The 57,671-nt window shown below is 49.1% G+C and carries 47 protein-coding genes, 1 tRNA gene, 2 rRNA genes, 1 pseudogene and 1 riboswitch (1 of these 52 running past the window's edge); of the genes and pseudogenes, 17 read left to right on the top strand and 34 right to left on the bottom strand.

The window, feature by feature from the left end; genetic code table 11:
- Positions 1 to 184 precede the first annotated feature (184 nt).
- The 4 genes from fba to rpoE all read right to left on the bottom strand — a co-directional run bounded on the left by fba (position 185) and on the right by rpoE (position 4,567).
- Positions 185 to 1,039, bottom strand: coding sequence for a class II fructose-1,6-bisphosphate aldolase (gene fba / locus AC3RCL_RS00635; protein WP_012818384.1), 855 nt, complete (start codon positions 1,037 to 1,039; stop codon positions 185 to 187).
- 173 nt (positions 1,040 to 1,212) lie between these two features.
- Entirely contained in the window at positions 1,213 to 1,605 is a 393-nt protein-coding gene (locus tag AC3RCL_RS00630) for a response regulator (RefSeq protein WP_009595517.1), read from the bottom strand.
- A gap of 270 nt (positions 1,606 to 1,875) precedes the next feature.
- Complete coding sequence (gene pyrG, locus AC3RCL_RS00625) at positions 1,876 to 3,477, bottom strand: CTP synthase (RefSeq protein ID WP_192570119.1); 1,602 nt, start codon at positions 3,475 to 3,477, stop codon at positions 1,876 to 1,878.
- A 526-nt stretch (positions 3,478 to 4,003) separates the two neighbouring features.
- The gene (gene rpoE, locus AC3RCL_RS00620) at positions 4,004 to 4,567 is read right to left on the bottom strand and encodes a DNA-directed RNA polymerase subunit delta (protein ID WP_090914358.1); all 564 of its coding nucleotides are present in this window, start codon (positions 4,565 to 4,567) and stop codon (positions 4,004 to 4,006) included.
- Positions 4,568 to 4,932: 365 nt separating this feature from the next.
- Between rpoE and AC3RCL_RS00615 the strand changes: the two genes are divergently transcribed.
- Positions 4,933 to 6,081, top strand: coding sequence for a S8 family peptidase (locus AC3RCL_RS00615; RefSeq protein WP_492534141.1), 1,149 nt, complete (start codon positions 4,933 to 4,935; stop codon positions 6,079 to 6,081).
- A 112-nt stretch (positions 6,082 to 6,193) separates the two neighbouring features.
- Here AC3RCL_RS00615 and argS read toward each other — a convergent pair whose 3' ends face one another.
- The 6 genes from argS to AC3RCL_RS00585 form a co-directional block, all read right to left on the bottom strand.
- Positions 6,194 to 7,873 (bottom strand): arginine--tRNA ligase, encoded by a 1,680-nt coding sequence (argS, locus tag AC3RCL_RS00610; RefSeq protein WP_492534139.1) that lies wholly within the window; start codon positions 7,871 to 7,873, stop codon positions 6,194 to 6,196.
- Positions 7,870 to 8,295, bottom strand: a complete 426-nt coding sequence (locus AC3RCL_RS00605; RefSeq protein ID WP_096777299.1) for a YwiB family protein — start codon at positions 8,293 to 8,295, stop codon at positions 7,870 to 7,872. The genes argS and AC3RCL_RS00605 overlap by 4 nt, the downstream gene beginning before the upstream one ends.
- A 128-nt stretch (positions 8,296 to 8,423) precedes the next feature.
- On the bottom strand, positions 8,424 to 8,942 hold the full coding sequence (locus tag AC3RCL_RS00600; RefSeq protein ID WP_492534137.1) for a hypothetical protein: 519 nt from the start codon (positions 8,940 to 8,942) through the stop codon (positions 8,424 to 8,426).
- A gap of 129 nt (positions 8,943 to 9,071) precedes the next feature.
- Positions 9,072 to 9,743 carry a GNAT family protein gene (locus AC3RCL_RS00595; RefSeq protein ID WP_492534135.1) on the bottom strand — a complete coding sequence of 224 codons (672 nt, stop codon included), beginning with the start codon at positions 9,741 to 9,743 and terminating at the stop codon, positions 9,072 to 9,074.
- 91 nt (positions 9,744 to 9,834) lie between these two features.
- On the bottom strand, positions 9,835 to 10,506 hold the full coding sequence (locus tag AC3RCL_RS00590) for a GNAT family N-acetyltransferase (protein WP_492534133.1): 672 nt from the start codon (positions 10,504 to 10,506) through the stop codon (positions 9,835 to 9,837).
- 48 nt (positions 10,507 to 10,554) lie between these two features.
- Positions 10,555 to 11,412, bottom strand: a complete 858-nt coding sequence (locus AC3RCL_RS00585) for a carbon-nitrogen hydrolase family protein (RefSeq protein ID WP_492534131.1) — start codon at positions 11,410 to 11,412, stop codon at positions 10,555 to 10,557.
- A 337-nt stretch (positions 11,413 to 11,749) separates the two neighbouring features.
- On the opposite strand from AC3RCL_RS00585, the gene AC3RCL_RS00580 reads away from it, so the two are divergent.
- Complete coding sequence (locus tag AC3RCL_RS00580) at positions 11,750 to 12,274, top strand: phosphatase PAP2 family protein (RefSeq protein ID WP_090914378.1); 525 nt, start codon at positions 11,750 to 11,752, stop codon at positions 12,272 to 12,274.
- Between the two features lie 215 nt (positions 12,275 to 12,489).
- Entirely contained in the window at positions 12,490 to 14,562 is a 2,073-nt protein-coding gene (locus tag AC3RCL_RS00575; protein ID WP_492534129.1) for a serine hydrolase domain-containing protein, read from the top strand.
- Positions 14,563 to 14,660: 98 nt separating this feature from the next.
- Here AC3RCL_RS00575 and AC3RCL_RS00570 read toward each other — a convergent pair whose 3' ends face one another.
- From AC3RCL_RS00570 to speE, 3 genes are all read right to left on the bottom strand, one after another.
- Positions 14,661 to 15,140: an SRPBCC domain-containing protein gene (locus AC3RCL_RS00570; RefSeq protein WP_452520792.1), complete on the bottom strand. Its 480-nt coding sequence runs from the start codon at positions 15,138 to 15,140 to the stop codon at positions 14,661 to 14,663.
- A gap of 853 nt (positions 15,141 to 15,993) precedes the next feature.
- On the bottom strand, positions 15,994 to 16,863 hold the full coding sequence (gene speB, locus AC3RCL_RS00565) for an agmatinase (protein ID WP_012818361.1): 870 nt from the start codon (positions 16,861 to 16,863) through the stop codon (positions 15,994 to 15,996).
- An 18-nt stretch (positions 16,864 to 16,881) separates the two neighbouring features.
- Complete coding sequence (speE, locus tag AC3RCL_RS00560; RefSeq protein ID WP_012818360.1) at positions 16,882 to 17,709, bottom strand: polyamine aminopropyltransferase; 828 nt, start codon at positions 17,707 to 17,709, stop codon at positions 16,882 to 16,884.
- A gap of 332 nt (positions 17,710 to 18,041) precedes the next feature.
- On the opposite strand from speE, the gene AC3RCL_RS00555 reads away from it, so the two are divergent.
- Positions 18,042 to 20,102, top strand: coding sequence for a transglycosylase domain-containing protein (locus AC3RCL_RS00555; protein WP_492534126.1), 2,061 nt, complete (start codon positions 18,042 to 18,044; stop codon positions 20,100 to 20,102).
- Between the two features lie 106 nt (positions 20,103 to 20,208).
- On the opposite strand, the gene AC3RCL_RS00550 is transcribed toward AC3RCL_RS00555, so the two are convergent.
- A complete protein-coding gene (locus AC3RCL_RS00550; protein ID WP_375122092.1) occupies positions 20,209 to 21,087 on the bottom strand; it encodes a hypothetical protein in 879 nt (292 codons plus the stop codon).
- Positions 21,088 to 21,495: 408 nt separating this feature from the next.
- Between AC3RCL_RS00550 and AC3RCL_RS00545 the strand changes: the two genes are divergently transcribed.
- The 3 genes from AC3RCL_RS00545 to AC3RCL_RS00535 all read left to right on the top strand — a co-directional run bounded on the left by AC3RCL_RS00545 (position 21,496) and on the right by AC3RCL_RS00535 (position 25,499).
- Entirely contained in the window at positions 21,496 to 21,879 is a 384-nt protein-coding gene (locus AC3RCL_RS00545; protein WP_492534123.1) for an ArsR/SmtB family transcription factor, read from the top strand.
- Positions 21,880 to 24,147 (top strand): heavy metal translocating P-type ATPase, encoded by a 2,268-nt coding sequence (locus AC3RCL_RS00540; protein ID WP_492534121.1) that lies wholly within the window; start codon positions 21,880 to 21,882, stop codon positions 24,145 to 24,147. It abuts the gene before it with no gap.
- A 182-nt stretch (positions 24,148 to 24,329) separates the two neighbouring features.
- Complete coding sequence (locus AC3RCL_RS00535; RefSeq protein WP_492534119.1) at positions 24,330 to 25,499, top strand: copper amine oxidase N-terminal domain-containing protein; 1,170 nt, start codon at positions 24,330 to 24,332, stop codon at positions 25,497 to 25,499.
- A gap of 92 nt (positions 25,500 to 25,591) precedes the next feature.
- Here AC3RCL_RS00535 and AC3RCL_RS00530 read toward each other — a convergent pair whose 3' ends face one another.
- Positions 25,592 to 26,110, bottom strand: coding sequence for a YwhD family protein (locus AC3RCL_RS00530; protein WP_009595531.1), 519 nt, complete (start codon positions 26,108 to 26,110; stop codon positions 25,592 to 25,594).
- Between the two features lie 147 nt (positions 26,111 to 26,257).
- Here AC3RCL_RS00530 and AC3RCL_RS00525 point away from each other — a divergent pair, with 147 nt between their 5' ends.
- From AC3RCL_RS00525 to AC3RCL_RS00505, 5 genes are all read left to right on the top strand, one after another.
- Positions 26,258 to 28,249, top strand: coding sequence for a M1 family metallopeptidase (locus AC3RCL_RS00525; protein ID WP_012818353.1), 1,992 nt, complete (start codon positions 26,258 to 26,260; stop codon positions 28,247 to 28,249).
- 11 nt (positions 28,250 to 28,260) lie between these two features.
- Positions 28,261 to 29,088: a hypothetical protein gene (locus AC3RCL_RS00520; protein ID WP_492534116.1), complete on the top strand. Its 828-nt coding sequence runs from the start codon at positions 28,261 to 28,263 to the stop codon at positions 29,086 to 29,088.
- 346 nt (positions 29,089 to 29,434) lie between these two features.
- A riboswitch (cyclic di-AMP (ydaO/yuaA leader) is annotated at positions 29,435 to 29,570 on the top strand.
- A gap of 4 nt (positions 29,571 to 29,574) precedes the next feature.
- Positions 29,575 to 30,048: a C40 family peptidase gene (locus tag AC3RCL_RS00515; protein WP_012818351.1), complete on the top strand. Its 474-nt coding sequence runs from the start codon at positions 29,575 to 29,577 to the stop codon at positions 30,046 to 30,048.
- A 505-nt stretch (positions 30,049 to 30,553) separates the two neighbouring features.
- A complete protein-coding gene (locus tag AC3RCL_RS00510; protein WP_492534114.1) occupies positions 30,554 to 31,054 on the top strand; it encodes a GNAT family N-acetyltransferase in 501 nt (166 codons plus the stop codon).
- 161 nt (positions 31,055 to 31,215) lie between these two features.
- Positions 31,216 to 31,572 carry a c-type cytochrome gene (locus AC3RCL_RS00505; protein ID WP_006207476.1) on the top strand — a complete coding sequence of 119 codons (357 nt, stop codon included), beginning with the start codon at positions 31,216 to 31,218 and terminating at the stop codon, positions 31,570 to 31,572.
- A gap of 100 nt (positions 31,573 to 31,672) precedes the next feature.
- Here AC3RCL_RS00505 and AC3RCL_RS00500 read toward each other — a convergent pair whose 3' ends face one another.
- Both AC3RCL_RS00500 and AC3RCL_RS00495 read right to left on the bottom strand, forming a co-directional pair.
- On the bottom strand, positions 31,673 to 31,987 hold the full coding sequence (locus AC3RCL_RS00500; protein WP_009595556.1) for a 4a-hydroxytetrahydrobiopterin dehydratase: 315 nt from the start codon (positions 31,985 to 31,987) through the stop codon (positions 31,673 to 31,675).
- A gap of 107 nt (positions 31,988 to 32,094) precedes the next feature.
- On the bottom strand, positions 32,095 to 32,388 hold the full coding sequence (locus tag AC3RCL_RS00495) for a hypothetical protein (protein WP_009595521.1): 294 nt from the start codon (positions 32,386 to 32,388) through the stop codon (positions 32,095 to 32,097).
- 191 nt (positions 32,389 to 32,579) lie between these two features.
- On the opposite strand from AC3RCL_RS00495, the gene motA reads away from it, so the two are divergent.
- Positions 32,580 to 33,380: a flagellar motor stator protein MotA gene (motA, locus tag AC3RCL_RS00490; protein ID WP_009595558.1), complete on the top strand. Its 801-nt coding sequence runs from the start codon at positions 32,580 to 32,582 to the stop codon at positions 33,378 to 33,380.
- Positions 33,364 to 34,170 (top strand): flagellar motor protein MotB, encoded by an 807-nt coding sequence (motB, locus tag AC3RCL_RS00485; RefSeq protein WP_009595545.1) that lies wholly within the window; start codon positions 33,364 to 33,366, stop codon positions 34,168 to 34,170. Before motA ends, motB begins: the two co-directional genes overlap by 17 nt.
- A gap of 123 nt (positions 34,171 to 34,293) precedes the next feature.
- Here the strand turns inward: motB and rluF are convergent, their stop codons facing one another.
- Together rluF and AC3RCL_RS00475 are read right to left on the bottom strand one after the other, a co-directional pair.
- Complete coding sequence (gene rluF, locus AC3RCL_RS00480) at positions 34,294 to 34,995, bottom strand: 23S rRNA pseudouridine(2604) synthase RluF (protein WP_036662880.1); 702 nt, start codon at positions 34,993 to 34,995, stop codon at positions 34,294 to 34,296.
- A 34-nt stretch (positions 34,996 to 35,029) separates the two neighbouring features.
- On the bottom strand, positions 35,030 to 37,324 hold the full coding sequence (locus AC3RCL_RS00475) for an ATP-binding protein (RefSeq protein WP_096777285.1): 2,295 nt from the start codon (positions 37,322 to 37,324) through the stop codon (positions 35,030 to 35,032).
- Positions 37,325 to 37,684: 360 nt separating this feature from the next.
- Between AC3RCL_RS00475 and tadA the strand changes: the two genes are divergently transcribed.
- Complete coding sequence (gene tadA, locus AC3RCL_RS00470; RefSeq protein ID WP_213581022.1) at positions 37,685 to 38,179, top strand: tRNA adenosine(34) deaminase TadA; 495 nt, start codon at positions 37,685 to 37,687, stop codon at positions 38,177 to 38,179.
- A gap of 77 nt (positions 38,180 to 38,256) precedes the next feature.
- On the opposite strand, the gene AC3RCL_RS00465 is transcribed toward tadA, so the two are convergent.
- The 4 genes and pseudogenes from AC3RCL_RS00465 to AC3RCL_RS00450 all read right to left on the bottom strand — a co-directional run.
- A complete protein-coding gene (locus AC3RCL_RS00465) occupies positions 38,257 to 39,342 on the bottom strand; it encodes a hypothetical protein (protein WP_096777283.1) in 1,086 nt (361 codons plus the stop codon).
- Between the two features lie 307 nt (positions 39,343 to 39,649).
- On the bottom strand, positions 39,650 to 39,799 hold the full coding sequence (locus tag AC3RCL_RS00460) for a hypothetical protein (protein WP_009595549.1): 150 nt from the start codon (positions 39,797 to 39,799) through the stop codon (positions 39,650 to 39,652).
- A 104-nt stretch (positions 39,800 to 39,903) separates the two neighbouring features.
- Positions 39,904 to 40,245 (bottom strand): hypothetical protein, encoded by a 342-nt coding sequence (locus AC3RCL_RS00455; RefSeq protein WP_009595528.1) that lies wholly within the window; start codon positions 40,243 to 40,245, stop codon positions 39,904 to 39,906.
- Positions 40,246 to 40,674: 429 nt separating this feature from the next.
- Positions 40,675 to 40,800, bottom strand: a pseudogene (locus tag AC3RCL_RS00450) (GMP synthase (glutamine-hydrolyzing)); the annotation flags it as partial.
- A gap of 148 nt (positions 40,801 to 40,948) precedes the next feature.
- On the opposite strand from AC3RCL_RS00450, the gene AC3RCL_RS00445 reads away from it, so the two are divergent.
- A complete protein-coding gene (locus AC3RCL_RS00445) occupies positions 40,949 to 42,142 on the top strand; it encodes a transposase (RefSeq protein ID WP_028407136.1) in 1,194 nt (397 codons plus the stop codon).
- A gap of 141 nt (positions 42,143 to 42,283) precedes the next feature.
- Here AC3RCL_RS00445 and AC3RCL_RS00440 read toward each other — a convergent pair whose 3' ends face one another.
- Together AC3RCL_RS00440 and AC3RCL_RS00435 are read right to left on the bottom strand one after the other, a co-directional pair.
- On the bottom strand, positions 42,284 to 44,059 hold the full coding sequence (locus AC3RCL_RS00440; protein ID WP_492534110.1) for an AIPR family protein: 1,776 nt from the start codon (positions 44,057 to 44,059) through the stop codon (positions 42,284 to 42,286).
- 496 nt (positions 44,060 to 44,555) lie between these two features.
- Complete coding sequence (locus AC3RCL_RS00435) at positions 44,556 to 45,608, bottom strand: hypothetical protein (protein WP_492534108.1); 1,053 nt, start codon at positions 45,606 to 45,608, stop codon at positions 44,556 to 44,558.
- Positions 45,609 to 46,155: 547 nt separating this feature from the next.
- On the opposite strand from AC3RCL_RS00435, the gene AC3RCL_RS00430 reads away from it, so the two are divergent.
- On the top strand, positions 46,156 to 46,803 hold the full coding sequence (locus AC3RCL_RS00430; protein WP_492534106.1) for an HNH endonuclease signature motif containing protein: 648 nt from the start codon (positions 46,156 to 46,158) through the stop codon (positions 46,801 to 46,803).
- A 303-nt stretch (positions 46,804 to 47,106) separates the two neighbouring features.
- Here the strand turns inward: AC3RCL_RS00430 and AC3RCL_RS00425 are convergent, their stop codons facing one another.
- From AC3RCL_RS00425 to AC3RCL_RS00385, 9 genes are all read right to left on the bottom strand, one after another.
- Positions 47,107 to 48,165: a tyrosine-type recombinase/integrase gene (locus AC3RCL_RS00425; RefSeq protein ID WP_492534104.1), complete on the bottom strand. Its 1,059-nt coding sequence runs from the start codon at positions 48,163 to 48,165 to the stop codon at positions 47,107 to 47,109.
- A 134-nt stretch (positions 48,166 to 48,299) separates the two neighbouring features.
- Positions 48,300 to 48,388: transfer RNA gene (locus AC3RCL_RS00420), tRNA-Ser, on the bottom strand.
- Between the two features lie 73 nt (positions 48,389 to 48,461).
- Positions 48,462 to 49,745 carry a serine--tRNA ligase gene (serS, locus tag AC3RCL_RS00415; protein ID WP_009595514.1) on the bottom strand — a complete coding sequence of 428 codons (1,284 nt, stop codon included), beginning with the start codon at positions 49,743 to 49,745 and terminating at the stop codon, positions 48,462 to 48,464.
- A gap of 194 nt (positions 49,746 to 49,939) precedes the next feature.
- The gene (gene pdxT, locus AC3RCL_RS00410; RefSeq protein ID WP_404566108.1) at positions 49,940 to 50,527 is read right to left on the bottom strand and encodes a pyridoxal 5'-phosphate synthase glutaminase subunit PdxT; all 588 of its coding nucleotides are present in this window, start codon (positions 50,525 to 50,527) and stop codon (positions 49,940 to 49,942) included.
- Positions 50,528 to 50,542: 15 nt separating this feature from the next.
- Positions 50,543 to 51,424 carry a pyridoxal 5'-phosphate synthase lyase subunit PdxS gene (pdxS, locus tag AC3RCL_RS00405; RefSeq protein WP_009595550.1) on the bottom strand — a complete coding sequence of 294 codons (882 nt, stop codon included), beginning with the start codon at positions 51,422 to 51,424 and terminating at the stop codon, positions 50,543 to 50,545.
- Between the two features lie 164 nt (positions 51,425 to 51,588).
- A complete protein-coding gene (locus tag AC3RCL_RS00400; protein WP_096777281.1) occupies positions 51,589 to 53,007 on the bottom strand; it encodes a D-alanyl-D-alanine carboxypeptidase family protein in 1,419 nt (472 codons plus the stop codon).
- A gap of 152 nt (positions 53,008 to 53,159) precedes the next feature.
- On the bottom strand, positions 53,160 to 54,617 hold the full coding sequence (gene guaB / locus AC3RCL_RS00395) for an IMP dehydrogenase (protein ID WP_090914430.1): 1,458 nt from the start codon (positions 54,615 to 54,617) through the stop codon (positions 53,160 to 53,162).
- A 420-nt stretch (positions 54,618 to 55,037) separates the two neighbouring features.
- Positions 55,038 to 55,154, bottom strand: a 5S ribosomal RNA gene (gene rrf, locus AC3RCL_RS00390).
- Between the two features lie 67 nt (positions 55,155 to 55,221).
- Positions 55,222 to 57,671 (bottom strand): 23S ribosomal RNA (locus AC3RCL_RS00385); it runs 596 nt beyond the window's last position.

The following is a 57,671-nucleotide window of genomic DNA, read 5'->3' as shown; positions in this document are numbered from 1 at the left end:
TGAAGCCTCACAATCCGCTTGCGCTTTTTGATAACTTAATAAATGAAATGGAAAAACACCGGCTATGCGGTGTGCTTTCCATTTCATTGTATGCAGCATAAGACAGCCTAAAATATCTTAGGTGATTCCTATCGTCATGTTGCGGCCACGAAGGCTACAAGCGACTTTTGTGTGTTACGGGTGATTAAGCTTGATTGTTGGAACCAAACTCACGGATTTTGCCGACAACGGTTTCCTTGATTGCCTCGCGGCCTGGTTTCAGGAATGTGCGCGGATCGTAAGCTTCCGGTTTAGCGGCAAGCACTTCACGAACAACTTTGGTGAACGAGATTTGGTTCTCGGTATTAACGTTGATTTTGGAAGTACCCAAGGAGATAGCTTTCTTGATGTCATGCGTCGGGATGCCCGTACCGCCATGAAGCACCAATGGAAGTTTCACAGCATCGCGAATCTCTTCCATCTCTTTAAACCCAAGGTTTGGTTCGCCTTTGTAAGGACCATGGACAGAACCAAGCGCAGGCGCCAATGTGTCGATGCCTGTCTCGTTCACGATGCGCACGCAGTCGTCAAGCTTCGCGTACATTACGTCGCCGATAACGTCATCCTCTTGTCCGCCGACCATGCCGACTTCGGCTTCAACGGAAACGCCTTTGGCGTGAGCATACTCAACCACTTGTTTCGTTGTTGCAATATTCGTCTCAATCGGGCTGTGGGAATCATCGATCATAACCGAAGTGAACCCTGCATCGATTGCTTCTTTACATTTCTCAACACTTGAACCGTGGTCAAGGTGAATGGCAACAGGAACTGTAACTTTCAGGTCCTCCATCAAACCTTTTACCATGTGTACAACGGTGCTGAATCCACCCATGTAACGAGCTGCGCCTTCGGAAACACCAAGAATTACCGGCGATTTCTCTTGCTCAGCCGCTTCAAGAATTGCATATGTCCACTCCAGGTTGTTGATGTTGTATTGACCAACAGCATATTTACCTTCGAGTGCTTTGTTCAGCATGTCTGTCATTGATACTAATGGCATGGTTTCATCCTCCTATAGATGCTTAGTTTGTCTATGGTTTTTAGCCGATATAACATACGGACTTATTATACCACATCGCGTCATAAATACTAAACAAGCATTTCCTAAATTGCTGCGAAGGAACTCACATTCTGGCAAAAAAAGAATTCCGCCCCTTGAGCAGAATTCATCATTCAACCGATGTTGTTCGCGGTCCCTTTCAGCTGCATGTTGACGGCTTGCCGCATCTCGTCGATGTCGAAGGGTTTGGTAAAATGCATCAGCGCTCCAAGATCGGTCGCTTCCTTGATCATGTCAAGCTCTCCATAGGCTGTCATCATGATCACCTTAATGTCCGGATTCATCTGTTTAATATGCTTCAAAATCTCAAGCCCGTCCATTCCAGGAATTTTCATATCCAGCAGCACCAAATCCGGGGCATGCATCTTCACGATTTCAAGGGCAGCCTTGCCGTTCGCCGCTTGGAACGTCTCATATCCTTCACTGCTGAACACTTCCACAAGCAGGATGCGGATCCCATTCTGGTCATCCACAATCAGCACTTTGTGTTTGCTTTGTTTGCTCATCCTTCCAACCTCCCGATACTTAAATCCTACAATGAGTATATGCAAACTCGAAAGTTCATAACTTTCCCATAAACCGGCCATTATTTGTATTCGCCTGTAGATGTCGAATTCCTTCCTGTCCTAAAAAAAGCAAGAAAAAAAGATCACGAATTGGCTGCATCCGATATCGACAGCGCTGGACAGGATTCCGGACCTAAGCCCCACCCTTCACGCAGCGACAAACGAATTTGCACGCAAAAAAGAGCCTCTTCAAAAAGAGGCTCTTCCCAATTATGCCTGATGCTGGATCGAGGCTTTTACAAATTCACGGAACAATGGCTGCGGACGGTTCGGACGGGAAGTGAATTCCGGATGGAATTGCACGGCGAGGAACCAAGGATGTCCTGGCAGCTCCACGATCTCGACCAGACGTCCGTCCGGTGAAGTACCGGAAATACGCAGGCCCGCTTTCTCGATATCTTCGCGGTATTGGTTGTTAAACTCGTACCGGTGACGATGTCTTTCGTAAACCAGCTCGTCCTGGTAGCAGGACTCGGCAAGCGATCCCGGAACCAGCTTGCACGGATACAGGCCAAGGCGCATCGTTCCGCCAAGATCCTCGATATCCTTCTGCTCCGGAAGCAGGTCGATAACCGGATATTCGGTAGCCGGATCAATTTCGGAGCTGTTCGCGCCGTTCAGACCTAAGATCGAACGGGCATATTCGATGACGGACACTTGCATGCCAAGGCAAATACCGAAGAATGGAATGTTGCGCTCGCGGGCATAACGGATCGCGCTGATCTTGCCTTCGATACCCCGGTCTCCAAATCCACCAGGTACCAGAATACCGCCGATGCCGTTCAACGTCTCTTCCACATTGTCCGCCGTAATTTCCTCGGCGTTCACCCAGCGGATCTTCACGTCGGCATTGGCATCAAAGCCGGCATGGGACAGGGATTCCACTACGCTGAGGTAGGCGTCATGAAGCGCGACATACTTGCCGACAATCGCAATCTCAACGGTCTTCTCCAGCTTGGAGACGCGCTCCACCAGATCTTCCCACTCGCTCATATCCGGCGCAGGAGTCGTCAGCTTCAGATGATTGACAACAATTTCGTCCAGGCCTTCATCGCGCAGATTCAGCGGCACCTCATACAGGGAGGACGCGTCGCGGCATTCTACGACCGCGTTAGGGTCGATATCGCAGAAGAGCGCGATTTTGGCTTTCATCTCGGTTGAAAGCTCATGCTCCGTACGGCACACGATGACATTCGGCTGAATGCCGATGCTGCGGAGTTCTTTTACGCTGTGCTGCGTCGGCTTCGTTTTCACTTCACCGGCTGCCTTAATATATGGAATGAGGGTTACATGAATATACATCACGTTCTCACGGCCAACATCGCTCTTGATTTGACGGATGGCCTCCAGGAAAGGAAGGCTTTCGATATCGCCGACCGTTCCGCCGATTTCGGTAATGACCACATCCGAACCCGCTTCACGGCCCGCACGGAATACGCGCTCCTTGATCTCGTTCGTAATATGAGGAATAACCTGCACGGTGCCGCCCAAATATTCCCCCCGGCGTTCCTTGCTAATAACAGAAGAGTATACTTTTCCTGTTGTCACATTGCTGTTCTTCGACAGGTTAATATCGATGAAGCGCTCATAGTGTCCCAGGTCCAGGTCGGTTTCCGCACCGTCGTCAGTAACGAACACTTCGCCATGCTGGTAAGGACTCATGGTGCCCGGATCTATATTAATGTACGGATCGAATTTCTGAATCGTTACCTTGAGCCCTCTGTTCTTAAGCAATCTGCCGAGCGAAGCGGCGGTAATTCCCTTACCTAGAGATGACACGACTCCGCCTGTTACAAAAATATACTTTGTCACTGTTAAAAACCCTCCTATATAATCTCCATAACTTCAGGCGACATATGATGTTTATCCTAACCCGTTTTCCCCTGATTCATCAGAGGGACCAACAAAAACATCGCTCGCTTCCAATAATGGTGAGCGAGCTGACCTCCGACCTATTACAAACCGCATATATTGACGCTAAAATGATCCCCATCGGGCTGCCGGTACGGCATAACGTTATGAGGCTTCAGGGCGAGCGATTCCAATACATCTTCTTACTCTGCATATCTGAATCTTGTTCTTGCTATATTGGCCCGGAAGCTAGCGTCGTTTACACTTTCCGAGCCTTAAAAACAAAAAAAGTGACCCCGAATAAATAACGGGGCACTTTTATATTAAACATATTTAATCCACAATCATAAGCCCAAGCAATAGTTTACTCTGTGCCTTGTCTGCTTGTCAAGAGAAGAACCAACCTCAAAATTCCCCAATCGGCCGACATCGTAAAACACAGTCATAAACCATGCGGACTGGCTTAAATTCCGAGCGGAATGACAGATTAATCTCTGTCGTCTTCCTCAAATTCTTCCTCTTCCAGATCTTCTTCCTCGGAATCCGCATCTTCGTCATCCAATTCGTCATCATCCAGAACAACGTCCTCATCTACATCATCGTCGGCATCGTCATCATCCGGGAAGAGATCGTCGTGATCATCGTCTTCATCGTCGATGCTGTCGAAATCCTCTTCGGCATCGTCGCCGCTATAGGTATCCTCTTCATCCGTGAAGTCATCGTCATCGTCGTCTTCATCATTGATGATCCGCGGACGTTTGGCGTTCGCAATCGGATCTTCGGACTTCTCCAGCGGATACCAGCGCTTTAGTCCCCACAGATTCGTACCTACACATGCGAAACGTCCGTCTATATTGATCTCGGTATATAACTGGGCAATCGTTTCGTTAATTTCCTGTTCCGTAAAGCCGCGAAGCTTGGCCACCTCATTCATCAGGTCACGGTAATAATACGGCGTATTCGCCGCCTTCAGAACCATAAAAGCCAGGTCAACCATCGGGATTTCCTGAATCTTCTCCGGATCGATCTTTAAATTGAGCGGATTACTCACTAACGCACACTTCCTCTCACACAATCTTCACGTTATACCCTCAACATATCCATTATCAAAACTAAGTAAAACCTATTTGGAAATAAAAATCAAGTTTTTATGCTCCATTACCCATCAGATACCAAATGGAAAAAGACGGAGACGATTCTCTCCGCCTTCTGACTGTACCCGCCCCTAGGATCGACTCCTTACGGGATAGATAAGAGAACCTTGATATTCTCTCCATGTATCTTATGTTAGCCCTGCTGCTTTGACACGGTAAACAGGGCCTATTTCCCGGAAAAAGGGCAACATCCCATTCGGGCACTCTCCCCGGCTCATACAATACTGAAGCAACGGTTCATCGAGAAGGGAGATTGCCACACATGGATTACACCCGGATCATGCAATCACTACTTGCAGAGACGAACCCTATGCGGAACGTCCGGGAAATGAACCGGCGGCTCCTCACGTTTCATGACCCTCAGCTGTACCAGAAATGCATCCGCGAATGGAACCGGCTCGCAGGGAAAAGGCGTTTCCCGAGTTCGGTCAACCGCTCGCCGCTTACTCGCACCATCATCGCTCCAGCTCCCCAAACCGCGAAGTTTGAAGCGGAGTTTCGGAACGAACTGATGGTTGAAGAGGATGAACAGGTTCATATCCACGCCATACAGGGGACAATAGGAACGCTAACCGGGATCCCATGGGGTATCAAGCAAATCAAAGCCCCTCAAGCCTGGTCTACCTCGACAGGACACCGCGTGAAGATTGCCGTTATCGACACAGGGGTGGATTTCGGTCACCCGGATCTGAAGTATTCGCTGACCCGAGGGGTCAACCTCGTCCATCGCAACATCCCGCCTTATGACGACAATGGGCATGGAACGCATATCTCGGGCACCATCGCTGCAGCTAACAGCACCCAAGGTATGATCGGCGTTGCTCCCAGATCTGTCGTGTATCCGGTCAAAGCCTTTGATCACAACGGCTCCGCCTTCGTGTCGGATATCATTCTGGCCATCGACTGGTGCGTGCGGGCCGAGATCGATATCATCAATATGAGTTTCGGCATGCAGACCCGAAGCCGCACGCTGCTGGATATCGTAAGCAAGGCCAACCAAGCAGGCGTCCTCATTGTGGCCTCTTCCGGCAATGACGGCAAACGCCGTACCGCGGACTATCCTGCCCGTTATCCCCAAACGATATCCGTCGGAGCTACCGACCGCAGCCGGAGAATCCCCGGCTTCAGTAACCGCGGGCAATTTGTCGATATTTATGCGCCCGGAGATAAAATCGTGTCAGCCTGGCTGCAGGGAAAATACCACGAAATGAGCGGCACTTCCATGGCCACTTCACACGTCAGCGGAACAATCGCCCTGCTGCTTGCCCAGAAGCCTGACTTGAAAAAAACAGCTACGATCAAGGCCCTGTTGCGGCGCACCTCCTCCCCCCTTAAGCTCAAAAAAGGATACAGCGCCTCCGATGGAGAGGTAAATGCCTTGAAATTTTTGCGCGAGGGCATGAAATTATAAATTCGGTTCATCAGCAACGCAAACGCCCATTTCGTTCACGCATTAAAAACAGCCGTCTTTCCAAAGAAAGACGGCTGTTGGCTGTTATGGCATATGAAAGGGAAGCCCCTTCTTACATGCGTTCCGGCGCCGATACGCCCATCAGGCGAAGCACGTTGGCAATGACCGTGCGGACGGCTGCCAGCAAAGCAAGGCGGGCTTGCGTTTGATTCGCGTCTTCCGTAATGACGCGTTCGGCTCTGTAGTAGCTGTGGAACAAGGAGGCCAGTTCATATACATACCGGATAAGCCGGTGCGGTGCATAGTTCTCCGCAGCAAGCGACACTTCCTGCGGGAGTTCTCCCAATTTGCGCAAAATGTCGTATTCATGCTCGGCGGTCAGAACGCTAAGGTTCACGTCGGCAAGCGGCAGGAGGCTAACGCCTTGCTCCTCCGCTTGGCGGAATACGCTGCAAATGCGTGCGTGCGCATACTGTACGTAGAAGACCGGGTTCTCGTTGGATGTGGACACCGCCAGATCCATGTCGAAATCCAAATGCGAATCCATGCTGCGCATGGTGAAGAAATAGCGGATCGCGTCCACGCCGACCTCATCCATCAAATCTTCCATCGTGACCGCTTTACCGGTACGCTTGGACATCTTCACCTTCTCGCCGTCCTGGAACAGGCTGACCATCTGGGCGATCAATACGATGAGTTTGTCCGGGTCATTGCCGAGCGCCTCCATGGCAGCTTTCATGCGCGGAACGTAACCATGGTGGTCGGCTCCCCAAATATTCAGGATCTTGTCATAGCCGCGCTCGTATTTATTGCGGTGGTACGCAATATCCGGCGTCAGGTAGGTATACGTTCCGTCATTCTTGACGAGGACGCGGTCTTTGTCATCCCCATAATCGGTGGTGCGGAGCCAAGTTGCCCCATCCTTCTCGTAAGCTTCGCCCTTGGCTTTCAGTTCTTCCAGGGATTTCTCCACCAGTCCATCCTCATACAGGGACGTTTCGCTAAACCACTCGTCAAAATGGACGCGGAATCGATTCAAATCGCGTTTGATTTTACCAAGTTCCTTCTCAAGCCCGAATTGACGCAGGAATGCCGTTCTCTCGCCAGGATCCATCGATAGCAAGGAATCGCCTTTTTCGGCTACGAGCTCTTTGGCAAACCCTTTGATATCCTCGCCATGGTATCCGTCTTCAGGCATTTCGGCATCCTGGCCGAGCTCCTGCAAATAGCGGGCTTCGAGGGATTTAACCAGGTTCACGACTTGGTTGCCTGCATCATTGATGTAGTATTCGCGCGTAACTTCGTATCCTGCAAAATCAAGCACATTGCAAAGGGCATCGCCTACCGCCGCTCCGCGGGCATGTCCAAGATGCAGGCTTCCGGTGGGATTGGCGCTGACAAACTCCATCTGGACCTTTTGCCCTTCGCCCGTAGCGATCCGCCCATAGTTATCGCCCCGCTCTTGTACCAATGCCACGATCGGATAGAGATACCCCTTGTCCAAGGTAAAGTTAATAAACCCGGGCCCGGCGATCTCCGCTTTCTCAATGGAAGCCTTCGCCGTATCCAAATGTTCCAGGATAGCTTCCGCGATTTGCCGCGGGTTCTTCTTGGCAATCCGCGTCAGCTGCATCGCTACGTTCGTAGCCAAGTCGCCGTGCGACTTATCCTTCGGAACTTCCAGCGTAATGGCGGGCAGCTCCTCGCGGGACACCAGTCCGGCAGCTACGGCAGCGTCTCCTACCGCCTCTGCAACCAGCCCGTTAATGTGATCTAATGGATTCATAGTCATGATTCATGTGCCTCCTGAATAGTCAAACTGATCGAAAAGTGTCCCGAAAACTCGTCAAACACATATAAATCATACGCCCAAGCCGCTCGTCCGGTCACGCCCTCTAGCGCTAGCTCCAGACGCTGGGTGTGCGTAGACAGATTAAATGAAGTGAACGGGGAGCGATAATATCCAGGCAATTGCAGTCCCAGCTTAAACGCCTGCTCGGACTCCACCTCGCCATGACGGATCAGCTTCAGCTCGTCCTCCGTCAGTTTGAGCATGGCCCGGGTTTCCCCTTGATGCGGTCCAAGCGCCGGCTCCGTATAGCGCACATACAGCACCTTCCCCTTGATAAACGCCTCTGCGGGAAGCTCCTGTATCGTATTCTCTCCTTCGTGAAGGCTCTGAAGACGGATGTTCACTTGTTTTCGGTCGTTCATGTACGTTCCTCTTTTCCTTACCTATTGTATTACTATATCCAGTATAGCCTTGCAATTCAAATGAGGATTTTAGCAAAAGTAAAGAAACATGTCTTTCGTCGTATTTTCGGAGAGGTTGGAGCGCATCCTTATTTCCCATATTTTTCGGCCCATTGCTCGCGCCATTCCCCGAAACTGTTACCCGTGATTTCCTCCAAGGTCTTTCCATCAATGGAATAAGGAGCTCCATCTAGATCGTTCCGATCAGGGAACGAGGTTCCCCCGATGACCTTCCCCTCCGACATCATCACGAACAAGGCCGTATTCGTATTATACATGCGGTCAAGCGGATGCCCGGAAACCTTGAAGCGATAGGTGACAATTTCTTTTCCGTAGTAGTTTGCCGGATCTTGGCTCTGTACACTCCATGTCTGAATATAGGGGATTGCGCCGTTACCAGGTGCGAGAAGAGATTTCTCAAGCGTATAAGTAATCGGTTTACTGGAGTGGCTTACAATCTTATAGCCCAGCGATTTCACGTAAGAGGCCGCTGTCTTCTGTTCTTCGGACATGGGTTTGCCGATATGAACGCTTAGTTGCATGAATGAATATAGGATTGCGATGCTTAAACCAATACCTGCCCATAACCAAATACGAGTTCGCTTCATAAGCAGCCTCCCCATTACGTCGACCTGGCCGTTCATAGGATTAGAATACCAAAAAATTGAAATCAATGGGCGGTCAAGAAAAAGAATAGGCCTGATTCAAGAAGAATCAGGCATGATCCATACTATAGGTTACAGCGGAAGCAAGGATACCTTCTCTCGCGCGTCCAGCTTGGCCACCATGTCGTTCCAGGCTTGCGGCTTCTCGGGCAGCACCGAATAGTATCGTCTCAAGAAGTTGGCAATCAGCTCCGCAGGCAATTCATCAACGGCATCGTCGCCCGGCATGAAGCAGAAATCAAGCCCGCTCACCGCTTCGCCATCATTATTCCAGGACGGATGCACATAGTCGATATCCGTGCGTTTGTAACCCAGATGCGACAGGACTTCGCGGCGAACGAACGGATCCATGGGCTTCACGCCGCCGAATGCATGGTCCTGCACCCGATATGGATCGTAAATCTCGGCAAACATGCCGAACAGCTCTTTGCCGTTTGCTGCCGCCAATTGATTCAGATCCTTCAAGCGATGTTGTGCCAGGAATCGGCCGATGCCGAGCCCTTCACGCCCGATAATGGTAAAATCGGTCATCGCCACGTTCCAGTCCTCGTAATAGCGGTATTCCGTCGTACCCACCACTTCGTCCTCATGCAGGGCAACAAATACCCGAATGCCCGGATCTTCGAGCGGCTCCTTCCATAAGCTGAATTCCAGCACCTCTTCCGGAGGGAACACTTCCTTCATGAGATCGTGCATTTTGCGGAACAAGGGATCTTCGATGCTCGTAATGCGAATATATTCCATAAATTAATAGCCTCCTTATATATGTAATGAAAATTTCTTTATATTCTACGAAGATATCTGAATCCGTAAATCACCGTTCAATATAAACCCTTCACTCTCGGAACGGATTCTTCCATTCCATCAAGGCCCCGTAATTGCAGGACTCCTCATCCTCCAAATACTCTGCCGCTACCCCGACGGGCGTCCGGCCGCACCGGAGCAGGAAGGTAATTACGGGGTCCTTGAGATCCCCCCTGACAACGGCATCCAAATATTCTACGGCCGACATTTCGTGCGCATGCCGATGATAGCCGGGCATCCGTCCGCCGCCAAGCAGCCGGTCCAGTCCCCTTTCGACGGTCACGTGATACAGCGACTGAATCAGCCATTTGCCGAGCCCAAGCTTGCGAAAGCGCGGCCTGACGCAAATGTCGGCGATGTATAGGGTATTTCCGTCCGGCTGATGCGTGCGGATGTATCCGTTATCCGTGGCCTTCGCCCAGGAGTGGGCAGGCTCCATCGGATCGTACTCCACAATGAGCGAGGTGATGGACCCGGCGAGCATGCCGTCCACTTCAACGCATAGGGCGCCCTCGGGAAACAAGGTGACATGCTGCATCAGCTGTTCCTTGTTCCACCATTGCTCCGGAGGATACGGAGGCGGGAACGTCTCGGATTGAATGGCGATCAGCTCGTCGAAGTCCGCTTCCGTGTAGCCTCGAATAACAACCGGCACCGGCCGGGCGTCGTCGAATACATAAAGCTGTTGATGAAACCGGGCCATTTCCTCTACACCGCCTTTTCCCATTTTATCAAACCATGATAAAAAGACTTACTCCCAATCCGGATACAAATCCGTACGCCGGTCACGCCATGTCGTGACGGAGCCCTTCTCGCGCACTTGATATAATAAATCCAGATCGAGATCGGCGGTAATGATCATGTCGTTGTTCAGCTCTCCCTCGGCCAGCAGGCCCTTCGGCGGGAACGGAATATCGTTCGGCGTAATGATGGCAGCCTGCCCGAAGTTGGCACGCATCAGATCCACGGTAGGCAGCGATCCAACCGTGCCGGTCAGCACCACATAGATTTGATTCTCGATGGAGCGGGCATGGCTGGTATAACGCACGCGGTGGAATCCGTGACGATCATCGGTGCAGGACGGACAGAAAATGACGTCGGCCCCTTTGGCCTTGGCCATGCGCACGATCTCGGGAAATTCGATGTCATAGCAGGTGAGCATCGCGATGGTGCCTTTTTCGGTCTCGAATACTTCGAGCCCTTCGCCGGCCCCCATGTTCCAGCCGGTTATCTCCGAAGGCGTAATATGAATCTTCGCCTGTTCCGCAATGCGGCCGTCCGGATAGAACAGATGCGCCACATTGTACAGCTTCCCTTCCCGGCGAATGACGTGGGTCCCGCCAATGATATGCATGTTATATTGCTTCGCAAAGCCCTGGAACAGCTCGCGGTAACGGTCTGTGAAATCCGGAAGGTCATTGATCGTTAATGCCTGGCCCTGATCGTCCCCGATGGACATCAGCTGCGTCGTGAAAAATTCCGGAAACAGCACAAAATCGGATTCGAACTCCTCCGCCGTTCGGATATAGTGCTCCGATTGACGGGCAAAATCGTCAAAGGATTGAATCGTGTGCAGATGATATTGCACGGCAGAAACGCGAAATTTCATGCTTCTCCTCCTTATGCATGGTTAGATGCTTTCATTATATCGGATTCCGGGCTTAGAGAACATGGGAACATCAAGTCGCCGTCAATGGGAAACCATAATCTTAAGCGCGTCCCTTAAGGTATACGGTTATCATCGACGGTACCTATGCCAAAGAATGCTCGAATTATGAAAAAATACTCGCCATTCATACCCACGCTTAACAATTCTCCTGTATACTGTCGTATGTAAGCCTCTTGTCTATACGATCAATCCCGGCCCTTACAAGCATACACACGAGCCCGTTTTGACTTTAGGGCTATCAGCTTGCCAAACTATAATGTGAGGTGTTCTGTTCACAATGATAACTCGTTCGATGGATTGGCTTCAGCAACATGACCACCTTATCTTCCGCTGGTTAAACCGCAAGATCAGCAACAAAATGGTGGATTCGATGCTCTCGCTGGTCACCCATATGGGGGGTGCTATCTTTACCATTGTGCTGACACTTTCGATAGCGTTTTTTGCACCGGAGCCGTGGGATACGATGGGATGGCAGAGCTTTATCGCACTGTCCCTCAGCTTCCTGATTACGGCTCTCATCAAAAAGAAACTGAGACGCATCCGGCCATACCAGGCATTGGAAAAAGTGAGGTTTGAAAAGAAACCGATGAAGGACCATTCGTTTCCTTCCGGACACTCGACGGCCATATTTTCCATCGTCACGCCATTTCTGTTCGTTACGCCCTGGCTGTCGTTGCTCTTGATCCTGCTGGCCCTTACGGTCAGTCTGTCACGCATTTATCTCGGCTTTCATTATCCTTCCGATTGTCTGGCGGGCTGTTTCGTCGGCACCGCTTCGGCACTACTGATCGTGCTTAGTTAAATAACCAGGCATCCTCGCGCAGTTCTCGCAACTGATGATGGGGGCCTGGTTTTTTTGACCTTCTCATCTGTAGATATCTCACCTAACAACAATTAAACGCCCTTCCTGTATATGCTCCTATCATAAAGCCACAAAAAACATGAAAAAAAATTCGAACCATTCCCGCTGGTAAATCGTACTAACTTATACATTCATAATAAGGAGGTATTTGTTCATTGAAGAAAAGATTATCACGAATGCTGGTAGCCCTGCTCGCGGTTACGATGATCCTTCCAGCCGGAGCCATGGCAGCAGATAACAGCCAGACTGCCGCTGCAGGAGGGGGTCTTGAGAAGATCGCCGCAGAGAAAGCCAAGCTGCTCACCGAGACGTATGGAACGACAAGCGTCCAATATGCCCTGATCGACAACGGCAAGATTACCGTTTCCGGGCAAGCGGGCGTCAATGATATCGAAGGAAAGATTCCGTTGACCGAAGATACGATGTATGGGATCGGCTCCACGAGCAAAGTGTTCACTGCCGCCGCGGTCATGAAATTGGTGGATGACGGGAAGATCAACCTGGATGCGCCTCTCGTTCAGTACATACCCGAATTCACGATGAAGGACGAACGCTACAAAAAAATCACGCCGCGCATGCTGCTTAACCATTCCTCCGGTCTACAGGGCTCAAGCCTGAACAACGCGTTCTTGTTCGAAGATAACGACCCGCATGCACATGACACGCTGCTGAAGCAGTTGTCCACTCAAAACCTCAAAGCAGATCCGGGTGCATTCTCCGTGTATTGCAATGACGGATTCACGCTGGCCGAGATTCTCGTGGAAAAAGTGAGCGGCAAGGATTTTACCGCATTCATTCATGAACATTTTACCGAGCCGTTAAACATGGACCACACCAAGACATCCCAAGACACATTGGATTTAAACCAAATGGCGGGCCTCTATTATCCGGCTCATCAAGGACAGCTGCCTAACGAGACCATCAATGTCATAGGAACCGGCGGCATCTACTCCACGGCCGAAGACCTGGTGCAGTTTGCGCAGATCTTCACCGGGGAAGCCGAGGGAATCCTCTCAGCTGCGTCTGTGAAAGCCATGGAGCAGGAAGAGTATAAAAAAGGCCTGTGGCCAGAAGATGCCGATAATTCGTTCGATTATGGACTTGGCTGGGACAGCGTGAGACTGTTCCCGTTTAACCAATATGACATGAAAGCCGTGACTAAAGGCGGCGACACCATTCTATACCACGCTTCACTCGTTGTGCTTCCGGAGCAGAACATGGCAGCTGCCGTATTATCTTCCGGCGGTTCGAGTTCAACCAACCAATTGCTGGCAAACGAAATTTTGCTGCATACGCTCAAGGAAAAAGGCACCATCAAGGAGTTCAAGCCGGAAAAATCGTTCGGCAAACCGGTCCAAGCGGATATGCCTGACAATATGGCGGAATTCGCCGGTTACTATGGCGTGACGAATCAGCAGATGAAAGTCGACATCAAAGACGGCGAACTGTCCATTACCGTACCGATGATGCCGGACTATCCTGCCGAGAAATATGTATACACCGCGGACGGAACGTTTGTCAGCGCGGATGGCAGCATTAAGGTCAGCTTCGTTAAGGAAAAGAATGATCGCGTCTACCTATGGGTAAGACAATATGTTTCGATTCCTGGACTGGGACAGATGGCCTTGTCGCAATATTCGGCCGAAAAAATGGAAGCGAACCCGCTGTCCAAGGAAACCGCTGCCGCATGGGCGAAGCGGGAAGGCGAAACGTTCTATCCATTGAACGAGAAATTCACATCGCTGATGTACTTCATTACGAAACCGACGGTAGAGATTAACAGCAAGAGCGGCCTGGAAGGATATCTGGTCGACAAGAAGATTATCGATTCGGATACCGCAGTAAGCCAGCATCAGGTTCCGGCGATCGGCAGCCGGGATACGTCCGAATTCCGCTTCTATAAGGAAAAAGGCGTAGAGTATCTCGAGGGCGCTGGATCCCTGTTTATCAGCGGCAAGCATGTGAAGCCATTGTATAAAGGGAAAAAATCCACCGTTACCCTGCAGGCCGACGGCTATGCCAAGTGGTATACCGTACCTGAAGCAGCCGCAGGCAAAACCATGACGGTAACCCTGCCGGCAGAAGGCGCATTCGCCGTATACGACGAGAAGGGCACGGTCGTTAACTACACCGTGGTCAGCGGCTCCAACGAAGTTAAGCTCCCGGCTAACGGAACTGTCGTATTCGCCGGTGCCCCTGGCTCCGCATTCGGCATCACCCTGAAATAACACAAAAGCAAGCAACCCGATTAGCCGCTCGGCTTAAGTTGGGTTGCTTGCTTTTTCACTGTTAAAGGGACCTTGTGAGGTACGCTGCCTGTCCGCTATCACTCCGTAAAAACCGCGAGATTCTCAAGCGTAGAACGGAGGCCTGCTTCGTGATCTTCCTGCCGTATGCCCTCAGGAACGTCCTCGCAAACAACCGCCACCTCAGTGCCTTCCGCAAGTGCTGTCAACGTCCATGTCATTCTCATCTGGCCCCCGTAAGCGGGGTCTTCCGACTCGAATTCAAAACACTGAACGATTTTCTTGTTTGGCACCAACGCCAGGAATTTACCTTGGACGATATCCGTGCCTGCCGATGATTTGCCGAGGTTCGCGTGGTCCGTTCCAATATAGGTGAGCACCATTCGATAAGTCCCGCCTTCACGGGCATCAAAGGTATCAATCTGACCTGACATCCCCTCTGGCGGAAGCCACGACACCCAAGCCTTGGGGTCAGTGAATGCCTGATAAATGGTTTGGGGCGAAGCCTTAATCATCCTCGCGGCAGAGTCAATTCTCTTCTTCCTGGACGAATCTTCCATGATCTAGCCTCCTTATTGGCGTCATAATCCCTTTCAAAAAGATTCCATTCAAATCCGAATCAAGCTTCCTTAAGCTTATAACATATGACTACCAATCATTTCTTCTCAATTGCTCAAAGTTGAAAAAGCAAGCCTTTCCCGATAGCCGTAGGCTTAGGCAGGGAGGGCTTGCTTTTTCTTTGATCGCCGAGGGGCAAAGCCTCGGCTGATCATGTATAGGTGCTGGCCCTCGAGCGACCCGTCAGGGATTTGCTCGAGAGGGCCGCGCTCACGCGAAAAAGCAAGCCTTCCCCGATAGCCGCAAGGCTTAGGTAGGGAGGGCTTGCTTTTTCTTTAACTGCCGAGGGGCAAAGCCTCGGCTGATCATGTATGTTGGGCTGGCCCTCGAGCAACCCGTCAGGGATTTGCCCGAGAGGGCCGCGCTCACGCGAAAAAGCAAGCCGACACCGATAGCCGTTAGGCTTAGGTGGGGGAGGCTTGCTTTTTCTTTAACTGCCGAGGGGCAAAGCCTCGGCTGATCATGTATGTTGGGCTGGCCCTCGAGCAACCCGTCAGGGAATTGCTCGAGAGGGCCGCGTTCACGCGAAAAAGCAAGCCGACACCGATAGCCGTTAGGCTTAGGTGGGGGAGGCTTGCTTTTTCTTTCATCGCCGAGGGGCAAAGCCTCGGCCACATATGGGCGCTCCAGAGGCCACGAGGGCGTCCCCGCAGGGGAGACCGAAGGGTGGCCGGGCACAAGCACAAGCCCCGCTTCGATCCCCACAGCCCCGCTGAACGCCAACGTTGCGGGTGTCCAGAGGGCAGCGCCCTTGGGGCCCTCCCTGGCAGGGAGGGTTTGGGTGGGTGGAATCCCCTACTTCACGAATCCCAGCAGCATCTCGCGAATCAGCTTCGCAGCCACGATCTGGGTCTGCTCGGTCGGATCGTAGATCGGCGCCACTTCCACGAGATCGCAGCCAACAACGTTCACATCGGAGTTTGCAATCAGATGTACGGCTTCCAGCAGCTCTTTCGACGTGATGCCGCCGGCTTCTGCCGTACCGGTGCCCGGTGCGGCAGACGGATCCAGCACGTCGATGTCGATGGTCACGTAGACCGGACGGTTGCCCATGGAAGGCAATGCCTCCTTCAGCGGAGCGGCTACCTCAAACGGGTAGAAATTGATGTTCTCGCGTCCGTACTGGAACTCCTCGCGGGAGCCGGAACGGATGCCGAACTGATAAATGTTCTTGCCGCCCATAATGCCCGCCGCCTTGCGGACCGGCGTGGAGTGGGACAACGGCTCTCCCTCGTAATGCTCGCGCAGGTCGGCATGGGCATCGATATGGATCAGAATGAGATCAGGATACTTCTCATACACCTTCTGAATAATCGGCCACGATACGAGGTGTTCTCCGCCGAGTCCAATCGGGAACTTCCCGTCGTCCAGCAGCTTGCCTACATAATCGCCGATCACTTCAAGACTGCGGCCGGCATTGCCGAAAGGCAGCATCAGATCGCCTGCATCGAAATAAGTGATATCTTCAATGCTCTTATCCAAATACGGGCTGTACTCCTCCAAGCCAACGGATGCTTGGCGGATACGGGCCGGGCCGAAACGGGAGCCGGGACGGTAACTAACCGTGAAGTCCATCGGCATACCGTAGATGACGGCCTTGGATCCTTCATAATCCTCGGAGCTCAGAATAAACACGTTGCCGGAATAACCTTGATCCAGTTTCATCAGTTTATGCGCGCCTCCTTATTTCACCAAGTCTTCTACGAATTTCGGCAGCACGAAGGCGGCTTTATGCAGACGAGGCGAATAGTACTTCGTATCCATCTCATCAATCGTAGACTCGTCCACTTCAAGAGGATCGTATGTTTTGCTGCCCATCGTAAAGGTCCACAGACCGCTTGGGTAGGTTGGAATGTTCGCTCCATAGACACGCACGATCGGGAAGATTTCCTTCACGTCTTTGTTGACCTGCTGAATCAGGTCCGCTTTGAACCACGGATTGTCCGTTTGCGCCACGAAAATACCGTCTTCCTTCAGCGCCTCATAGATCCCTTGATAGAATCCGCGCTCAAACAACGGAGCAGCCGGGCCTACAGGCTCGGTGGAGTCCACCATGATGACATCGTATTCGTTCTTATGCTCGATAATGTGCATATATCCATCGTTAACCAGCACTTCAACCTTCGGATCGTCCAGCTTGCCGGCGATCTCAGGCAAGTACTGCTTCGAATATTCGATAACTTTTCCATCAATTTCAACGAGTACGGCCTTCTCTACGCCCGGATGCTTGATCACTTCGCGAATGACGCCACCGTCTCCTCCGCCGACGACAAGAACCTTCTTCGGATTTGGATGCGTGTTCAGCGCGGGGTGAGCGACCATCTCATGATAGACGAATTCATCCTTAATCGTAGTCATAACCATACCGTCCAGCACGAGCATGCGCCCGAATTCCTCGGTATCGATCATATCCAATTGTTGAAACTCCGTCTTCTCATGTACAAAGGTCTCCCGGATTTTAGCCGTAATGCCAAAAGTCGGGGTTTGCTTCTCTGTGTACCATAATTCCATCGTCACTACCTTCTTTCCGCTAGAATAATGTTCAGCCGTCCAGATCCAAGCCGTAAAACTTTATTCGGGGCAGTTGCCTTTAGCTTACAGTTTCACACTTTTCCTATTGTACCAAACAAATTAGATTATATTAAATCAAGCCCAAATTGCAACCAAAAGTTCCGGCACATGCGAACGGAAGCAAAAACATCGCCCTTTCCGATGAATATCCTGACCGCTGCAGCCCCATACTGTATAGAAAAAGAAGGCAGCCAAGGAGAATTTGAGCACATCTCCATTTTTGGCGGCACAAGGGCCTTGACTCTACAAAAGGACTGGAAGGAGAACATCTGATGCCGGGGCAAAAAAAATCACCCAAGCGCAAACGTCGTTTCGTCCGGCTTGCTACATTTCTGTTCGTACTCCTTGGCATTTCCATCATCGCCGGCGGCATTCTGCTCGCCTATTTATTTATAACGCCGCTGCCGGTCGCGGAAACATCCCGCTACTCCCGTCTGCTGGACAGCCAGGGAGATTTGATCGCCACATTCTCAAGCACGGGACATACATCCGAGCAGGTGAACCTGGCCAACATTTCCCCCCTCCTGGTTCAGGCCACCTTGGCGGTGGAGGACCGAAAATTCTATGATCATCCCGGGTTCGATATGAAGGGCATGGCCAGGGCCGTATTGGTCAACCTGCAGCATATGGATCGCAAACAGGGAGCGAGCACGTTAACCCAGCAGCTTGCACGAAACTTATACCTATCTCATGAAAAGACGTGGACACGAAAACTCAAGGAGGCCAAATTCACCGCCCAGCTTGAGATGAAATATACGAAAGATCAAATTCTCGAAATGTACCTGAACGAAATTTATTACGGTCACGGCGCTTACGGCATCGAGTCGGCGTCGCTGCTGTATTTCGGCAAATCGGCAAAAAACCTGACCTTGGCCGAAAGCGCAATGCTGGCCGGCATTCCGAAGGGGCCCACGTATTACTCGCCCTACAATCATATGGACAACGCGGTCAAAAGACAGCAGATCGTCCTGAATGCCATGGCGGAGACCGGATTCATCACGGAGGCCGAGGCGGATAAAGCCGCTTCGGCCAAGCTTGCCCTGCTCCCGCAGGACCGGCAGGAGAATAAAGTAATTGCCTCCTACTTCCGGGACTATGTCAGGGGTCTCGTCACCAAGCAGTTGAACATCACGGACCAGCAGCTCGAACAGGGCGGCTTGAACATTTATACAACCCTGGATCCTCGGGCCCAGAAAGCAGCCGAAGAGGCCGTATCCGAGGGCATGGACAGCAAGAGCGAGCTGGAGACGGCGCTCGTATCCATCGATCCGCGAAACGGCCACATCAAAGCTATGGTCGGCGGTAAGAATTACCGCGAGAATCAATACAACCACGCGTTGGCCAGAACCAGGCAGCCCGGCTCCTCATTTAAGCCGATTATGTATTTAACGGCCATTGCATCCAAGGAAATGACAAGCACCAGCGTGTTCAACAGCCAGCCTACCCTGTTTCATTACGATAACAATCGCAAAACGTACCAGCCCAGCAACTTCGGCGATAAATATTTAGGCGAAATCCCCATGCGGGAAGCCATTGCCGCCTCGGATAACATCTATGCCGTGAATACCATCATGAAGATCGGCCCGGATAAAGTCGCCGACATGGCGAAAAAGATGGGCATCACGAGTCCGCTGGAGCCTGTCCCTTCGCTGGCCCTGGGCACCTCGCCCGTCAGCCCCCTGGAGATGGCCTCCGCTTACGCCGTCATGGCTAACAGCGGCAAGCGGGTCTCCCCTGTCGCGGTGCTGAGCATCACCGACGCGGCCGGCCGCAGTTTGTATACGGCTCCGGAAGAGGAAGGCGAACAAGTGGTTGAGCCTTCCGCAGCTTACGTGATGACGCGCATGATGGAGGGGGTATTCGAGACCGGCGGAACGGGTAACCGCGTCTCCACCCTGATGAAACGGCCGGTGGCCGGGAAGACGGGCACGACCGACACCGACGCCTGGCTCGTCGGATATACTCCGGAGCTGTCGACGGCGGTATGGGTCGGGTATGACAAAGGACGGGAGATCAGCAAAGTCGACGGACGGCGCGCAGCGCCGATCTTTGCGCAGTATACGGAGAAGGCACTGGAGAACGTGCCGCCCAAAATTTTTCCGATCCCGGATGAGGTCGTCAGCGCGTATGTAGATCCGAAGACGGGCAAGCTTGCAGGCGTCGGCTGTCCGGACAAAATGCTGGAGGTTTTCGTCAAAGGGACGGAGCCCACGGAGTATTGCGACGAACATGAGGGCGGGGAGCCCGCCAAGAAGGCTAACCCTGCAGATGCTGCCGAGAAACAGGAGGAACGTTCCTGGTGGAAGGATTTCAAACGATGGTGGGTCGAATAAACGGATAGCCCGTCACGTCAAAAAACAGCAGGCTCTTTTTCCGGGCGTTCCCGATTAAGAGCCTGCTGTTTTTCTCTTTTTCACGATTCTTTATGTAGATGGCTTCTTATAAAATGCTCATATATTCGATCATGGAGCTGCCCAGAAGCACGATGACGAGCATGACTGCAACGTAGACCAGCAGGATCGCATACAGCGGATCCAGGCCGCCGGCCACTCTTCTCTTGTAGCCGGTCATGACGCATAACGGCACGGTCATCACGGTGCTGATGAACGCTAGAAGGATGATCACCTTGGATATATCGCCATTAAGAAACAGGAACAACAAACTGATCGCATACAACACAAGGTATAGCGGCAGCAATGTGCCGAATCTGGCCATGACTTCTTTCAGCTTCGCAGCCGGGTTAAATGACAGCTTGACTGCAGCGAAGGTAAAGACGTTCAGCAAAAACAAGAAAATCGCGATCCAGACAATAGGCTTCAGGACTAGATCTACAAACGCCCCCTCCGGGAGCCCCTGCAGTTCATGATGAAGCGCTGCGTACAGCGCGAGCGGAAGGAGCACAATATAGAGCAGCATGGATACGATCGCGTTTAGGAACTGGCTGTTGTCCGTTACGGCAGCTGCGCTGAAGGGATGCCTTAGCCCCTTCAGGAAATGGTCCCCATAGAGCTGCCCATACAATTTTAAGCTGGTCCAATAAGGATTCGGCCCCTCTTCCTCTTCGGCATGCTGGCGGCCTGCTGTAGGAAATGAAATATCCGGCGGAGTATACACCGGCAGAGCAGCTTCTCCTTGGCGCACATGAGAAATCTCCCTATTTATGCTTCCGCCTCGCCTGGCGACGCCGTAAATTTCCGACGCAGCAGCTTGCTCCTTCATGGCCGCAAAGACGGGGGAATCCTCGATAATCAGCCTGGCCCCGCATTTCTTGCAATATTTCCCATCTCCCGTTTCATATCGACATATCGGACAAGTCATACTCCGGCCTCCCCTGTTTATACACATCCGCAAATCGAAGGATAGGTATTAGATAATGTACACATTCGAGTCGAAACGATGGCCCGTACAGGATATGATCCAGCGCTTGAGGCGCCTGGGCCGCAGATACTCTTCCTGTGCGAATTTCACATCTTTTTGCTAATAGTATAAGTTGGCGTGAAATGAAATGGAAGGATTTTCTGAGCGGCCGCTGCGCCTAACGCTGGAATTGGTTCATATGATAGGACTCGCCGGATCATAACCTGCGCTGTGAAAAGCTTGTGAACAATCAAATATTCGTTTGAATATCATGTGTAAATCGGGTATATTATGACTAACAATCAAATCAACGTTTGAATATATAGAATAAAGAGCACTAATTGCTCCTATTTCAAGGAGGTTGATCTTATGAATGTCCGAACAATGAGAGAGGACGTGGCTCTGGAGCTGTGTGAAACGGAATGTCCTTCAACCGAGAGGGTTGCTTTGTTAAAAGAAACGGTTTCGGATGATGATATGCTCGGCATGGCCGAGATCTTCAAGGCGCTCGCCGACCCGACGCGGGTCAAGGTAGCCTATATGCTGGACCGCGGCGGCGAGTTATGCGTTTGCGACGTGGCTGAAGTTTTCGGAAGCTCCACCGCAACAGCCTCCCATCATTTGCGCACGCTGAAGAACAAGAATATCGCCAAATCGCGCAAGGCGGGTAAGAATGTATACTATTCGCTAAAAGACGACCATATCCGGACTTTGCTTCATATGACGCTGGAGCACCAGAAGGAGAGGGTGTAGATGAGCACGGACAACCATCAGCAATCCAAAACATCTCCTGAAGCAGGTGGCAGCAAACTTGTTGAATACAAGGTCCAGGGCCTCTCGTGCCCGAACTGCACCCGTGAAATGCAGGAGGAGATCCAGAAGCTCGACCATGGAGGCGACGCCCGGCTGAGTTACAACAGCGGAAAGCTGACCCTTTCCCCCCAGGTGAACCTAAACCGGGTAGAAACCATTTTGAAAAGTGATGGAGCCCGAATCGTTTACGCTCCCCAAACAGCCCATTCGGCTGCCGGCGCTGATGTTCGGCCCGCCTCTTCGCCGCACGCTCATGGTCCGTCAGATGAACACGACCACGGACAAAGCCATGGACATGAACATGGACATGAACACAGCCATGGCAGCGAACGAAAAATGAAGTGGCTGCTGTCCATCTCGGCTGCGTTTTATCTGCTGACTTTTCTATTAGAAGGGAAAGCCGCCGAGTCGGTTGTGATCGCATTATATGCTGGTGCCATGATATTGAGCGGGTATACGACGTTTTTGCGCGGACTGCGTAACCTGACCCGCTTCAAATTCAATATGGATACCCTGATGACCGTTGCCCTCGTAGGTGCCGTCATTATCGGGGAATGGCGGGAAGCCACGCTCGTTGCCATTCTGTTCGGCCTCAATGAGCTGCTGGAAGGCTACGGCATGAACCGTGCCCGCCAGTCCATGGAAGCGCTGCTGGCCGCAGCGCCGAAGGAAGCCGAGCTTTGGGTAGACGGCCAAACCAAACGCGTGCCGATCGAGAGCCTCTCTCCCGGAGACGTTGTCCGGGTAAGACCAGGCGAGAAAATTCCTTCGGACGGAGCCATAACCCAGGGAACCGGCGCGGTGAACGAAGCTGCCATAACCGGAGAATCGGTGCCTGTTACGAAACGGGAGGGCGACGCCGTCTTTGGCGGCAGCGTAAGTACCGACGGCGTGCTCTACATCGCCATATCGAAGGCCTATCAGGATTCCTCCCTGGCCAAGATCATGCATCTTGTGCAGGAGGCGCAGGACAGCAAGACGCCGACGGAGCTATTCATCGATAAATTTGCTAAATACTATACGCCCGCCATTATGATCATCGCGTTGGCTGTTGCGCTGATTCCTCCGTTGCTGCTGAATCAGCCCTGGATGACCTGGGTCTACCAGGGGCTGTCCATTCTCATTGTCGGGTGCCCTTGCTCGCTCGTGCTCTCTTCGCCGATAGCGCTGGTTAGCGGGATGACCCGCGCGGCACGCAACGGCATTCTAATCAAAGGCGGAGTCCATCTGGAGCAGCTTGGACGCCTGGAAGCCGTCGCTTTCGACAAGACGGGAACCCTGACCAAGGGCGAGCCGGCCGTCTACGCGGAAACCGTATATGATGAAGATAAATTTTATGCCGTGGTAGGCGCGCTGGAGCATTCCTCTCTCCATCCGTTGGCCAAAGCCGTCATGAAACATCTGGAGATCAAGCAGCCGCAATGCATGTTTAATGAACCTCGACAGATAACGGTGCTGCCGGGTGAAGGCATTCGGGCTGAAATCGGAGGGAAGCTGTTCTGGGTGGGCAGCGAGGAAGTGCTGAAGCATGTGAACGGCCCTCAAGATCATATCCGTGCCGTTGAGGATGACATTCGGAGAATGAAGGCCCAGGGGTACACGATCGTTGCCGCCGTAAGCGAGGAGCGCGTATTAGGTCAATTCGGTCTTGCCGATGAGATCAGGCCGGAGACCGAAGCCGTTGTCCGCAAGCTTCACGAGGCTGGAATCGCGGATACGGTGATGCTGACGGGCGACCATGAGCAGTCGGCGCAGGCGATAGCGAAACAATCCGGCGTATCGCGGGTGTTCGCAAGCCTGCTGCCGGAACAGAAGGTTGCCAAAATCAAGGAGCTTAGCTCCCGCAAAAAGACCGGCATGGTCGGCGATGGCATTAACGACGCCCCTGCATTGGCCGCTGCCGATCTGGGCATCGCAATGGGAAAAGGAACGGACAGCGCCATCGAAACCGCCGACATCGTATTGATGCAGGATCACCTTGGTAAGCTGCCCGGGGCCATCAAGACGGCAAGACGAGTCAACCGGATTATTAAATGGAACATCGGACTTTCCTTGTCGCTGAAGGCCATCGCTCTGCTGCTAACGATTCCGGGCTGGCTGACCCTATGGATCGCGATCATATCGGACATGGGGGCCACCATTATCGTTACCCTGCTGGGTCTCACCATTCTGCTTGGCAAGGATCAGGAACTGCAATCAGGACATTGACATAAACCGGAGCTGCGTCCCTTCTGGGCAGCTCCGGTTTTTTAGGTTCGGACGCTCCCTCTCCCCTCAGCTTTGCTTCATCACATATATCATTTTTTACATGATTTTTTTGATTTGATGAAACATTTCCCATTATTTAGTCGTTTATATAGGCGGGAGTGAAAACCAGAAGGAGGAAAGACATGAAATCCGTACAGATCATCAAACTAGCAGGTACCGCATCCATAGCATTGTCTTTAATGCTTACATCCTCATCGCTCGTAACCATTCCTGCCCATGCGGCAGCGGCCTCCACATCGCAGAGCAAGGCAGCCTGGAGCACGCTCGATGTGAAGCATAAACCTTATACGAAAAAAGGCGTCGTGTTCATTCCGCTGAAGGAAGTTTCCGAACAGCTGCAGCTGCAGCTGTCGATCCCTGGAAAGAACGAGCTGTACATTAACAGCCCGACCCAGTCTGTTCGTGTGATTATTGGAAATTCGCGCGCCGTCAATGCCAAGGGTACCGCTCTGAAGCTTGAGGCGGCTCCGGTTGTGAAGAAAGGCGTGACTTATGTTCCCGCCAGCCTGATTACCAAAGGTTTCGGCATTCAGTTGAAGTACGACAGCAAATCCGGACTTCGAACCACCTTTGATTCCTGGTCCCAATACGCTTATGCCTCCAAGGCCAATATGCTGTTCTGGGTAAATCGCGAGACCGGTATGCTGTCCATGGGGAAAGCCGGAACGACGCCAACGAAAGTCGGCATTCTCCCGATCGAGGATATCGATCAAGTGGGCTTGAACGCACATCGCATCAACAGCAATACCTATGTCGTCGACTTGTCCAATTATTACGGGGAACCCCATATCCATGAAGGAAGATATCGGGTGCTCATTCAGGACATGAAAATTCTGAAGCTTTCCAAAACGAATCACACCAATTTTGCCGGGATCAACTACCGTCCGGACCAACTCAGCTACAAAGGCAAAGTTGCCATGATGAATGGCAGTACGCTAGAGCTGGTTCATCCGATGGGCAAAACGGTAAAAACCTACGATCTGGCCGCCCTCACCGGTGTTGACGATCATTTTATTGTGGAAGCAATCGAACAGGACTTCCTGCTCGTCCGTCCTTATACGAAGGCAACCCTGTATATTGTTGAACCGACAGGCAAGTCCGCAGAACTTATCTATCCCGATCTTTTGGACGAGGAGAGCATCAAGGCTATTGAGGAGATGCCGCCAAACGAAGTGGGTTTCATCGGAGACGGCCTTACGTATGACGGATATGCCGGCGGCAAGCTGAAGCTTCAATACGAAAATCCGTTTCTTGATATAAAGAAAAAGCTGACCTACGCCCTTCCATTCTAACCGTAGCAATCACAAAAAGACCGGCGGATTCATGCACGAATCCTACCGGTCTTTCCTTATGTCCGCATCTAGAAAAATGCTTATTTATGGTATCATTCCGCGGTTTGAAGAGCTTCTCTAAACTCCTCCGGCGAGGCATTCCACCATTCCTCGTTACGGGAGATCAGCAGTTCGCGCAGCGCTTTCTTCTCCACGTCGCCAAGCCCATCCAGAATAATCTTGCGCTTCATCGCCGCATCCATTTTATTCACATGGTCGGCGAGGATTTTCCAGCCGCGCCGGGCTTCATGGTCGATCCACATTTCGCACGCGGTCATGCCTGCATAATGCTGTCCTTCCGCGGTACGGTCTACAGCTACCCACACGATCCACACCTGGCGTCCGTTGGGCACTTCATCCCGGTTCATGCTGAAACGGATGCCCTTCTCCACCTTGCTCTTTGCATGCATGGCTCCAATATCCACTCGCGCCTCGCCATTGTCGATGATGACAGGCGACAAACTGTTCAGATCGATGGAGCCGGATCCAAACCCCTTATGCTTACTCTTGCTATTGATAATATTCAACGCAATGGGTTTCTTCGCACCCTGCTTCTGATCTTCGTTCTCCACTGCTGCCGACCTCCTATATCAGAGCCGATTCTCACGTATCAGCCGCTTAATTGATAACCATGTCCCAATAATTTTATTTTAACTAATAATCCCCCAAAAGCAAACATATACATGCACTAGATGCTTGTCAACGGGAGGTTGTTCGATATGGTCCCACCACGTGCCAAAGTCTTTCTATCATCCCTGCTTGCCCTTGGTTTGCTTGCAGGATCGATGCCGATATTTCTGAATCCAGGGTCCTCAGCGTCTGTCCTTGCCCCAAATGCGGGCAAGCCCTCTGCCTCTGCCGTGGAGAAGGCCCCGCTCTCACCGCCTAAGGTGCAGCCTGATACTCCCGCTCCGGCCCTAAGCGACCGGCTGGTGGAATATCACATGGATGTTCGGTACGAGCCTGAGGAGAACAAGCTTAAGGGCAAGCAGACACTCACTTGGACTCACCCAGGCAAAAAAAGCGTAAATGAGCTGTACTTTCATCTGTATCCCAATGCCTTTGCTTCCGATGAAACGACCTTTATGAAGGAATCGGGCGGCAGGCTTCGTTCCGACCCCATGCCGGACGACGGGTACGGCTCCATGACCATTACCAATGTGAAAACGACGGAAGGACTGGCCCTTACCCACCGCCTTCAATTCGTCCAACCCGATGACGGGAACATCAAGGATCACAGCCTTGTCAAACTAAGATTGCCCAAACCCATCAAGGGCGGGGAGAGCATCACCATTCACATGGAATTTGAAGTCGAGCTTCCCAAAATATTCGCGCGCATGGGTACCACCGAGAATTTTATTATGGCTGGCCAATGGTTTCCTAAAGTATCGGTCTATGAACCGGCCGGACTTCGCGGAAGAGCCGAGGAAGGATGGAATCTTCATCAATACCACGGCAACTCCGAGTTCTACTCCAACTTCGGCATTTACAGCGTTCGCATCCGGGTGCCCGAGAATTACATTGTCGCCGCGACCGGATTCCCGACCAAGCCTGCCCAAAAGTCGAACGGGGAAAAAATTTATCAATTCTATGCCGATGATGTGCATGATTTTGCCTGGTCGGCCTCGCCCAACTTTGTCACGGCCGAGGAGGCCTTCTCGGCACCGGGCGTGCCGGGCGTCCGCATCAAGCTGTATCTCGATCCGGCCCATAAAGACCTGAAGGACCGTTACTTTGATGCCGCCAAGTCGGCACTGGCTTCGTTTGGTAAATGGTACGGAACCTATCCTTATTCCACGTTGTCCATCGTCGTCCCGCCGGAGTCGGGCAACGGTGCAGGCGGCATGGAATACCCGACGCTGGTCACGGCCTTCGGGGCCAAGAACGATTCGCCGGGTTATGAGCTCGAACGGACCGTCATTCACGAGATCGCCCACCAATATTTTTACGGAATGATCGCAAGCAACGAATTTGAGGAAGCATGGCTGGACGAGGCCTTTGCAACCTATGCAGAAGAAAGAGTGATGGAGAAGGAATACGGCATTACCTCCAACACCGCTGCTCAAGGAGCATCGATTACCTCCCCTGCCCCGCTGAAGATGGAGTCCTGGAAATACAGCTCACACGAGAACTACGCGCTGAATGTTTACACGAGAGGCAAGCTGGTGCTGCAAGGCATTGAACGGCAGGTCGGTCCACAGATGATGGGGAAAATCATGCATACCTATGCCCAGAAATACCGTTTCAAGCACCCAACCACGTCTGATTTTCAGAAAGTCGTCGAGCAAGTAAGCAAAACCTCCTGGCAATCGTATTTTGACCAATATGTATATGGAAGCCAAATGGCCGACGTCGCCATCGATGTGATCAAAACCAAAAATAAAGGCACGTCAGACCATCCGCGGTATGAATCCACGGTCAAGATTACGAGCAAGGACGGAGATATAACCGATGTGCCTATCGTGTTCGCCTTTGAAGACGGCAAAACGGTGGAGCGAACCTGGAGCGGCAAGGACGGAAAAGTTACGTACACCCTGGAGTACAGCACCCCGCTCGCCTGGGCCATGGTTGATCCGAAATACTCCATCGTTCTGGAGAATAGACACATCAATAACTATATGAAGGCAGGAATGGATCCGAAGGTGGTCACACGCTGGAATCTCAGTATTACCAAGCTTGTGGAGACGTTGTTCGGCAGCCTGTCATGGTGAGGGGGGAGCACATGAAAAGTTATGCAGGCCAAGGGTGGATCAGTGTTAAAGACCAATTATACGTCTCCATTCTGCTGTTCTTGTACCGCATGCTGTGGGGATATTGCCTGTACCGGCTTGTAAAATCGGCAGTCGTCCCCCTGCTGATGCGATATCCGGATTCTGCCCCTAACGAGCTTAGTCGCCTGTTATTCTTCTACGAGGGCGAGATGAGTCTATCGTTAAGCGGCACGGTCCATACCTATGGTTGGCTTCTGGCCGCTCTGCTCCTGATCCGGATGGTATGTACCCCGCTCATTCGGGCAGGCATCTTCTATAACCTCCACCAGGAGGCCAAGGGCGAGCGCGGATTATTCTTCTTCACCGGCATGCAGAAGCTATGGAAGCCCGTTACGGTATTTTATCTGATCGAACTTGTTCTTACCTTTGTGCCCGGATACTGGATTCTGCCCAAAATCCTTCCGATCCTGCTGAACGGGATCCATGAGCCGGTTCTGCTGCTTCATGCGCTGCCTCATGCAGCCGGCTGGTTTCTGTACGCCTATCTGATTCGCCTGTTATTGCTCTATATGCAATTCGGCCGTACGGACAATTCCGGCATGATCAGCTCCATTCTTGCGCTCTTCCGCCGACTGGGCACGGCTGTGCTGTTATCCCTTACCGTTGGCGGATCGGCCTGCGTCATTCTTTTGTTCCTGAGCTCGGCATCGCTCTTCTGGGCGGGATTGATCGGCTTGATTATTCAGCAAGCCTCTTATTTTCTGAATGGACTCTTCCAAATTTGGGTAATTTCCGCCCAATACCATTTGTGGCGGGATTCTTCCTCGCAGCATGCCTAATCGTTACATTTCGTTACCATCATATGATAAACAAGCTCGTAAATATGCTGTAATCGGAAGCGACACATTTCTCTCTCGGACTTGATTTTACAAAGAATAGAAGTTTATTTTTCCTCAATATTACATTTTCCGATGGCCAAATTACAAAAAAACCTGATTCCGCATGATGGGGACAGGTTTTTTTGTATAAAAATGAGCTTTCCTCATTTGCCAAATTGTTAATACTCTGCTAAAATAACGAATATGTTAGTAACAACTTTGTCATCTTTACTGTAACTTTTTGCTGGAACTATGTAATTTCGTTAAGCATGTTGGAACGTCAGACGTCAATGAATGGGTTCATCAACATTTTAAGGAGCCGAATTCCCATGATTGGGAAGCGGGGGATCCGTTTTGGGTGAATTGATCTCGCAAGAGAGGGATCATAGGGGACCTTCAACCGAACCCTTAAGCTAACCTCGCAGGCAATGGAAGGAGCTTTTTGTTTTGAAAAAGAAGTTAACGGCCATTTCTCTAGGCCTGGCCCTCGCACTCACATTAGGGACCGGAAGCGCTTTCGCCGATTCCAAATTAAATACTGCAATCAAACCAGCCATTGGTGTCTCTTATAAAACAGGTGGAACCACAACGAATGGTTTTGACTGCTCCGGATTCACCAGCTATATCTACAAGAAACTTGGTCTAAGCCTGCCGCGCACGTCTGGAGCTCAATACAAAGTCGGTACGGCCGTAGCCAAGAGCAAGCTGAAAGCTGGCGATCTCGTGTTCTTCAACACATCCGGCAGAGGTGTATCTCATGTGGGTATTTATGTTGGGGGCGGCAAATTCGCTCATTCCTCATCCTCGCGCGGTGTCATCATCAGTCCGCTGAGCCAGAGCTATTACGCCAATCGATACGTAGGTGCTAAGCGAGTCATGAGTCAGTCTACGTACAAGTCTGTAGCTGTGAACTACAATTAATTATTGGAACTTCATTGATTTATCCTTTACAAGAAGCCCTGGGCGTATGAGATTGTGCCGATCTCATCCAGCGGCTTTTTCTTTTGTCTGCTCTGTGTATACCTTTATAACGTTTGGGACAACGAAAAAGTTCCCACTTTTCGAGAAAAAAAGAAAATTATTATGCAAATTCTCTTCGCATCCTCAAGTCATTGCATCTTCTACCCTTTATATACCCTCCTCTCCCTTCATTAAACACCCTAATGGAAAAATATTGATTTTATTTTCTGAGGACTACTACGAGCAGCGATACGTAGGTGCCGAGCGCATCATGAGCAACGATCAGTATGAAAAGTCGACCGGAGAATCCTCCTAAGCTTCGATGTCTTATCCTCGTCCTGCCCATACATATCCGTTTGCCCGTCAAAGGAGACCTACTTCTCTTGGACGGGCTTTTTGATGCGGCTAGAATGTTCGAGGAATAGGGTATAATTTAATTTGTAATTACGACAGGGGGACTTTGCCAATGGATGCAGCACCGATTTCATTTCACACGGTGGTCATGCGTGAAGAGCATGCGAAAGAAATATGCGCCTGGACCTATCCTCCTCCCTATAACATTTACGGTTTTCTTCCCTGGGAGCAGATGAAGGGGCTTGAGATCGAGTTTGGGGATCCGGACATCCGCCGGGAGCAGTACATTTCGATTTTGGATGAACGGAAGACGCTATGGGGATTTGCCCAACTGTTTCCGATGCATGAGGTTACGCGAATCGGGCTGGGCATGCGGCCTGATTGGTGCGGACGCGGAATGGGTAAACGGTTTATGCAGACGATTGTCCAGGAAGCGAGGAGGAGGCGGCCTGACGATGAGATCGACCTGGAGGTAATGACCTGGAATGAGCGCGCGATCCGCGCATACGAAAAGGCCGGGTTTCATATCACCGATACGTACGAGCGCCTTACACCGACGGGAAACTCCCTTTTCCACTGCATGGTGTATGAGCCTCCGGTTAATGAGGAATAGTAATCTTTGTCTATATGAAAAAGCACAATTCTGTGTACTTTTTATGAAGGTGCGCGGTATAGTTGCTTTTTTTGTCACAACTGGCTATGCTGTCTATGGATGTTGGTTTATAATGGAGACAAGTGCAAAAGTGCAGTATACATAGAAGGGACGATATGACGATGCAAAAATGGATCATGAGCGGATTGTTCTTCGTCGCATGTGCGTTGGCTATTGCGCTGATGTTTACGCTCCCAGGCAAGGAACAGGTAGCTCAGGAAGAGAAGCCGACTATGCCGGAAGTGACTCTGGATGCTGCCGCAGCCGAAGCCACACTGAAAGCAAGCTGCATCAGCTGTCATGGTGACCAACTTCAAGGCGGCGCTGGACCGGCTTTGAATCAAGTAGGCGGACACATGGATGCGGACGCGATCTTCAACGTTGTAACCAAAGGCCGTAAGGGTATGCCTTCCTTTAAGGATCAACTTAAGCCTGAAGAAATCGCAAACATCGCGCTGTACCTTGCTGAGAAAAAATAAATCAGCTTATACGCAAAACACGCTTGAACCTGGAGAACCTCCCGGCGCAAGCGTGTTTTTACATATTGGGGAGCTATGACCGGATGGATCCGTCTCCCGTCTATTGTCCCGATTTGCCGTCCTTGGAACGGCTTTTCTCGTAGGCCTCGTTAAACTGCTGCGCTTCCTTAATATCCACAGCCGTAATGCCGCCGTCGTCCCAGGAAGTGAGACGCAGCGTAACGACTTTATAATCTATGGTGATATAGGGGTGATGTCCGAAAGCTTCCGAAATAGCTGCCACTTCATCAACAAAAGCGATTCCCTTCATGAAGGAGGAGAAGGTATACTTCCTGACGATCCATCTCCCTTGTTCAAATTCCCAACCCTCAAGCTTTTCCAGATGAGCCTCTACTTCTTGCTGCGTATAAAGCATCTTTTATCTTCCTCCCCGAAAAAAACCTATCGTAAAGCCGACTGACACATGTATGGGCTTCTGTCATCTATTCTATTCTGCCCTGTTTCCGTTGATAACTGGAGTGATTACACAAGAGCCACAAAGGCCAACTCTTCTTCACCGATCAAAATATGTATTCGATGGTTATTCTGGTCATGCATGACCACGCCGCTGCCGACGCTAATCACCGGCTCCGTGCCCAGCGCATAGAACAAATCCTCCGCCAGCGCCTCATGAACCTCATTCCGCTCGGCTTCGCCCAGATTGCCCCAATCCTCCGCTTCCATTTCAAAGAAAACGTAGCTGTCGGAAATTCGCCCGACGGCTTCGGTCAATTCCGCGAGGATTTCGCCGTAATCCCTTCCGTGCTTCACACCCATCTCAATCACTCCTTTCCTTACCGTACTAAGCTTCGTTTCCCTTCCTTCCATTATACCGGAAATTACAACTAAAAAAAAAAGCCCGACCTGACGATAAATAGGATAACGCCCCACAAAAGGGGCCCGGTTCTCCATGAGAGCCGTTCTGACGAATGGATTCGTTATTTTATTTCTCACGGATGAGGTGTGGTATGGAAATTTCAACAATTATAGGCTTAATCATCGGTATCGTCGCGGTACTGGTGGGCATGATTCTTAAAGGTGCCTCCCTTCTCGCTTTGTATAACCCGGCAGCCTATCTAATCATTCTTGGCGGTACGGCAGCAACTTTATTCATCGGGTTTCCGTTATCCGAGCTGAAAAAGATTCCGAAGCTGGTCAAAATGACCTTCGTGAAACAGAATCTGATGGACAAGACGGACATGATCAAGCTGTTCATGGAATGGGCTTCGATTACGCGCCGTGAAGGTCTGCTGGCTCTGGAAACCAAAGTCGATGAGATCGATGACAGCTTCCTGCGTAACGGAATGCGCATGATTATCGACGGCAACGATCAGGAATTCGTACGCGATGTATTGATGGAAGATATCAACGCCACGGAAGAGCGCCATCGTTCCGGCTCGCTGATCTTCTCCCAGGCCGGCATGTATGCACCTTCCCTCGGAGTACTCGGAGCCGTTATCGGTTTGATCGCTGCACTATCCCATATGGAAGACATGGGCGAGCTTGCCCATGCCATCGGGGCTGCGTTTATTGCTACCCTGCTCGGTATCTTCACCGGTTATGTCATCTGTCACCCGATTGCGAACAAACTCAAGCGCCTATCCAAGCGCGAGGTTGAAATTCGACTGATGATGGTAGAAGGCCTGCTGTCCATTCAATCCGGTGTATCCACCATTGCAATCAATCAGAAGCTCTCCGTGTTCCTGACACCATCCGAACGCGCTGAGCTCAGCGAGAGGGAGGCTGGTGCTAGTGAGCAAAAAGACTAGACACGAGCCGCACGAGGAGCATGCCGACGAATCCTGGCTTCTTCCGTACGCAGACCTGCTGACATTGCTTCTGGCCCTGTTCCTGGTTTTGTATGCCATGAGCGCGACGGATGCACGCAAATTTCAAGAAATGAGCGAAGCCTTCAGCGTTGCTCTCACCGGCGGAACCGGCGTGCTGGATTACAGCAAGACCGAGCCCAGCGACACCCCGCCTAATATTAACGATCATAAAGCGACAACCCCTTCCGTTCCAGCAACAACGCCCGACCAACGTCGTGCCGAGTTGATGCGTCAGGAACAAGAGGATCTGGAGAAGCTGAAGAAACAGCTCGATAATTATATTAAAAATAACGGTTTAACCTCAGAGCTCAGCACCAAGTTAAACCACTCCCAGCTGGTCATTACGATCCGGGATAATGCCCTGTTCCCGTCCGGCGAAGCCGTGGTGAAGCCGGAGGCCCGTAAACTGGCCAAGGCCATATCGCAAATGCTTCACAAATTCCCGGATTATGAGATCATTGTTTCCGGTCATACGGATAATGTGCCGATTTCCAACAGCAAATATCCGTCCAACTGGGATTTAAGCTCGGATCGGGCATTGCAGTTCATGAAGATTCTGCTCACCAACTCGGAACTGGACCCTAAACGGTTCATGCCGATCGGTTATGGAGAATACCATCCGATCGCCGATAACAACACCGCTGTTGGACGAGCGAAGAACCGTAGGGTTGAGGTATCCATTATACGTAAATACCAGGATAGCGCAACGTTTACCAGCGTTAATGAATAACCGGTAAAGGAACGGTCTAACCGACTATAACACACCCTAAACAACCGATGCATCTGGCCTCCAGATCTCATCGGTTGTTTTCTTTTTACACAAGGGATTCACAAACCCGGTACACTATAATTGCTACTCGAGCTTATAGTTCAGCAGCCGGCCAAGCTCTTCCTTCTCTTTGTCATTGAGATCGCGCCATGAGCCGATACGTTGGCTGCCAAGCCGAATATTCATAATCCGGATTCGCTGCAGCTTTCGAACCTCATAACCAAAAGCGCTGCACATTCTGCGGATTTGCCGATTTTTCCCCTCCGTCAGAATAATTCGAAATACGCGTTCGGACATACGCGTGACCTCACAGGGGAGCGTCATCTCCCCCAAAATTTTGACGCCGCCGGCCATTCCGCGAAGGAAGGATTCCGTAACCGGACGGTCCACCGTCACAATATATTCTTTCTCATGTTTTCCTTCGGAGCGAAGGATCTTATTGACGATATCTCCGTCATTCGTTAACAGGATCAGTCCTTCGGAGTCCTTATCCAATCGTCCAATGGGAAAAACCCGTTCGTTATGGCCTACGAAGTCTACAATATTGCCCTTAATATGCGACTCGGTGGTGCTCGTAATTCCGACCGGCTTATTAAGAGCAATATATACATGCTTCTTCTTGTCCTGAAGCGGCTTTCCCTGGATCCGCACATCGTCGCCTTCCTCGGCCTGGCTGCCCAAGACCGCAACCACCCCGTTAATGGTGACCTTCCCGCTCTCCACCAGCTTGTCCGCTTCACGACGCGAGCAATATCCCGTTTCGCTTATAAATTTATTGATTCTCAAAGATGCCATCCCCTTATCTGTAACTACTTCATGTTCAGCCTTCGATTGTTTTCTGCGGTACCGCAGGCAGGACAATACTTACCCTCGTGCCTACGCCAACTTCACTCTCGATTTCCATCGTCCCCCGGTGGCCCTGAATAATGCGCTGGCTTACCATCAACCCGAGTCCTGTGCCCGTTTCCTTATTCGTAATAAACGGTTCGCCAAGATGCGGCATCATGTCTTCCGGAATGCCTTGACCTTCATCCCGAATATCGATCTGTATCTGTTCGGCCTGCGGGCGTGTGAGCCTAATCCATATATTGCCGCCTTCCGGCATGGCTTCAATGGCATTCTTGAGCAGATTTATGAACACCTGTTTGAGCTGGTTCTCTTCGCAATGCACAAAGGTCGGTTCTTCAATAAAATCCAATTTGAACTCGATGCCGTACAGATGCGCCTGGCTGTCAAGGAAGGAGATGACATCCCCCATAATGACGCCCACGTCCCTCTCCTGGAAATTAATCGCCTGAGGCTTGGCTAATATCAGAAATTCACTGACGATCAGATTGATTCGATCCAGCTCGGACAGCATCAGGTCGATATGATCGGGATTCGCTTTGTGAGTCTGCTGTTGAAGCTGCAAAAATCCTCGGAGGGTCGTAAGCGGATTCCGGATTTCATGCGCAACCCCGGCAGCCAGCTGCCCCACGGTATTGAGCTTCTCCGAACGCCGCAGGAGCTCCTCGATCCGATTGCGTTCCGTCACATCGCGGGATACGCTAATCATGGAGGTAACCTCGCCGTTCTCGTCCCGCACAAGCGAGGTGCTGATGCTCACTTCAATCGTGCTTCCATCCTTGCGCAGACGGACCGTCTCCACCGGCGGAAGCCGCTCACCAGCCCGCAAACGACGGATGCGTTCCTTCTCCTCTTCCTCTTTGGCCGGAGGCACAAGCGCAAGCTTCCGCCCGACCACTTCGTGCGCCTTCCAGCCGTATAATTGCTCAAACGCTTTATTCACGCTGATCACGCGTTCATAAGTGTCTGTTGTATGAATGGCATCGGCCGTCTGATTGATAACGGACTCTAAATATTCTTTAACGGACTGGTTCTCATCCACCATCTGCTTCAACTGGCTCGTGTAGGTACCCAGATTGCGGGTCATGGCATTGATGCGGCCTGCAAGCTGCCCCAGCTCGTCCCGGCTGCTAACCTCAAGTCTACGATCGAAGTGACCATCCGATACATCGTTTACGGTGCCCAGGATGGCCTGAATCGGCTTCGTAAAATAACCCGCCACAATGTAACTGCCAAAAATCACGATTTCGAGCAAAACCAGTGAAATAGCCACCAGACTGATCATCTGCTCCCTCATCACGGAAGAGATGGCTTCATAATCCATGACGACGCTGATCACGCTGGTCGGTTTATTTTCGGACAGGATGGGAATGAAGCTTTTTAACACCTTCTTATTATTGATGGTGCTGACAAACACCACATTGTCGCTGGTAGATACGGCCCTCTGCACAGCTTCCGTATCTTGATCCAGGCTCCCATAATTGTAGGTGCCGAACGTGATCGGTCGATTGCGGAGCTTGTGGTGAACATCGTCCGTTCCATCCTCTCTCATATATTCATTGCCAAACGTTTCGGGGTTGATGCCCGTCACTTCCAATATCCGCGGATTCGATTTCAAAGTCTCCTCTACCACGGTGTTCGGGCTTGTGATCTTCACAAAATCCTTGATATTCGAATTCCGGATGTAGGGATCGATAATATAATTCCGCTTGCCATCATAATAGTATCCCCATTTATCAATGAACTCCGGATTGGATGTGGAGAACTCGAACGGTCCGGACCAGAAATGCTCGGACCGCTGCCCCTCCGTAACGGACACGACTTTGCCATGCTGGAACAATTCCAGAAATGCGGTATGCCAATACCCCCAGTTTTTTGTGGAAAGGCCGATTTCGTCTTGGGAGGAGGAACGGGCAACAACGATATCATCGTTGGTTCGAACCAGCAGCGAAATGTGGGTCACACCGATCTCTTTACTTAATTCGGCCAATTGCTGATTGGTTATATTGTTAATATCGGGATCTAAGGCCTTTGCCGCATTAACTGCTGCTACCTTCAGCATATCCCCGAAAATGTTATCCACATACGCAGAGCTAAAGCCGGTTTGCTGAACCGTAATGGCGATTTGCGTGGCGGCCATTACCATTTTGGTTTCACTATCCTGCTGCAGGTTTTCCTGGGTCGTGTAATAATTCAGCGTAATGTTAAGCAGAAGGATAAATAATACCGATATGGACATGATCATCGATAATTTCGTCTTAATCGACAAGTGGCATCTTCACCTTTCTGCTGTCACATCGACGACTTGTGAATATATACCCTCATGATACCTTGATCACGAACGTTTGAAAAGACAAGCCGTATTGCGGCTGACGCGTTTTTTCCGCAATCGATTGCTATTGAATTAGGGAATCCTTACAATATAAGAGGCTAATCCCGATAAATAAAACGACGTATCCACAGATTGCGCACAAATACACAACTTATCTGGGGATAATGTGTATAACTTTGTGTATAATTTTTTACTTATCCACAATTCTGTCCACATCATGTTAACAAACGAATAAATGTTCGTTGAACATTGGGTATAAATACAGGGTTTTAGCAGGCAGCGAAAGGAGACTTTAGATTGATATCACATTCAATAGACCCACTGGCTGTGGATAACGAAAATCATGAACGCTGGATGCGAGAAGCCATCGCGGAAGCCCGGAAGGCCGAAGAGCTCGGTGAAGTTCCTATTGGTGCTGTCATCGTACGGGGCGATGACATTATTGGCCGTGGATATAATCTGCGTGAAACGACTTACGATGGGACGGCTCATGCCGAGATGGTAGCGATCCGGGAGGCCAGCCGGCATCTTGGAGCCTGGCGGCTGCTCGACTGTCGATTATACGTGACGCTGGAGCCTTGTCCCATGTGTGCAGGTGCCATCGTTCAGTCCCGGGTTCCGCAGCTCATCTACGGCACAGGCGATCCCAAGGCAGGCTGTGCGGGCACACTGATGAATCTGCTTCAAGAGCCGCGCTTTAATCATCGGACACACGTGGTGGACGGCGTGCTGCAGGAAGAATGCGCATCGTTGCTGACTCAGTTCTTTCGGCGTTTACGCGGGAAAATATGATTTGATGTACCGAAAGAGGAATGAACACAGAAAACCCGGCCGTCATGGCCGGGTTTTCTTGTCTTAGATGAATAAAATTAGTAAGTGCTCATTTGGCTCATGGATTCCTCAAATTGCTCCATCGTGATGACGTCAGCGTCTTTTGGAATACCGATTTTGAACTCTTGTTTCGCGTTGATGTTGTTGTATTGGGTGCTGCCCTTCACAGCCAACTTCACGTTCTCATTCGTTTCTGGATCATTGAAATCAACGTTCAACACAACATCTTGGTACGCAGGGAAATCTTTTTTATCGATAGCCGTGTTGATGTTAAATGTATTGATTTTCAGGTATTTCTGCATTTCTTCCAAGCCCGCTTTGAATTCGTCTTGGTTAACGTTGGACACTTCAGCTTTGGCAGCATCGATGTCTTCTTGGGTCAGACCCAGCAATTCGCGGTACTCGTCTTTAGCTGCAATATCAACAACCTTAGGTGCAACCTTGTTTACCATAATATCCAATGCTTCATTCAGGTTATCATTGGTTACAAAGAATTGTACCACTTGTTTAGCGTCAACACCTTCTGGAAGGCCGGCATCTTTAACATTGATCTCTTTGAAGTATTTCGCTTGGTCATATTCGCTCAGCACAGCTTCAAGGATTTCGTTAACGAATTTTTGGGACTTCTCGGTATCCAGGGTTTCTGGGTTAAATGTTTCGCCGGATTGCTCAGCAAGCTCTTTCATGTCCATCACGAGGAACTTGCCAACAACGTCTTCCGGGAACGGCAGCATAGGAATGCTTGGCACTTTAACGTAGATTTTCTCTTTCGTCATCACCATATCAATGTTGAAGGACATCGCCATGTCACCCTTCAAATTGATGCCCATGTTCATTTCGGTTTGCATTGGCTCAGCCTGGTAGATCCCGTCCAGTGTAACCTCCGCATTCTTCAGCATCGTCATCGCCTGTGTTACGCTTGGATCGCCTTCAACTGCAGGTATGTTAACTTGAAGGTCTTCAATGACAAATTTGCTCTTCATTTCGTAGGATGTCATCTTCATAGCGTTCGTAGCAGCATTGGTCATTGCCGCCTTAGGCTCTTCTTTTTTCGCGCAGCCGGAAAGCACAACTGTCACCGTGAGCAGCAGTGTCAGCATGATAGCTGCAAACTTCTTGTTCATTAAAATTTCTCTCCCCTCTAACAGTCAAAAAAATAACAGACCTTCTAATCATAAACCATTTAACCAAAATGAGAAACACTTTCTGGAATATTTGCTGAAATTTTATTTCCTTTCTTTTTCCATCCATCTTAATTTCAAACTTCTTAACATGCGAATAAGGTGGGGCCCCAAAATATTACACTTGAACACTAATACGGAAGTTGGAAGCAAAAGGTTTCAAATCGAAAAAAAGAACTTCCTGTCGAATGTCAGGAAGTTCTCTCGATTCTTGATTTTTGGCGCCTTCGTATTTTGCTCCTAAAGGCTGTTAGCCCTCCGGATTATAATGACCATCCTGCTTGCGGATCTTCGCTCTGTGCGAGCCTGACAGCGGCTCCTGGCCGCCCCGGTCATGGTCCTTCCGCTGCCTCGGTTGTTCCTGTGCTTCAGGCACCGGAATCGACTTTGGTTTACTCATCTGATAGCCCTCCATTTCATGGATCACAGCGTTTGTTCTACGCAAACGGCCTTGATGCTTCGGTCTGAAAGGAGCATCACAGCTTTCACATTCATTCATGGAACTTAGTGATGCGTGATTTGCTGCAGCGTTTGAGCACACTCATGAATATGACGCGTATAATCGCCCACCATGCCTTGTATGTTCTCATTGCGCTCATCCGTCGTCGCGCCATCACGCTCTACATCGATCAGAGCGACCTTCACTTCCCGGGAATCCACATAGGTGCATTGAAAATCAAACGAATACTCCTGACGACCTGCTGCGCCAATGTGAATGCGGATGGCGTTCGGATCTCCTTCGTCTGCTGCCACTTCTGCACGATCCCCCGGTTTGAGTATGGTCGGCAGCCTTTCCTGCCAAGCATTGACCAGCGTCGATTGATCGACATTCAGTTCTGAGTTCATGTTCACACCTCCCCTTCTCTATAAATTGCGATAACAGGCGCTGTTTTATACAGCAGGTCCCCCAAGCATAAAGTGCTTAGATCTGAACCTTCTATGCATTTCTCCTCTGGTAAAAAAGGCATAAAGACCATAAAAAAACCGTTCCCCTAAGGAAACGGCTTGCATTTGTATATGTATGGCGGAGAGGATGGGATTCGAACCCATGTGGAGTTGCCCCCTAACGGTTTTCAAGACCGCCCCTCTTGATAAAAACCCGCCATCACTTATGCTGACTGAGTTTATGGCACTTTATTGTTAAACCGCTACAGCGGTCTGAGTTAAAACGTTTAATTCGATACATGACCGTTGGATAACTTCATCTTATTATGTTCAACATCATGAGTCAACCTCTGTAAAATCAAATTCAATCATTGCAGATCAGGGGCTGCAAATTTCGTTCACCATACGGTCGGCGTGTTGTTCATTTAATTGACGTTTATCATCCCATGGGATACGCGCCCAACCCGCTGTCATGCCGTCAATGGAAGTTACTGCACGGATACCTACGGTAAATGAATTAACTAAAAAACACTTAATTGAGTATTTTGCAGTAATCTAAGCCCTTGCTACGCAAGGATTTTCAGGCATAAAAAAGGGACTTTACCCCAACTTGCAGAAGTTTTCAAGAGACCAATCCAGAAAACTCAAGAAGGGGTAAAGTCTCTTGTATATTCTCCAAGAAAGTCTGTTTTCCTTTGAGGAACTGCTAAAAATCGAGTCAAAAGATCGTTTGCCGATCTTTTTCAGTGTGCTGGACCTCCGTCCTTACGCGAAAGAACTGAGAAGTCGTTCACCCCGAGGAGCCGACGGGCATTGCAGAGAAGGCATTTTGCGCGCCCTTCTTGCTGCTCCTCTAGAACGTATCCAGACATTTACTGGTTTACATCATCGACTGAGTACCGATCTTAGGTTTCGCTATCAATGCGGACTTCCACTCGACCGCGAGGCTCCATCCATCGCTACATTAAGCAGAGTCTTTGCCGAGCTGACGAAGAAAGAGCTGGCCAAACAGTTGTTCGAAGACTTGGTCAATCGCTGCAAGCAAGACGGCATCATCGACGGAAATCATGTTGCGATCGACAGTGCCTCGATTCACGCTTACGAAAAGAAGCAGCCTAAGCGAAAAAGCGAGCAAACGGGCAATGCGAACTGGGGAGCGAAGTTCGACTCCTTCGGTAATAAAGTGACTTGGTTCGGCTATAAGCTCCACTTGGCGGTGGATACGAAAAGCGAACTTCCACTTGCGCTCGAAGTCACGCCAGCGCATGTGAATGATGGAGAAATGGCGCCGAGCCTGATTGAGAAGGTTGCTGTCGATAAACGCACGAGATTCTTCATGCTTGATGCGGGCTATGACCAAATGAAAGTGTACGAAGCGGCTCGAAAGGTGAACGCTCAAGCCATTATTCCTCTCAATCCTCGGGGAGAAAAAGAACCGCCCGCTGGCATGACGACAAACGGAACACCCTGCTGTACGATGGGGTTCGCGATGACTTACTGGGGCGCCGACGGCGATTACTTGAAGTTTCGTTGTCCGCATGCCACAGGCAAAGTAGATTGCCCGTTAGGCATGGCCACTTGCTCAGCGTCCAACTATGGCATGGTCGTCAAAGTCGATACGAAGGACGATCTAAGGCGATATAGTAATCCGCATCGCGATACCAAGCGCTGGAAAGAGCTTTACAATGAACGAACCAGCGTGGAACGGTGCAATTCTCGAATGAAAACGTATTTGTCCGCGGATAGCCTGCATGTCTGGGGCGTTCAAAAAGTCACTACGCAGCAGTATTTGAACGCCATCGTCCTACTCGTATCTGCGCTCTCAACTGCTTCGAGAAGAAAGCAAGCCGCCGCTTAAAAAGTTCAAACTTCAAAAATTCTGGAGGTCTGTCCTTTTTCAGAAAACGCGTGATTTAGAGACGAGACAATGTCTGTTCTTCCTATGATTTATCCAAATTCGGAATTATGCAAAATGCTCAATTAAACACAACCCAACAAATCAACTGTTGTTATATACTTTTGTTAATAGTCGTTTATGGAAAGATTGACTTTTTGTAAGTGTCGCAATACTCTTCCCATTTGTCCCCTCAATAATGGTACTTTTAATTATGTTTATAGCTTCTTTGAAATATAAATCAAAATTCTCCTCTGCAATGTCTGCCCATTCTCTAAAGTTTAACGCATCACCTTTACCTATTTTATCAATTTTCCCATTTTCTCTTTGTGCTATATGTGCATATAATGACAATAAAAAAATATCAGCAGTGTTCAAAAAAGAGTATTGCTTCAAATCCTTCGATTTTATCTCTAAATACTGTAAAATTTCAGTTTTCCGCTTATTTCTAACACAACGCCTATAGTCACTTATAACTTCCATTATTCTTACGTAAATTTCAAAAGAAAAAATAATCTTTTCAGCATTTATATTATTTAATATTCCTGGCAAGTTATCTTCGTTAAATAGTAGAGATTTTTTCATTTTTGCTAATGGGGCTAAGTTACCAAAAACACTTGCATATAATTGAATCGCTAACTCAAGACCAATCGTTTTATTTTGATTTATTCCAAAACGTTCAATTTTCTCCTTTTTCGATAATTGTTTTTTTAAGAGAATGATCTTATTGGCTTGGCGTTCTAAAAAGTACCCCATTTTTTCTAAATCCTCTTCAAGCTGCCTAACAATAGGTAAGTTAGATATTAAATAACTATCCTTTATCTCTGTTTGCGAGTTTAAAAAGATCGATATATTCTGCCTAATTATAGGGTCATTTATCTCTATTACCTTAACTTGAACAAATCCTTCTTGAAGGTTCCCCTGCTTCTTTGCTTCTAGTAAACTATTCATAGTTTGACATCCATTTACAACCATCGGATTTGATACCTTCAACCTTTTTCTTGTGTCGATATATTTAACTTTTGGAGAAACCATCACAATACCATTATTGTACAAATGAAAGTTAATTACATCATCTTCCGAAGTTGCTGTTTGAATGATTCCATTATTAAATTTATTAGTTGCTCCATGAAATAATCTTACATTTTCATCAAAAATAATGTCTTGATACTTCAAGCACACCTCAGCCAATTCATTAAGTGAGCAATGAATTGAATACGATGCTGCATTATCAGACGTTAATAAACCAGTACTAGAACCAGATTGAATTAAATCAATTTCAAATGCTTCATACTTTTTCTTACTAGTATATATAATATTTGCGATACGCTCTTTATCATACAATTCCCAATATATCTTGTTTCCAGTATCCTTTATTTCTTGTAGTGCAGTCGAAAGTACAATTTCCCCGTGATTGCTTAGGGGACTAGTATAAGATACAAAAACTAGCTTAAAACTAAAAATATCAGAATCAACGATTTCAGTAATCTTTTCTTTCAATTCGTCATTCGCATTTTCTGGCGCCAACCCGCTTGAACATATTTTGTATCCTCGTAAAAAACTCTCAATCTCGGGTTGCCCAATGGTCTTTTCAATATTGGTAACTTTATCAGGGAGTTTAAATTGATAGAGTTCCACTAATTCCCTTTCCTCATCAATAATTACGGCATCAATCCCCCAATCATTAAAACCATCAGTGATGTACTGCGATACATCATCTTCAACAATGCCACGAACACTAGTTAGAAACCAATGAGCAAAACCATGACTTTTCTTTTCATATTCATTCTCCAGCTGGATGGCTTCTACCTGTTCGGATATTCTTTGAAAATATGTATGAAATAATCCCTCATATCCACCGACCATGGATAATTGATTCATGCTAGTATCACCTCTAATTAAATTTTTCTTTTCCATTATTTAAATAGTACTACGGTTTCAAGCGTACATTCTTTAATTAATATATCGTCTTGTGTCAGAGTTTTGGTGTTAGCAGAAACTCGGATGTTGCAAATATCTTAGCTATTACTGGGAATTACCTTTCGTATGATTCGATACCCCAATTATTAATATAGTGTTTATACTTTACAAATGTCTATTAAAACATTTACGAACTAATGAAATCCATGAATCTCATTTATGTTATAAACATTATTTTGTGATAATAAAAAAGCCCTGAGACGCTTCTCATGGGCTTTGCGTATCGGATGCTTCCCAACATAAGTACATATCATTTCCATGTTATTTTGTGAGTGTTATATCACATGCTTAGGGGCATGGTTTACAGTTTGGAACAATTCCTACCATGAAATAATCTCCCCATCACATATACGCGTTTTTACAGTGAGTAGATTTCACGATACGATTGCTAGAGAGTTCAGTCATTTCCCAACAAATAACTAAAATCTCTGTCCTTGTTCGACTGTTTTTGTACCCTTCTTCGGTATACTTCCTCATAGTCGTCAGAATAATTGTACATCTCTTTATCCGCACTTTCACTTATTGCGTTATACGTCGCCGTTATTTGTTTTTGATTACTAATGGTAAGCTGTGCTTTACTCAGCAAATCATCCATCCGTTGTTTCCCCGATGGGCTGTTAGAAATAGCTTTGATTCTTTTTCCCGCGTGAGCCTCCAGTACTGGACAATCAGTGGTCAGATACACGATCATATCATCTACGTTCACATACTTCTCTGTAAACCAATTATGTTGTCGCTTTTCTTTTGATTCCTTTTCAAACGTTTTCGCTTGAAGACGGGAGTTTTTATCTTTTTGCGAGCTTCGTTCTGGAGCAGTTGGTTTCCTGAAGTATTTATTAGTTTTTTGTCGACTATCTCCAGAAGGTGTAGTGTAGTAGTCACCTCGGTGTTTTGATAAAAGACCAGACGTAATACATTCATTAATGACGTTGACAGCGGTTTGACGACACACGCCTAAAATACTTGCCCACTCAGTAAACGAAATATCATAGTCAATTTTACTACGCCAATCGTGATAAATTAATGCTCTTAGGACTATAGCTGATGTTGCACAACTAAATAATTCGTCTGTTACTGCGGTGTAACCCGTGTAAACAGAACCGCCACTAAAAACACGTTCTTTATAAATCTGATGTTCGAGATCGAACATAGTAATTTCTAATAGCGTACCATTTTTTAAAATGCTATCTCGATAATTTAGTCCAATGTATCCTTTTGAATGTAAACTCTCAATTGCAGATTTAATACGTTTCTTTCCACGCGATGAATTCGACGAATCTAACATCATCTTTGCGTTTAATAATTCAATATTAAGGTAAGCTACAAGGGGATTCCGTGCTGAGACTAAAGTACCGATATGGTAGAATACTAATATCTCGTCATTAGTGGTAAAGAAATCTGTCTCAAATGCAAACATCCTCATTGGGATTGCAACAAAAGGTGTGTTCATAAAATCTCTCCTTATTCGCGCAACATCACCCTCCAGATTTAATGTTTTAATTACCTTTTATGTTATATGTTATATTTTCTTTATATGGTATCTACTGTCTAGAAGATGTACGTATGCGTACATGATATTTTGATAAATGCGTTAATACATGTACAGTTTCATACTTGAATTAAGTACCTGTCTGTATAAATCTGTACGTAACTCCTCCTTTCATATCTGTTTTCACATAGTATCAAATTATAAAAAAACCGCAAACTCCTTTTTCAAAAAAAATCTAGCATAACATTCTTTTTGTGTAACGACATAATTTAAGTAACCCTTTTTCCACCTAAAAATCATGACAAACTTCCCCTGCATCTTCGCTTATTAGTAGTCCACTATAACCTCTGATATTCCTAACTCTTAGCACATGCTAGTAGGCCTATGAATAATCAAACCTATAAGCTGAACCAGTACTTTCTTTGGCACATCTTAACAAGAAAAGTAATTGTATTGTACACTATATCCCTACACCTAAGACTAACATCATGAGAGGGATAATAAAAAGATGAAGAAAGATACTATTTACAACTCTTTGACGCCCCAAAAAAAGAGAGAACAGCTTCTGAAAGAAGTACCAAACACATTAAGAGAAAAGCAAATAGAACAAATAAAAGATCACTTTAAAAATGAATGTTCTCTAACTGGAAAATACGATAAAATTGAATTAGATCACTTTGTCCCGTTACATTGGGGTAAAGTAGTTAAGAAGTATGGAATTGGCGGTAACACTTATGTTAATATGGTGCCACTTTGTAAATCTATAAATGCATCTAAGGGAGCAATGAACCCATTCATTTGGTTTGAGCGGTATGGTTCAAGACATGGGGTTTCAATTCAATCGTGGCGTGCTTTAGTTGAGTACATCGCTAAGAAACACAATATATCGGTAAATGATTATACTAACCGAGTAAATGAATGTTACAGCGAAATTCTAGCAATAAGATGGATAACGAGTGTAAATACTCTTTTAGAAAAAGGGGGACATTTACATCCTATTTTTTTAGACCGTGCATTAAGATTGAACCTAAACATCAGCACAATAGTAAAGTTACATGGAGATAAGCGAACAAAATTATATTTTATTCAGAATGAAACGTATAATCTTATAGCTCAAAGAAAAGAAAAATTCATGTCCCAACTGAACTCAAAGTAGAATTTGAATTTTATTGAGATTCTTATATGGAGAAACACAGTTAATATGGACATATATAAAACCCCTCCAATTGATAATTCTGGAGGGGTTTTGTCTTCTTATTCCTGAATTGAAGTTACGATTACCGTTTCCATGTGTGTTTATTTATATAGGTACAATTAGTAACAATTGGGGCCGCAATAAATTATATCACCAAACTAATTCTTATCATCGTTTGAGCATGTTATTATGGCTTTAAAAATTTCTACGCTTCTTTGCTCAGCCGATTCACACTGCAAAGTAACCATTCGCTTCTTGACGTTATCATTGCTCAGTCCCCCTATTCATGAACTTCTCATATTGCTCACGAACATCAGCAACATCTTGATTAACGTAGCGATTGACCATTTCCATGGAGGAATGTCCAAGCAGTCTACGTAATGAAAACGGGTCGCCTGTTGCCTTTATATAACGAGTCGCAAACGTATGTCGGAAAGTGTGGGGGCTAATGCGAACGCCTGTAATTTTAGCTTTCTTACCGATGAAACTGATACATCTGGTAGCCCAATTCTTATCTAAGGGTTGCCCAAATTCGTTAAGAAACAAGTTTGGAGCTTGTGCGTTAATTTCATGCCACGCAAGGTAAATAAACAATAGCTCTTGTGTTCTCGCCCCAAAGTATACCATCCGCGCTTTTCTGGTTTTAGCTGATTCTGCCCTAACAGATGCGGAGCGATTTTGCAGATCAACTTCCTCTACAAAAATTCTCATGCACTCCCCAATACGCACCCCTGTATCAAGTAGGAATGACATTAACAGGGCATCACGTAGTCCAGTAAAAGTAGTTAAGTCACAGCAGTTAAACAATTTCCGTTCCTGTGTCTTTGAAATTACTTGGAAATCTTCCTCTGGCACTTTTAGTAATTCTACATTATCGAATGGAGATTCCTTAATGATTCTCTCGCTAATGGCCCAGTTGAACATTGCCTTAACTGTTCTTAATCTAATGTTAATTGTTGAGGGCTTTAATTTCTGTGCCGTCAACATATGGGAAATCCATGAACGAATTACATCACGATTCGGTACAAAGTTATCCAGACCGTTGTACTCTAATGCCAAGAACTGACGAAACCAGTTCATGTGCTTCCTGTAGTCCTCTAGGGTGCGCTCTGCGGCCCCAGCCGCTTGCCTTGCGGCATAGTAACGGTTAAATAGCTTGTCCAGTGTCAACGTCTCAGGACGAGGCTTCTCGGCTTCTTGATGTGCGGAGCAGGGCGTTTCTAAGACCGAAGGAGTTATGCGGTCTAAAAGCCGCTGAGGTATCTCTAAATTGTTCTTTCTTTTCCCTCTTTTTTGTGGTGTTTTACTTGTTCTTGCATTCATACTTCTGTACCTCCCGTTAGATTTTCTTCTAACGGTCACGAACACGAAAAAACGCACCAGACCGCTGTTCAACAGTCAAGTGCGTTTCAGTCATAATCGCCGCAAATCCTTTTGCGACGCACATTTATTATGTATGGCGGAGAGGATGGGATTCGAACCCATGTGGAGTTGCCCCCTAACGGTTTTCAAGACCGCCCCGTTATGACCGCTTCGGTACCTCTCCATGTGGAAATGATCACTGCAAAATGAATCACGTGCAAAAATCATTATACCACAAGTCAACCTATGTTATCAACTTATTTCTTGGGTTCAATGATGCTAACATTCCCCATGTAAGGGCGAAGCACTTCCGGAATGACAACGGAGCCGTCGGCCTGTTGATAATTCTCCAGAATGGCCGCAACCGTACGCCCTACCGCGAGACCGGAACCATTCAAGGTGTGAACAAACTCCGGCTTGCTCTTCGGCTCCGGACGGAAGCGAATATTAGCACGGCGTGCCTGGAAATCTCCAATATTCGAGCAGGAAGAGATTTCACGGTATACGCCGCTCTCCGGAAGCCATACTTCCAGATCATAGGTCTTCATGGAGCCGAAGCCCATATCCCCGGTACATAGTGTCATGACGCGATAAGGGAGATTCAGCAGCTGCAGCACACGCTCCGCATCCGCCGTCATTTTCTCGAGCTCATCAAACGATGTTTCCGGATGTACAATCTTCACCATCTCGACCTTATTGAACTGATGCTGACGAATAAGTCCCCGGGTGTCGCGTCCTGCCGCGCCGGCTTCCGAACGGAAACAGGAGCTGTATGCGACGTAATATTTAGGCAGATCCTCGCTATTTAGGATTTCCTCACGATGGTAGTTCGTTACAGGAACCTCAGCCGTTGGGATCAGGTAATAGTCGGTATCGCTAATTTTGAATAAATCCTCTTCGAATTTAGGCAGTTGTCCTGTTCCGTACAAGCTGTCCCGGTTGACGATATATGGAGGCAGCATTTCCTCATAGCCGTGTTTGTCGCTGTGCAGATCCATCATGAAACTGATTAAGGCACGCTCAAGCCGTGCACCCAGACCTTTGTAGAACGTAAATCGGGAACCCGTAACCTTCGCGCCTGCTTCAAAGTCCAAAATACTCAGGTTCTGGGCAATCTCCCAGTGAGCCTTAGGTTCGAAATCGAAAGCTTTTGGCTCCGCCCAGCGGCGAATTTCCACGTTCTCCTCCTCCGAGGCGCCAATCGGCACACTTTCGTGGGGGATATTCGGAATCGCCAAAGTAAGCTCGGATATACTGGCTTCCAGCTCACGAACTTCCTCATCCATTGCTTTAATCTGGTCTGACACTTGGCGCATCTCCAGAATCAGCTCATCTGCATTTTCGCGATTTTTCTTCAGCTTGGCTACTTCAGCCGACACGGTGTTGCGGCGATTCTTCAAACTTTCGCTTTCCTGCAGCAATTCCCGGCGCCGGGCGTCAAGCTTAGGAAAATCCGCAATCAAATCGAGCGATTTGCCTCGATTCTTCAGCGCTTCTTCAACACGACTGTACTCGCTGCGCAATATTTTTACGTCTAACACGGGAAACCCTCCTAAAGTAAAACATCCATCAAGTATATCGAAGCAGCTGCCCTACCAGTTGATAAAAAGCCTTGGGACAAGGCTGCATTATACGTTGTTACATACGATACATCTTATTGCATTTCAGCGAAAAAGACAACTTGACTCCCACATACTGCCAAAGAGTCAAGATGTCTTCTACTGAAACTATTACGTTACGCCTGTGGCGCCGTCGCCCGGGAGCGAACCATCTCCACAAAATATTGATGGAGCCGGAAATCGTCTGTCAGCTCCGGATGATAGGAAGCCGCAAGCAGATGCCCTTGTCTGGCTGTGACGATCTCATCCTTATACGTAGACAGAACCTCAACGCCCGGTCCCACTTCCAGAATGAGCGGGGCGCGGATGAAGACGGCTCGCACCGTTTCATCGATGCCCTTCACCGGCAAATCGGTCTCGAAACTTTCACGCTGACGTCCGAATGCGTTCCGCGCCACCGTGATGTCCATCAGCTTCAAATGCGCTTCTTCGTCGCCTTGAATTCGCTCGGCCAGTACAATCAGTCCGGCGCAGGTTCCGAATATCGGTTTGCCTTGGGCTGAAAACTGACGAATCGCGTCCATAAAATCATACTTGCGCATCAGCTTGCCAATCGTCGTGCTCTCACCGCCAGGGATAATCAAGCCGTCAATGCCGTCCAGCTGCTCGACCTTCTTGATGGGCACCCCTTCGGCGCCAGCAAGCGTAATGCTTCGAATATGCTCTGCAACGGCACCCTGAAGTGCCAGTACGCCGACCTTCATGTTACCCCTTCTCTCTTACCAGCCGCGATCCTGCATGCGCTCAGCCGGACTAAGCTTGGATATCTCGATGCCTTTCATTGGAGCACCCAGGTTCTTGGAGACTTCAGCAATCAATTTATAATCATCATAATGCGTTGTCGCTTCCACGATCGCACGAGCAAATTTCTCAGGGTTATCGGATTTGAAAATACCGGATCCTACAAAAACGCCGTCAGCGCCCAGATGCATCATCAATGCGGCATCCGCAGGGGTGGCCACGCCACCGGCGGCAAAGTTAACGACAGGCAGCTTGCCCGTCTCGTGAACGCCTTTCAGGAGGTCATAGGAAACACCGAGGTTTTTAGCTTCGGCATACAGTTCGTCCTTCGACATGTTGCGAACCTTGCGAATTTGGCTGTTGATCAAACGCATATGGCGAACAGCTTCCACGATATTGCCGGTTCCCGGCTCGCCCTTCGTGCGGATCATGGATGCACCCTCGCCGATGCGACGCAGCGCCTCACCGATATCTTTCGCGCCGCATACGAACGGTACGGTGAAATCCCATTTGTCGATGTGGAACACTTCATCCGCAGGCGTCAGCACTTCACTCTCATCGAGGTAATCCACGCCGAGAGATTCAAGCACTTTCGCTTCAACGTAATGACCGATACGAGCTTTGGCCATAACTGGAATGGATACGACCTTCATGACTTCCTCAACGATGGTTGGGTCAGCCATCCGTGCTACTCCCCCAGCAGCGCGAATATCGGAAGGAACGCGTTCCAGCGCCATAACCGCCGTAGCACCGGCAGCTTCAGCGATTTTCGCTTGTTCCGCATTCATGACGTCCATAATGACGCCGCCTTTTTGCATTTCCGCCATACCTCTTTTTACAGTAGATGTTCCTGTTTCCATGTCCCCTAGCCTCCCGATTATATGTTGTATCTCATCGCCATTTAGAGCATTCCCTGACGATATGGTCTATACCCGTATGGTGCATACTTGCAATGAATCTAACTTGATATTTTACCGCATCAAAATCAAATACACAACCCATTTACTCGGAATTTATCGGCTGCTTAGAAAAGATTTTTGATGGAATCAAACAAATCCGCGAAAAAGTCACCGATCGCACGGAGGAACAGCTTGAACCAGCCGGCTTTCTCTACTTCGTCTGCCGTGATAAGATTCACCGTTTCGGTCTGGGTTTCCTTCATGCCTTCGATTTTATATGAGTAGGTTGCCGTACCCACCTTCGTATCCTTGGCGACAGGCGCCGTCACGCTGGAAGAATCCAGTTTGGCTTCAAAGGTAATGTTCTTTCCGCTAGAACCTTTAGGCACAACAAATGTGAGGGCTTTATCGGTCACCAGCCCAGCTTCCTTACCTTTGCCCTTCTTCACTTCGACGGTTTCAAATCCTTGCACGGTTGCTCCGGCTGCTTGGACTTCCTTCACTTCGAAGTTGTCAAAGCCGTAATCCAGGACTTTTTTGGTTTCCTTAAAGCGAGCCCCTTCGGATTTCGTTCCCATAACCACGCTGATCAAACGCATGCCGTCACGCTCAGCGGTACCGGCAAAGCAATAACCCGCCGCATTGGTATGACCGGTTTTCAAACCGTCCAAACCTTCGTAAGCATAGGCCTTGAAGTTCGTAATGCTTTTGTTGGCCTCCAGCATCCAGTTGTAGTTGATGATCGGACTCGTATCGCGCGGCCGGAATTTATGCGATTGAATGGCTGTAAATCTCGCAAAGTCAGGATGATCCTCAACGATATACTTGGCAAGTAATGCAGTATCCATTGCCGACATTACGGTTTCTTTATCTTCTGCAGGACGGTATTTCTCAGGCATATCTGCACGGCTAAGGCCTGTCGAATTAATGAAGAAAGCGGTCTTCAATCCCATCTTTTTCGCCGTATCGTTCATCATGGTAACAAACTCTGCTTCGGAACCAGCAATATGTTCAGCCAATGCTACCGTTGCATCATTCGCCGAGCCGACAGCCATGGCTATGTAGAGCTCTTCCACTGTATGTTGGTCGCCTTCAGCTAAAAATATCCGTGAGCCCACGGTTTTTTCAGCATTTTCCCCTACCGTGACTACGTCATCCCAAGCTAACTCGCCTTGTTTTACCTTCTCTGCTACGATATATTCCGTCATCATCTTCGTCATGCTCGCCGGCGGCAATGCTTCATCCGCATTTATGGATAACAGCACCTGGCCCGTAGATGGCTCGATCAAGACGGCAGAGCTCACTTCCAAGCCCAGCTGATCGACCGATGGCACTTTGTCCGGCTTCGTATTATTCGTAGCAGCCTTGTCCGTTGCCGCTTTGTCTTCCGTAGCTTTGGTTGTATCCGCTGTAGCCAGCATATTAGGCGCAGCGAGCGAAACCGCAGGCGCAGCAGAGAAACATAGTATATTAAAGAGCATCAAGGATGCCAGCGTTCTTTGAATTCGTTGTCGCTTATTCTTCTTTATAGACTTGTCTATCAATGGAATTACTCCCCTCTAATTCTCAATAAGTCATTAACTTGTTCTATTCTATCATAGGGGGGGTATCAAAAAAAGACAAGCTAGATGAATTTCATCCAGCTTGTCCAGGAAATAAATGACATATACTGTGTATCCTTATTCTTTTCCGTGAATTACAAGGAATAGTTAGGCGCTTCTTTGGTGATTTGAATATCATGCGGATGGCTCTCGCGGAGACCAGCCCCGGAAATGCGGATAAATTGGGTATCATTCCGCAGCTCCTCCAGGTTTTGCGTTCCGCAATACCCCATGCCGGAACGCAATCCACCGATCAACTGATGGATGGTATCTGCCAATGGCCCTTTATAAGCTACACGGCCCTCGATGCCTTCCGGTACCAATTTCTTGTCATCGTCTTGGAAATAACGGTCTTTACTGCCTTGTTTCATGGCAGCAAGGGAACCCATGCCCCGATAAGCCTTGAAACGGCGTCCTTGGTAGATCTCGGCTTCGCCTGGGCTTTCTTCCGTCCCTGCAAACATACTGCCCAGCATAACGGCACTAGCGCCGGCTGCGATGGCTTTTGTAATTTCCCCGGAGTATTTGATACCGCCATCTGCGATAATCGGCACGCCGTACTCTTTAGCAACCGTTGCGCAGTCATAAATGGCTGTGATTTGCGGTACGCCAATCCCGGCAATAACGCGGGTCGTACAGATGGATCCAGGACCGATTCCCACTTTAACGACGGATGCGCCAGCTTCGATAAGCTCTCGCGTACCTTCGCCTGTAGCCACATTACCGGCGATAATGGTCAGATCGGGATACAATTCGCGCAGTTTGCGTACGGAATCAATAATATTGATGTGATGCCCGTGAGCGGAGTCAACGGTTATGACGTCTACACCGGCTTTCACAAGCGCTTCTGCTCTTTCGAAGGTATCTTTGGAGATTCCGATCGCTGCACCTACAAGCAGGCGGCCCTGAGCGTCCTTCGCTGCTCTAGGGAACTGAATCGCTTTCTCAATGTCTTTAATCGTGATAAGTCCTTTAAGAACATTATCCTCGTCCACCAAAGGCAGCTTCTCGATTTTATGCTTCTGCAGAATCATTTCGGCATCCTGAAGGGTCGTTCCAACCGGAGCGGTAACCAGGTTCTCGCTGGTCATCACTTCGCTGATAACCGTATTGTAATCATGAACAAAACGAAGATCACGATTCGTCAAAATCCCGATCAGCTTATTGTTCTCATCCACGATCGGAACCCCGGAAATCCGGAATTTGCCCATGAGTTTCTCAGCGTCGGATACAAGATGATCGGCATGAAGCGAGAATGGATTCGTGATGACTCCGCTTTCCGAGCGCTTCACCCGATCTACTTCTTCCGCCTGTTGTTCAACCGTCATATTTTTATGAATAATGCCGATTCCGCCTTCTCTAGCAATGGCAATTGCCAAAGGAGCTTCCGTAACGGTGTCCATACCTGCACTGATGAGCGGGATGTTCAATTTCACGTGCTCGCTCAATTTGGTGCTAACATCCACTTCTTTTGGAAGTACCTCGGATTTTCTAGGAACCAACAATACATCGTCAAAAGTGAAGCCTTCCTTGCTAAACTTATCTTCCCACACCTGGGTTATTCCTCCTTTTTGTCGTCTTCCTGCGGACTACAACTACTGTCAGAGCTGGACCGGACGGCATTTTCAAGTATTTTCAGAAATATATTATTGCCATCTTAGCAAAGGGCCCATAGGCTGTCAAGGATTGAATTGGCCCATTTCCTGAAGTTCGCAAGTATCCATCCAGCGCGTTGTCCTGTCTCCTTGGAGTGGACAAATAGACAGCTTTCTTCTATTAAATGGAGACTTATCCACGTTTAAGATTGACCTGCCATATTGCATCCCTTTAGGCATTTATCACGGAAACGATGCATGACTGTCGTTTAGTATCACCCAAGCCGGCTCGAGATAGTCCAGAATTCAGAAATCCACGTCACGGCATATAGGAAAAGACCGCTATCGATTACTCGATAACGGTCTTTATGGTTGTTCGCTTGGCGACGTCCTACTCTCCCGGGACCCTTCGGTCCAAGTACCATCGGCGCTGGAAGGCTTAACGGTCGTGTTCGGTATGGGAACGCGTGGAACCCTTCCGCCATCGCCACCAAACGGTTCAGATGCTTGATCACCTGAAAACTAGATACGAAACGATATTTGCAGCACATTGAAATATATTTTGGATAAGCCCTCGACCGATTAGTATTGGTCAGCTCCATGCATTGCTGCACTTCCACCTCCAACCTATCTACCTCGTCGTCTTCAAGGGGTCTTACATACTGGGAAATCTCATCTTGAGGGGGGCTTCACGCTTAGATGCTTTCAGCGCTTATCCCGTCCGTACGTAGCTACCCAGCCATGCTCCTGGCGGAACAACTGGTGCACCAGCGGTACGTCCATCCCGGTCCTCTCGTACTAAGGACAGCTCCTCTCAAATTTCCTACGCCCACGACAGATAGGGACCGAACTGTCTCACGACGTTCTGAACCCAGCTCGCGTACCGCTTTAATGGGCGAACAGCCCAACCCTTGGGACCTACTTCAGCCCCAGGATGCGATGAGCCGACATCGAGGTGCCAAACCTCCCCGTCGATGTGGACTCTTGGGGGAGATAAGCCTGTTATCCCCAGGGTAGCTTTTATCCGTTGAGCGATGGCCCTTCCATGCGGTACCACCGGATCACTAAGCCCGACTTTCGTCCCTGCTCGACTTGTAGGTCTCGCAGTCAAGCTCCCTTATGCCTTTGCACTCTTCGAATGATTTCCAACCATTCTGAGGGAACCTTGGGGCGCCTCCGTTACTCTTTAGGAGGCGACCGCCCCAGTCAAACTGCCCGCCTGACACTGTCCCCGTACCGGATCACGGTACCAGGTTAGAACCTAGATACGATCAGGGTGGTATCCCAACGTCGCCTCCACACAAGCTGGCGCTCATGCTTCTAAGGCTCCCACCTATCCTGTACAGATCGTACCCAAATCCAATATCAAGCTGCAGTAAAGCTCCATGGGGTCTTTCCGTCTTGTCGCGGGTAACCTGCATCTTCACAGGTATTAAAATTTCACCGGATCTCTCGTTGAGACAGCGCCCAAGTCGTTACGCCATTCGTGCGGGTCAGAATTTACCTGACAAGGAATTTCGCTACCTTAGGACCGTTATAGTTACGGCCGCCGTTTACTGGGGCTTCGGTTCACAGCTTCGGATTGCTCCTAACCGCTCCCCTTAACCTTCCAGCACCGGGCAGGCGTCAGCCCGTATACTTCGCCTTACGGCTTCGCACAGACCTGTGTTTTTGCTAAACAGTCGCTTGGGCCTTTTCACTGCGGCCCCCTCGGGCTATTCACCCTACCGAGGCACCCCTTCTCCCGAAGTTACGGGGTCATTTTGCCGAGTTCCTTAACGAGAGTTCTTCCGCGCGCCTTAGAATTCTCTTCTCGCCTACCTGTGTCGGTTTGCGGTACGGGCACCTTCACCTGACTAGAGGCTTTTCTTGGCAGTGTGAGATCATGACCTTCGCTACTGTAATTTTCACTCCCCATCACAGCCCAGCCTTACGATGTGCGGATTTGCCTACACATCAGCCTCACTGCTTGGACGGACATCCATCAGTCCGCGTCACTACCCTCCTGCGTCACCCCATCGTTCATAACGGTTTACGGTGGTACAGGAATTTCAACCTGTTGTCCTTCGATTACGCCTTTCGGCCTCACCTTAGGTCCCGACTTACCCTGAGCGGACGAGCCTTCCTCAGGAAACCTTGGGCTTTCGGCGGATCAGATTCTCACTGATCTTTTCGTTACTCATACCGGCATTCTCACTTGTATGCTGTCCAGCGCTCCTTACGGTACACCTTCAACCTACATACAACGCTCCCCTACCCCTGAATCGACTTCACTCCGCCTTCGAAGTGTGTTTATCCCCTGAGAACATTTGGTCATTCTTGATTTCATCTCAAGTCTGACAAAAATGTTTCTCTCAGTCTCACTACCTCAAAGAAGCAGTGAAGTCGATTCAAGCCATAGCTTCGGTGGTGTGTTTAGCCCCGTTACATTTTCGGCGCAGAGTCACTCGACCAGTGAGCTATTACGCACTCTTTAAATGGTGGCTGCTTCTAAGCCAACATCCTGGTTGTCTGTGCAACTCCACATCCTTTCCCACTTAACACACACTTGGGGACCTTAGCTGATGGTCTGGGCTGTTTCCCTTTTGACAATGGATCTTAGCACTCACTGTCTGACTCCCGGATATAAGTCTATGGCATTCGGAGTTTGACTGAGCTTGGTAACCCTTGCGGGCCCCGCACCCAATCAGTGCTCTACCTCCACGACTCTTCATTCCGAGGCTAGCCCTAAAGCTATTTCGGGGAGAACCAGCTATCTCCGAGTTCGATTGGAATTTCTCCGCTACCCCCACCTCATCCCCGCATTTTTCAACATACGTGGGTTCGGGCCTCCAGTGCGTGTTACCGCACCTTCACCCTGGACAGGGGTAGATCACACGGTTTCGGGTCTACGCCCACATACTAAATCGCCCTATTCAGACTCGCTTTCGCTGCGGCTACGGCTTCTCGCCTTAACCTTGCATGGGAACGTAACTCGCCGGTTCATTCTACAAAAGGCACGCCATCACCCTT

The organism is Paenibacillus sp. MT86, from assembly GCF_058792535.1.
Note: the sequence above shows the minus strand (reverse complement) of the source record. Positions and strands in the feature narration are given on the sequence as shown.

Bases quoted from the DNA above. Each gene is read 5' to 3' on its own strand.
- fba (WP_012818384.1), bottom strand. From the start codon at position 1,039: ATGCCATTAGTATCAATGACAGACATGCTGAACAAAGCACTCGAAGGT.
- AC3RCL_RS00630 (WP_009595517.1), bottom strand. From the start codon at position 1,605: ATGAGCAAACAAAGCAAACACAAAGTGCTGATTGTGGATGACCAGAAT.
- AC3RCL_RS00615 (WP_492534141.1), top strand. From the start codon at position 4,933: ATGGATTACACCCGGATCATGCAATCACTACTTGCAGAGACGAACCCT.
- argS (WP_492534139.1), bottom strand. From the start codon at position 7,873: ATGACTATGAATCCATTAGATCACATTAACGGGCTGGTTGCAGAGGCG.
- AC3RCL_RS00605 (WP_096777299.1), bottom strand. From the start codon at position 8,295: ATGAACGACCGAAAACAAGTGAACATCCGTCTTCAGAGCCTTCACGAA.
- AC3RCL_RS00600 (WP_492534137.1), bottom strand. From the start codon at position 8,942: ATGAAGCGAACTCGTATTTGGTTATGGGCAGGTATTGGTTTAAGCATC.
- AC3RCL_RS00595 (WP_492534135.1), bottom strand. From the start codon at position 9,743: ATGGAATATATTCGCATTACGAGCATCGAAGATCCCTTGTTCCGCAAA.
- AC3RCL_RS00590 (WP_492534133.1), bottom strand. From the start codon at position 10,506: ATGGCCCGGTTTCATCAACAGCTTTATGTATTCGACGACGCCCGGCCG.
- AC3RCL_RS00585 (WP_492534131.1), bottom strand. From the start codon at position 11,412: ATGAAATTTCGCGTTTCTGCCGTGCAATATCATCTGCACACGATTCAA.
- AC3RCL_RS00580 (WP_090914378.1), top strand. From the start codon at position 11,750: ATGATAACTCGTTCGATGGATTGGCTTCAGCAACATGACCACCTTATC.
- AC3RCL_RS00570 (WP_452520792.1), bottom strand. From the start codon at position 15,140: ATGGAAGATTCGTCCAGGAAGAAGAGAATTGACTCTGCCGCGAGGATG.
- speB (WP_012818361.1), bottom strand. From the start codon at position 16,863: ATGAAACTGGATCAAGGTTATTCCGGCAACGTGTTTATTCTGAGCTCC.
- speE (WP_012818360.1), bottom strand. From the start codon at position 17,709: ATGGAATTATGGTACACAGAGAAGCAAACCCCGACTTTTGGCATTACG.
- AC3RCL_RS00555 (WP_492534126.1), top strand. From the start codon at position 18,042: ATGCCGGGGCAAAAAAAATCACCCAAGCGCAAACGTCGTTTCGTCCGG.
- AC3RCL_RS00550 (WP_375122092.1), bottom strand. From the start codon at position 21,087: ATGACTTGTCCGATATGTCGATATGAAACGGGAGATGGGAAATATTGC.
- AC3RCL_RS00545 (WP_492534123.1), top strand. From the start codon at position 21,496: ATGAATGTCCGAACAATGAGAGAGGACGTGGCTCTGGAGCTGTGTGAA.
- AC3RCL_RS00540 (WP_492534121.1), top strand. From the start codon at position 21,880: ATGAGCACGGACAACCATCAGCAATCCAAAACATCTCCTGAAGCAGGT.
- AC3RCL_RS00535 (WP_492534119.1), top strand. From the start codon at position 24,330: ATGAAATCCGTACAGATCATCAAACTAGCAGGTACCGCATCCATAGCA.
- AC3RCL_RS00525 (WP_012818353.1), top strand. From the start codon at position 26,258: ATGGTCCCACCACGTGCCAAAGTCTTTCTATCATCCCTGCTTGCCCTT.
- AC3RCL_RS00520 (WP_492534116.1), top strand. From the start codon at position 28,261: ATGAAAAGTTATGCAGGCCAAGGGTGGATCAGTGTTAAAGACCAATTA.
- AC3RCL_RS00510 (WP_492534114.1), top strand. From the start codon at position 30,554: ATGGATGCAGCACCGATTTCATTTCACACGGTGGTCATGCGTGAAGAG.
- AC3RCL_RS00505 (WP_006207476.1), top strand. From the start codon at position 31,216: ATGCAAAAATGGATCATGAGCGGATTGTTCTTCGTCGCATGTGCGTTG.
- AC3RCL_RS00500 (WP_009595556.1), bottom strand. From the start codon at position 31,987: ATGCTTTATACGCAGCAAGAAGTAGAGGCTCATCTGGAAAAGCTTGAG.
- AC3RCL_RS00495 (WP_009595521.1), bottom strand. From the start codon at position 32,388: ATGGGTGTGAAGCACGGAAGGGATTACGGCGAAATCCTCGCGGAATTG.
- motA (WP_009595558.1), top strand. From the start codon at position 32,580: ATGGAAATTTCAACAATTATAGGCTTAATCATCGGTATCGTCGCGGTA.
- AC3RCL_RS00465 (WP_096777283.1), bottom strand. From the start codon at position 39,342: ATGAACAAGAAGTTTGCAGCTATCATGCTGACACTGCTGCTCACGGTG.
- AC3RCL_RS00460 (WP_009595549.1), bottom strand. From the start codon at position 39,799: ATGAGTAAACCAAAGTCGATTCCGGTGCCTGAAGCACAGGAACAACCG.
- AC3RCL_RS00455 (WP_009595528.1), bottom strand. From the start codon at position 40,245: ATGAACTCAGAACTGAATGTCGATCAATCGACGCTGGTCAATGCTTGG.
- AC3RCL_RS00440 (WP_492534110.1), bottom strand. From the start codon at position 44,059: ATGAATCAATTATCCATGGTCGGTGGATATGAGGGATTATTTCATACA.
- AC3RCL_RS00435 (WP_492534108.1), bottom strand. From the start codon at position 45,608: ATGAACACACCTTTTGTTGCAATCCCAATGAGGATGTTTGCATTTGAG.
- AC3RCL_RS00430 (WP_492534106.1), top strand. From the start codon at position 46,156: ATGAAGAAAGATACTATTTACAACTCTTTGACGCCCCAAAAAAAGAGA.
- AC3RCL_RS00425 (WP_492534104.1), bottom strand. From the start codon at position 48,165: ATGAATGCAAGAACAAGTAAAACACCACAAAAAAGAGGGAAAAGAAAG.
- pdxT (WP_404566108.1), bottom strand. From the start codon at position 50,527: ATGAAGGTCGGCGTACTGGCACTTCAGGGTGCCGTTGCAGAGCATATT.
- pdxS (WP_009595550.1), bottom strand. From the start codon at position 51,424: ATGGAAACAGGAACATCTACTGTAAAAAGAGGTATGGCGGAAATGCAA.